General features: G+C 67.4%; 65 protein-coding genes and 1 pseudogene (1 of these 66 only partly in view). 37 read left to right on the forward strand and 29 right to left on the reverse strand.

Going from position 1 to position 53874, the window contains the following annotated elements; translation table 11 throughout:
* Positions 1-886: 886 nt before the first annotated feature.
* Positions 887-1348 (reverse strand): guanylate cyclase, encoded by a 462-nt coding sequence (locus QTI04_RS11570; RefSeq protein WP_286615745.1) that lies wholly within the window; start codon positions 1346-1348, stop codon positions 887-889.
* A 206-nt stretch (positions 1349-1554) separates the two neighbouring features.
* On the opposite strand from QTI04_RS11570, the gene QTI04_RS11575 reads away from it, so the two are divergent.
* The gene (locus QTI04_RS11575; protein ID WP_286615747.1) at positions 1555-1983 is read left to right on the forward strand and encodes a hypothetical protein; all 429 of its coding nucleotides are present in this window, start codon (positions 1555-1557) and stop codon (positions 1981-1983) included.
* 76 nt (positions 1984-2059) lie between these two features.
* Here the strand turns inward: QTI04_RS11575 and QTI04_RS11580 are convergent, their stop codons facing one another.
* The 3 genes from QTI04_RS11580 to QTI04_RS11590 all read right to left on the reverse strand — a co-directional run bounded on the left by QTI04_RS11580 (position 2060) and on the right by QTI04_RS11590 (position 3606).
* The gene (locus QTI04_RS11580; RefSeq protein WP_286615749.1) at positions 2060-2254 is read right to left on the reverse strand and encodes a hypothetical protein; all 195 of its coding nucleotides are present in this window, start codon (positions 2252-2254) and stop codon (positions 2060-2062) included.
* 309 nt (positions 2255-2563) lie between these two features.
* Positions 2564-3136: an acyl-homoserine-lactone synthase gene (locus tag QTI04_RS11585; protein ID WP_286605660.1), complete on the reverse strand. Its 573-nt coding sequence runs from the start codon at positions 3134-3136 to the stop codon at positions 2564-2566.
* A gap of 80 nt (positions 3137-3216) precedes the next feature.
* Entirely contained in the window at positions 3217-3606 is a 390-nt protein-coding gene (locus tag QTI04_RS11590) for a DUF4902 domain-containing protein (protein WP_286615750.1), read from the reverse strand.
* On the opposite strand from QTI04_RS11590, the gene QTI04_RS11595 reads away from it, so the two are divergent.
* From QTI04_RS11595 to QTI04_RS11605, 3 genes are all read left to right on the forward strand, one after another.
* On the forward strand, positions 3599-3799 hold the full coding sequence (locus QTI04_RS11595) for a hypothetical protein (RefSeq protein ID WP_286615752.1): 201 nt from the start codon (positions 3599-3601) through the stop codon (positions 3797-3799). The genes QTI04_RS11590 and QTI04_RS11595 overlap by 8 nt on opposite strands.
* Before the next feature lie 109 nt (positions 3800-3908).
* Positions 3909-4622: an autoinducer binding domain-containing protein gene (locus tag QTI04_RS11600; RefSeq protein ID WP_286605666.1), complete on the forward strand. Its 714-nt coding sequence runs from the start codon at positions 3909-3911 to the stop codon at positions 4620-4622.
* Positions 4623-4975: 353 nt separating this feature from the next.
* Positions 4976-5746: a hypothetical protein gene (locus QTI04_RS11605; RefSeq protein ID WP_286615754.1), complete on the forward strand. Its 771-nt coding sequence runs from the start codon at positions 4976-4978 to the stop codon at positions 5744-5746.
* An 83-nt stretch (positions 5747-5829) separates the two neighbouring features.
* On the opposite strand, the gene QTI04_RS11610 is transcribed toward QTI04_RS11605, so the two are convergent.
* Together QTI04_RS11610 and QTI04_RS11615 are read right to left on the reverse strand one after the other, a co-directional pair.
* Positions 5830-5958 (reverse strand): hypothetical protein, encoded by a 129-nt coding sequence (locus tag QTI04_RS11610; protein WP_286615756.1) that lies wholly within the window; start codon positions 5956-5958, stop codon positions 5830-5832.
* A gap of 167 nt (positions 5959-6125) precedes the next feature.
* On the reverse strand, positions 6126-6353 hold the full coding sequence (locus tag QTI04_RS11615) for a hypothetical protein (RefSeq protein ID WP_286615757.1): 228 nt from the start codon (positions 6351-6353) through the stop codon (positions 6126-6128).
* 262 nt (positions 6354-6615) lie between these two features.
* Here QTI04_RS11615 and QTI04_RS11620 point away from each other — a divergent pair, with 262 nt between their 5' ends.
* The 7 genes from QTI04_RS11620 to QTI04_RS11650 all read left to right on the forward strand — a co-directional run bounded on the left by QTI04_RS11620 (position 6616) and on the right by QTI04_RS11650 (position 14282).
* Positions 6616-7650 carry a LacI family DNA-binding transcriptional regulator gene (locus tag QTI04_RS11620; protein WP_286615759.1) on the forward strand — a complete coding sequence of 345 codons (1035 nt, stop codon included), beginning with the start codon at positions 6616-6618 and terminating at the stop codon, positions 7648-7650.
* A 45-nt stretch (positions 7651-7695) separates the two neighbouring features.
* Positions 7696-9297, forward strand: a complete 1602-nt coding sequence (locus QTI04_RS11625; RefSeq protein ID WP_286615760.1) for an FAD-dependent oxidoreductase — start codon at positions 7696-7698, stop codon at positions 9295-9297.
* A 52-nt stretch (positions 9298-9349) separates the two neighbouring features.
* On the forward strand, positions 9350-10618 hold the full coding sequence (locus QTI04_RS11630; protein ID WP_286615761.1) for a sugar ABC transporter substrate-binding protein: 1269 nt from the start codon (positions 9350-9352) through the stop codon (positions 10616-10618).
* A 39-nt stretch (positions 10619-10657) separates the two neighbouring features.
* On the forward strand, positions 10658-11593 hold the full coding sequence (locus tag QTI04_RS11635) for a carbohydrate ABC transporter permease (protein ID WP_286615762.1): 936 nt from the start codon (positions 10658-10660) through the stop codon (positions 11591-11593).
* Positions 11583-12425, forward strand: coding sequence for a carbohydrate ABC transporter permease (locus tag QTI04_RS11640; RefSeq protein WP_286615763.1), 843 nt, complete (start codon positions 11583-11585; stop codon positions 12423-12425). Before QTI04_RS11635 ends, QTI04_RS11640 begins: the two co-directional genes overlap by 11 nt.
* 23 nt (positions 12426-12448) lie before the next feature.
* On the forward strand, positions 12449-13528 hold the full coding sequence (locus QTI04_RS11645) for an ABC transporter ATP-binding protein (RefSeq protein WP_286615764.1): 1080 nt from the start codon (positions 12449-12451) through the stop codon (positions 13526-13528).
* 211 nt (positions 13529-13739) lie between these two features.
* Complete coding sequence (locus QTI04_RS11650) at positions 13740-14282, forward strand: hypothetical protein (protein ID WP_286605677.1); 543 nt, start codon at positions 13740-13742, stop codon at positions 14280-14282.
* Positions 14283-14961: 679 nt separating this feature from the next.
* On the opposite strand, the gene QTI04_RS11655 is transcribed toward QTI04_RS11650, so the two are convergent.
* Positions 14962-15831, reverse strand: a complete 870-nt coding sequence (locus tag QTI04_RS11655) for an amino acid ABC transporter substrate-binding protein (protein WP_286615765.1) — start codon at positions 15829-15831, stop codon at positions 14962-14964.
* 197 nt (positions 15832-16028) lie between these two features.
* Between QTI04_RS11655 and QTI04_RS11660 the strand changes: the two genes are divergently transcribed.
* Positions 16029-16610, forward strand: coding sequence for a hypothetical protein (locus QTI04_RS11660; RefSeq protein WP_286615766.1), 582 nt, complete (start codon positions 16029-16031; stop codon positions 16608-16610).
* A 57-nt stretch (positions 16611-16667) separates the two neighbouring features.
* Positions 16668-16886 (forward strand): hypothetical protein, encoded by a 219-nt coding sequence (locus tag QTI04_RS11665; protein ID WP_286605682.1) that lies wholly within the window; start codon positions 16668-16670, stop codon positions 16884-16886.
* 47 nt (positions 16887-16933) lie between these two features.
* Here the strand turns inward: QTI04_RS11665 and QTI04_RS11670 are convergent, their stop codons facing one another.
* The 16 genes from QTI04_RS11670 to nac all read right to left on the reverse strand — a co-directional run bounded on the left by QTI04_RS11670 (position 16934) and on the right by nac (position 28877).
* A complete protein-coding gene (locus QTI04_RS11670) occupies positions 16934-17350 on the reverse strand; it encodes a GFA family protein (protein WP_286605684.1) in 417 nt (138 codons plus the stop codon).
* 27 nt (positions 17351-17377) lie between these two features.
* Positions 17378-17842, reverse strand: coding sequence for an SRPBCC domain-containing protein (locus QTI04_RS11675; protein WP_286615767.1), 465 nt, complete (start codon positions 17840-17842; stop codon positions 17378-17380).
* Between the two features lie 2 nt (positions 17843-17844).
* Complete coding sequence (locus tag QTI04_RS11680; RefSeq protein ID WP_286615768.1) at positions 17845-18159, reverse strand: helix-turn-helix transcriptional regulator; 315 nt, start codon at positions 18157-18159, stop codon at positions 17845-17847.
* Positions 18160-18354: 195 nt separating this feature from the next.
* Positions 18355-18669, reverse strand: a complete 315-nt coding sequence (locus QTI04_RS11685; RefSeq protein ID WP_286615770.1) for a hypothetical protein — start codon at positions 18667-18669, stop codon at positions 18355-18357.
* Positions 18670-18906: 237 nt separating this feature from the next.
* Positions 18907-19749 carry an ABC transporter substrate-binding protein gene (locus QTI04_RS11690; RefSeq protein WP_286605692.1) on the reverse strand — a complete coding sequence of 281 codons (843 nt, stop codon included), beginning with the start codon at positions 19747-19749 and terminating at the stop codon, positions 18907-18909.
* 56 nt (positions 19750-19805) lie between these two features.
* Positions 19806-20540 carry an amino acid ABC transporter ATP-binding protein gene (locus QTI04_RS11695; protein ID WP_286616110.1) on the reverse strand — a complete coding sequence of 245 codons (735 nt, stop codon included), beginning with the start codon at positions 20538-20540 and terminating at the stop codon, positions 19806-19808.
* Between the two features lie 102 nt (positions 20541-20642).
* Complete coding sequence (locus tag QTI04_RS11700) at positions 20643-21398, reverse strand: amino acid ABC transporter permease (protein WP_286615771.1); 756 nt, start codon at positions 21396-21398, stop codon at positions 20643-20645.
* Positions 21399-21401: 3 nt separating this feature from the next.
* On the reverse strand, positions 21402-22103 hold the full coding sequence (locus QTI04_RS11705; protein ID WP_286605695.1) for an amino acid ABC transporter permease: 702 nt from the start codon (positions 22101-22103) through the stop codon (positions 21402-21404).
* 31 nt (positions 22104-22134) lie between these two features.
* Positions 22135-22887: an SDR family oxidoreductase gene (locus tag QTI04_RS11710; protein WP_286615773.1), complete on the reverse strand. Its 753-nt coding sequence runs from the start codon at positions 22885-22887 to the stop codon at positions 22135-22137.
* Between the two features lie 207 nt (positions 22888-23094).
* A complete protein-coding gene (locus QTI04_RS11715; RefSeq protein WP_286615775.1) occupies positions 23095-23859 on the reverse strand; it encodes a LamB/YcsF family protein in 765 nt (254 codons plus the stop codon).
* A 19-nt stretch (positions 23860-23878) separates the two neighbouring features.
* Positions 23879-24316: a biotin/lipoyl-containing protein gene (locus tag QTI04_RS11720; protein WP_286615777.1), complete on the reverse strand. Its 438-nt coding sequence runs from the start codon at positions 24314-24316 to the stop codon at positions 23879-23881.
* A complete protein-coding gene (locus tag QTI04_RS11725; RefSeq protein ID WP_286615778.1) occupies positions 24313-25302 on the reverse strand; it encodes a biotin-dependent carboxyltransferase family protein in 990 nt (329 codons plus the stop codon). The genes QTI04_RS11720 and QTI04_RS11725 overlap by 4 nt, the downstream gene beginning before the upstream one ends.
* Positions 25299-25970: a 5-oxoprolinase subunit PxpB gene (gene pxpB, locus QTI04_RS11730; protein ID WP_286615780.1), complete on the reverse strand. Its 672-nt coding sequence runs from the start codon at positions 25968-25970 to the stop codon at positions 25299-25301. Before pxpB ends, QTI04_RS11725 begins: the two co-directional genes overlap by 4 nt.
* The gene (gene accC / locus QTI04_RS11735; RefSeq protein ID WP_286615781.1) at positions 25967-27319 is read right to left on the reverse strand and encodes an acetyl-CoA carboxylase biotin carboxylase subunit; all 1353 of its coding nucleotides are present in this window, start codon (positions 27317-27319) and stop codon (positions 25967-25969) included. The genes pxpB and accC overlap by 4 nt, the downstream gene beginning before the upstream one ends.
* A 13-nt stretch (positions 27320-27332) precedes the next feature.
* Complete coding sequence (locus QTI04_RS11740; RefSeq protein ID WP_336621881.1) at positions 27333-27875, reverse strand: acetyl-CoA carboxylase biotin carboxyl carrier protein subunit; 543 nt, start codon at positions 27873-27875, stop codon at positions 27333-27335.
* Positions 27876-27938: 63 nt separating this feature from the next.
* The gene (gene nac / locus QTI04_RS11745; RefSeq protein ID WP_286615782.1) at positions 27939-28877 is read right to left on the reverse strand and encodes a nitrogen assimilation transcriptional regulator NAC; all 939 of its coding nucleotides are present in this window, start codon (positions 28875-28877) and stop codon (positions 27939-27941) included.
* A gap of 158 nt (positions 28878-29035) precedes the next feature.
* On the opposite strand from nac, the gene QTI04_RS11750 reads away from it, so the two are divergent.
* The 8 genes and pseudogenes from QTI04_RS11750 (at position 29036) to QTI04_RS11785 (ending at position 34934) form a co-directional block, all read left to right on the forward strand.
* A complete protein-coding gene (locus tag QTI04_RS11750; RefSeq protein WP_286615783.1) occupies positions 29036-30244 on the forward strand; it encodes an aspartate transaminase in 1209 nt (402 codons plus the stop codon).
* 48 nt (positions 30245-30292) lie between these two features.
* Positions 30293-30964 (forward strand): RraA family protein, encoded by a 672-nt coding sequence (locus tag QTI04_RS11755; protein WP_286615785.1) that lies wholly within the window; start codon positions 30293-30295, stop codon positions 30962-30964.
* 32 nt (positions 30965-30996) lie between these two features.
* On the forward strand, positions 30997-32001 hold the full coding sequence (locus QTI04_RS11760; protein WP_286615787.1) for a D-glycerate dehydrogenase: 1005 nt from the start codon (positions 30997-30999) through the stop codon (positions 31999-32001).
* A 65-nt stretch (positions 32002-32066) separates the two neighbouring features.
* Positions 32067-32840 carry a glucose 1-dehydrogenase gene (locus QTI04_RS11765; RefSeq protein ID WP_286615788.1) on the forward strand — a complete coding sequence of 258 codons (774 nt, stop codon included), beginning with the start codon at positions 32067-32069 and terminating at the stop codon, positions 32838-32840.
* Between the two features lie 8 nt (positions 32841-32848).
* Positions 32849-33886, forward strand: a complete 1038-nt coding sequence (locus QTI04_RS11770; RefSeq protein ID WP_286603783.1) for an L-idonate 5-dehydrogenase — start codon at positions 32849-32851, stop codon at positions 33884-33886.
* Between the two features lie 47 nt (positions 33887-33933).
* Positions 33934-34077 (forward strand): annotated as a pseudogene (locus tag QTI04_RS11775) (NAD(P)(+) transhydrogenase (Re/Si-specific) subunit alpha); the annotation flags it as partial.
* Positions 34078-34290: 213 nt separating this feature from the next.
* Positions 34291-34542, forward strand: a complete 252-nt coding sequence (locus QTI04_RS11780) for a hypothetical protein (RefSeq protein WP_286615789.1) — start codon at positions 34291-34293, stop codon at positions 34540-34542.
* A 128-nt stretch (positions 34543-34670) separates the two neighbouring features.
* On the forward strand, positions 34671-34934 hold the full coding sequence (locus tag QTI04_RS11785; RefSeq protein ID WP_286615791.1) for a hypothetical protein: 264 nt from the start codon (positions 34671-34673) through the stop codon (positions 34932-34934).
* Here QTI04_RS11785 and QTI04_RS11790 read toward each other — a convergent pair.
* A complete protein-coding gene (locus QTI04_RS11790; RefSeq protein ID WP_286615793.1) occupies positions 34928-35869 on the reverse strand; it encodes a LysR family transcriptional regulator in 942 nt (313 codons plus the stop codon). The genes QTI04_RS11785 and QTI04_RS11790 overlap by 7 nt on opposite strands.
* Before the next feature lie 132 nt (positions 35870-36001).
* Between QTI04_RS11790 and QTI04_RS11795 the strand changes: the two genes are divergently transcribed.
* From QTI04_RS11795 to QTI04_RS11835, 9 genes are all read left to right on the forward strand, one after another.
* Positions 36002-36958: a hydroxymethylglutaryl-CoA lyase gene (locus tag QTI04_RS11795; protein WP_286615794.1), complete on the forward strand. Its 957-nt coding sequence runs from the start codon at positions 36002-36004 to the stop codon at positions 36956-36958.
* 30 nt (positions 36959-36988) lie between these two features.
* The gene (locus tag QTI04_RS11800) at positions 36989-38143 is read left to right on the forward strand and encodes a CaiB/BaiF CoA-transferase family protein (protein WP_286615795.1); all 1155 of its coding nucleotides are present in this window, start codon (positions 36989-36991) and stop codon (positions 38141-38143) included.
* A gap of 33 nt (positions 38144-38176) precedes the next feature.
* Positions 38177-39157 (forward strand): tripartite tricarboxylate transporter substrate binding protein, encoded by a 981-nt coding sequence (locus QTI04_RS11805; RefSeq protein ID WP_286615796.1) that lies wholly within the window; start codon positions 38177-38179, stop codon positions 39155-39157.
* Positions 39158-39176: 19 nt separating this feature from the next.
* Positions 39177-39701 (forward strand): gamma carbonic anhydrase family protein, encoded by a 525-nt coding sequence (locus tag QTI04_RS11810; protein ID WP_286615797.1) that lies wholly within the window; start codon positions 39177-39179, stop codon positions 39699-39701.
* Between the two features lie 31 nt (positions 39702-39732).
* Positions 39733-40812 carry a 4-hydroxyphenylpyruvate dioxygenase gene (hppD, locus tag QTI04_RS11815; RefSeq protein WP_286615798.1) on the forward strand — a complete coding sequence of 360 codons (1080 nt, stop codon included), beginning with the start codon at positions 39733-39735 and terminating at the stop codon, positions 40810-40812.
* A gap of 19 nt (positions 40813-40831) precedes the next feature.
* Positions 40832-42106 carry a fumarylacetoacetase gene (gene fahA, locus QTI04_RS11820; RefSeq protein WP_286615800.1) on the forward strand — a complete coding sequence of 425 codons (1275 nt, stop codon included), beginning with the start codon at positions 40832-40834 and terminating at the stop codon, positions 42104-42106.
* A complete protein-coding gene (locus QTI04_RS11825) occupies positions 42106-43158 on the forward strand; it encodes an Ldh family oxidoreductase (protein ID WP_286615802.1) in 1053 nt (350 codons plus the stop codon). Before fahA ends, QTI04_RS11825 begins: the two co-directional genes overlap by 1 nt.
* Before the next feature lie 204 nt (positions 43159-43362).
* Entirely contained in the window at positions 43363-44487 is a 1125-nt protein-coding gene (locus QTI04_RS11830; protein WP_286615803.1) for a transglutaminase-like domain-containing protein, read from the forward strand.
* 20 nt (positions 44488-44507) lie between these two features.
* Positions 44508-45050, forward strand: coding sequence for a TlpA disulfide reductase family protein (locus QTI04_RS11835; protein ID WP_286615805.1), 543 nt, complete (start codon positions 44508-44510; stop codon positions 45048-45050).
* 95 nt (positions 45051-45145) lie between these two features.
* On the opposite strand, the gene QTI04_RS11840 is transcribed toward QTI04_RS11835, so the two are convergent.
* The 3 genes from QTI04_RS11840 to QTI04_RS11850 all read right to left on the reverse strand — a co-directional run bounded on the left by QTI04_RS11840 (position 45146) and on the right by QTI04_RS11850 (position 47386).
* On the reverse strand, positions 45146-46060 hold the full coding sequence (locus tag QTI04_RS11840; RefSeq protein ID WP_286615806.1) for a YihY/virulence factor BrkB family protein: 915 nt from the start codon (positions 46058-46060) through the stop codon (positions 45146-45148).
* Between the two features lies 1 nt (position 46061).
* Positions 46062-46886: a methyltransferase, TIGR04325 family gene (locus QTI04_RS11845; protein WP_286615808.1), complete on the reverse strand. Its 825-nt coding sequence runs from the start codon at positions 46884-46886 to the stop codon at positions 46062-46064.
* A gap of 71 nt (positions 46887-46957) precedes the next feature.
* On the reverse strand, positions 46958-47386 hold the full coding sequence (locus QTI04_RS11850; protein ID WP_286615810.1) for a serine/threonine protein kinase: 429 nt from the start codon (positions 47384-47386) through the stop codon (positions 46958-46960).
* Positions 47387-47651: 265 nt separating this feature from the next.
* Here QTI04_RS11850 and QTI04_RS11855 point away from each other — a divergent pair, with 265 nt between their 5' ends.
* A complete protein-coding gene (locus tag QTI04_RS11855; RefSeq protein WP_286615811.1) occupies positions 47652-48017 on the forward strand; it encodes a PRC-barrel domain-containing protein in 366 nt (121 codons plus the stop codon).
* Positions 48018-48067: 50 nt separating this feature from the next.
* On the opposite strand, the gene QTI04_RS11860 is transcribed toward QTI04_RS11855, so the two are convergent.
* Positions 48068-48520, reverse strand: a complete 453-nt coding sequence (locus QTI04_RS11860) for a hypothetical protein (protein ID WP_286615812.1) — start codon at positions 48518-48520, stop codon at positions 48068-48070.
* A gap of 259 nt (positions 48521-48779) precedes the next feature.
* Between QTI04_RS11860 and QTI04_RS11865 the strand changes: the two genes are divergently transcribed.
* The 6 genes from QTI04_RS11865 to QTI04_RS11890 all read left to right on the forward strand — a co-directional run bounded on the left by QTI04_RS11865 (position 48780) and on the right by QTI04_RS11890 (position 53377).
* On the forward strand, positions 48780-49049 hold the full coding sequence (locus tag QTI04_RS11865) for a GlsB/YeaQ/YmgE family stress response membrane protein (RefSeq protein WP_286615813.1): 270 nt from the start codon (positions 48780-48782) through the stop codon (positions 49047-49049).
* 11 nt (positions 49050-49060) lie between these two features.
* Positions 49061-49528 carry a YidB family protein gene (locus tag QTI04_RS11870; RefSeq protein ID WP_286615814.1) on the forward strand — a complete coding sequence of 156 codons (468 nt, stop codon included), beginning with the start codon at positions 49061-49063 and terminating at the stop codon, positions 49526-49528.
* A gap of 40 nt (positions 49529-49568) precedes the next feature.
* Positions 49569-51608: a RecQ family ATP-dependent DNA helicase gene (locus tag QTI04_RS11875; RefSeq protein WP_336621882.1), complete on the forward strand. Its 2040-nt coding sequence runs from the start codon at positions 49569-49571 to the stop codon at positions 51606-51608.
* Between the two features lie 179 nt (positions 51609-51787).
* Positions 51788-52168 (forward strand): hypothetical protein, encoded by a 381-nt coding sequence (locus QTI04_RS11880; RefSeq protein WP_286615816.1) that lies wholly within the window; start codon positions 51788-51790, stop codon positions 52166-52168.
* The gene (locus QTI04_RS11885) at positions 52161-52640 is read left to right on the forward strand and encodes a hypothetical protein (protein ID WP_286615818.1); all 480 of its coding nucleotides are present in this window, start codon (positions 52161-52163) and stop codon (positions 52638-52640) included. Before QTI04_RS11880 ends, QTI04_RS11885 begins: the two co-directional genes overlap by 8 nt.
* Positions 52637-53377, forward strand: coding sequence for a S9 family peptidase (locus QTI04_RS11890; protein ID WP_286615820.1), 741 nt, complete (start codon positions 52637-52639; stop codon positions 53375-53377). Before QTI04_RS11885 ends, QTI04_RS11890 begins: the two co-directional genes overlap by 4 nt.
* 59 nt (positions 53378-53436) lie before the next feature.
* Here the strand turns inward: QTI04_RS11890 and QTI04_RS11895 are convergent, their stop codons facing one another.
* Positions 53437-53874, reverse strand: the final stretch of a protein-coding gene (locus tag QTI04_RS11895; protein ID WP_286615821.1) for an AsmA family protein. The gene runs 1602 nt beyond the window's last position; only the last 438 of its 2040 coding nucleotides appear in the window; the start codon falls outside the window, past its right edge — the gene reads right to left on this strand; its stop codon occupies positions 53437-53439.

The raw sequence follows: 53874 nt of genomic DNA on the forward strand, positions 1-53874 counted from the left end.
CAAACGCCCACGCTTATCGGCTGTATATTTTTAACGAACTGCGCTCAACACTTCCCGTCTTGCGCCTTGCTCGCTGCGATCAGCGAAGCCTTCGATTATGCCACGTTTTTAGAGCCGCCGGCAACGCTTTGACGTCGCAACAGAAAAAAAACGCCAGACCATGACGCGGTGACCGCCTGTCACAGTGTCTGCCCCATGGCCGGCCGGGGCAGCTCTTCGCAAGTGGCGAACGCCGACGATCTCGCCTGCTACCGAGGCCATGTCGACGATCCGACCGGATTGTCGCGCCTTCAGGCGAGGAATCGCCGCCTGCGTCACACGCAGCCCACGATTCTATCTTGCCGAAAGCATGCAGGGGGGCGTCGATCAGCGCCTGGTGGACATGCGCGAGTACGGCGTGAGGGTGGCGACGCCATGGCGCTGTTGCGCGAGCGTTGCGTCGATGTCGGCCCGGCACTGCAAGCCGAGAAGTTGCAGGCGTGTCACGGGGTTGTCCTCAGCAAGGAGACTGAGGGCCGTTGATGGTGTCTGCAGGCCTGTGGACCCCGACGCAGGCAGCGCGCCCCCTAGATCCACCAGCCGCGCAATGGCCGCGACTGCCTGGCGAATCCATCGAGCGCCATGGCAGTGACCACGCCCGGTTCGAGGAGCGAGCGCCGGCGTGCACGCTGCTGGAACGCGCGTTCAAGCACGGACGAAAGGATGGCGCCGCGAAACAAGACTGCTGCGCAATGCGTCCATCCTCGGTCGCGGTGACGGCGCCGCTCGCTGTTTCGACCCCGGTGAGCGCGTGCCAGGTTGCATGAACGGGAACGCGGCGCCGACAGGGGCGCCGCAACCGGGGCCGCTCCTGTGCTGGGATGGTTGTCTCGGATGCAGTTGTGTCTCAGGCGTCGGCCAGGTGACGATGCATCAACGCGGCAGCACTCCGGAGGAGCTCGAACTCGCTATCTGGAAGCCGCAAGCTGCGCATGTCGAAATGGGACAGCGTGCCCCAGAGGCGTCCCGAGGTGGCGTCGAGCACCGGCACGCTGTGATAGGAGATCACGATCCCGCGCAAAGCGTGCCCGAAGAGGCGAGGGTCGGCGACGGAGTTGTCGGTGCGAAATGCACCGTCCTTCACCACGAACTGGCAAAAGCTGCGAGTGAACGGGACCACGGCGAGAAAGTCAGGCCGGATCCGTCCAGCCTTGTCGTGCAGGAGGACGTTGTGAAGCAGCGGCCCGGCGAATCGGTAGACCGCGGAGAACCGGTGCGGCACGCCTTCGTTGAGATACGCCAGGGCCGCGGCGGGGCCGCTTTCCTCCAGGACCGCGGAAAGAGCATCCAGAGTGCGCACGGAAGCCATGCGTTCATGGTAGCAAGACCCCATGCCGCGCGCTCCCGGATTTCCCCGACCTCCGCGCGGCGATGACGATGCGGCGAGGCGCGCGGATCGACACGTGGTGCCATCTCGGCACTTGCTGGAAAATGGCCGGCCGGAGCAGGTCGTGCTGCTTCAGCGCACCGGCAAAGGCCTCCGGCACCTCTGCCGATTCGACTCGAGCGGAGTCCTTGTTCCAGACCATGACCGAAGACGAACTCGTTGAACAGCTGGTCCGCGCGACGGACGACTGGATTTGCACGGCCGCGCCGGAGGATCTGCTCAAGGTGCTGATCGGCGGTGGCCTGGACGCCTCCATGGTCGACCTGGGCGACGAGATCACGGTCTTCATCGAACTCGGCGATCGGCGAGGTCTGCTCTCGAGTGTCGGGATCCTCGGCGGCGACTTGCCAGCCGATGAGGCGCTCGCCCTTTACGCGCAGGCCTGGGGCGCCTCCGAGCCGCCTGCCGATGACAGGGCGCAGCAAGCCTGGCTTGCCAGCGATGGGATCGCGCAAGAGGCCGCGAGGCAGCACCTGCTGGCCGCCGTCGAAGAGAACATCGACTTGTTCGTGGCGGTGGCTGCGCAGTGGCTTCGGCAGCGCTCGGGAGCGGCCTGATGCGCTGTCGAGGGCGGTCGGCCGCGCTGCGCCCCGCTGGGTCGGCTGGCCGAGCCACCGGGCCGACGGCTCCTCGTCAGCGCAGCGTGGAGAGGCGTCCGCCGACCTTGGCGTTGCCAGCGCACTCGCTCAGCAGTTCCGCCGACTGTGTGACTTGCGCGGCCATTCGGTCGTTCAGCGACTTCCATCCGCGATGCTGCATCGGCCGAATCATGAAAATCCACACGACACCGACGCAAGCGACGACGGTCAAGACCAGCAACCAGTGCATCCACTCCATTCTGAAATCCCGCTCAGCTTCGTTGGATTGCAGTTTGTTACCTTCTGGCGGGGCTGGACATCCCCAAAAGTGGGGAGCTTTGCCAGCGCGGCAAAGATGGAGGTGCGGGCAGGTTCTATTGGATCGATGAGTGACCTGCCTGGGCCAGCATTCCAGACAGGCGACTCTTCTCGCGAGCGGGTCTGCCGGCGAGATGCGTCCTGGGCCGGTCAAGAACGATCGATCAAGCCATCACGCCGCGCACTCTCAACACGGGGCGCAGAGCCGCGTTGCGACCCGTGGCCTCAGCGCAGGTCGTGTTCAACTCACGGTGGCGCGCTCGTTCACCTCGATCCAGCACGCGAAGATCGGGTGGCCCCCGACGATCATCGGGGGACCCGCGCGATGGGCGCGAAAGCCTTCACGGCGCAGCAGCCGCTCGACCCCGAGCGGCGAGACGGTGATGATGCGTTCGACGCCGTGGCGACGCGCGATCGCCAGCGCTTCTTCGAGCAGTGCGACGGCCACGGGCGAGGAGAACTGGTGCAGCGCATTGCCTTGGGCCGCCGCGAAGTCCACGGCGGCGAATCGCGAGAGTTCCCAGATGCGAGGATCGCAGGGCACCGGCATGCCGCCGAGCAACTGGGGGAAGACGTCACCCAGCAGATAGGGGCGATCGGTCGGCAGCAGCCGCGCGGTGCCGACGATGCTCTGGCCGTCATCGCGCGCGGCCAGGTACAGCGTGTCCTCGCGGTCGAACTGGTCGCGTTCCTGGCCTTCCTCGGTGAGGAGATCCCAGCCCAGCGTCTCGACGAACACCTTGTGGCGGTATCGCGCGACGTCCTCGAGCATGCGCGGTGCCATTTCGGCGGGCCGTCCTGCCAATATTTCCATTGCCATTGCTTGTTCCCGGTTGTAAGTCGGGAAGATTTCAGCCGCCATGCGGCGGCGGCGAAACTATCATTTCTGAGAGGTCACGCCGCGTAGCGCTCGCACACCGCCCGAAAGGCCGGCGTGTTCCAGTTGAGGCCGTCGATGAAATTGGCGAGCACCTGCAGGCTCTCGTTCCACGGCAAGGCCGCGCGGTCGCGATCGAGCAGCAGGACGTTGGTGCGCGGCAGTCCGAGCCGGCGGATCCGGGGTGGCGACGCGGTGCCTTCGAGCTGCCAGTCCCACCCGAGGCTCAGTCGGGGCTGCGCCGGACAGACCCACTCGGTGTAGCCTGAGAGCGCGATGCCCGCGCCACAGGCGTGGGCAGGGCTGCCCGAGTCGTCGTCGAGCCCGGAGACCAGGTGGGTCAGGTGCAGGTGCTCGAGCTCAGGTTGCCGAATCCGAAGCAGTCCGTCTGACAAGGGTATGATCATTTTCATGGCTCCTGTGGTGGCACCGATCGCGGTCACGCAGCGCCGGATGAAGCTTGCACGCGCCGATCCGGCCATTCGGCGGCTGCGGTCGAACGTCGAGTGGCGAATTGCGGCGAACCGCACGGACGGCCATGATTTCGAGGCCACGGGCCTCGCAGAGCGCACCGGCCGTGGCGCGTTTGGGCTAGATTGATGACTGGCCAAAGACCGGCGTGGCATCTCGCACCCCTGCCACGCGCCCTGGGATCCGTTTCCGAGCCACCGAGGGACCTGATGTCCAAGCTGCATTCGAGCCCACCCCCATGCGCGCGTTCGACGAACACCTGCTGACGGCGCTTGACCGGGCCGAGAGCGAAGACGTGGTCTTCGAGGCGTTGCTGGCCGCCGCGCGCGAACTGGGCTTCGAGCACTGCGCGTACGGTCTCCGGCTCGCCGTGCCGGTGTCGAACCCGAAAGTCATCACGCTGAACAACTACCCGAAGGCGTGGCAGGAGAGGTACCAGAAGGCGGGTTATCTCGCGATCGATCCGAGCGTGCGGCACGGCAGTCTGAGCCAGCGCCCGCTGCTCTGGACCGACGATGTCTTCACCTCGACCCAGCAGTTCTGGGCCGAGGCCAGGGAGCAGGGTCTGCGCGTGGGCTGGGCGCAGTCGAGCCTGGACGGCTTTGGCGTCGGCGGGATGCTGACCTTGTCGCGCTCGGGCGAACCGCTGACCGCGAGCGAACTCGAGTCGAAGGAAAGCGAAATGCGCTGGCTCGTGCAGGCCGCGCATCTGTCGCTGTCGCGATTGCTCAAGCCCAAGTACGTGGTGCACCCGGACGTCGCACTGACGCCGCGTGAAATCGAGGTGCTCAAGTGGAGTGCCGATGGCAAGACCGCCGCGGAGATCGCCGACATCCTTTCCATCTCGATTCCAACGGTCAACTTTCATATCAAGAACGCGGTTCTAAAAATGAAGGCGGCGAACAAGACAGCCGCCGTGGTTCAGGCTCTCATGGCAGGGCTGCTGAACTGATCCCCGGCGGCTCCCCGCGTCGACGACCGTGCCGGTCGGCGGCGAGCCCGGCGGATGTTCCTGTCCATCCCTTTCCAGGCCTCTGGCTCGCCTTCCGACGCCCGCTGGGCGATGCGATGCCAAAGAGGCTCGCCGGTACTTTGTCACAGAGCGGTCGCGCGTGATGCGGTTTTCGCAGCCAACCTACCACTATTGCTAGTTATCCCGTGGCGCGCCCTCGCCTCCAATCGAGGCATGAATCTCGTTGCGTTGCGTGCCAAGCGTTCCGATGCCGTGGAGGTGATTCGCCGGCCTTCGCATGGGCATGTGACGAGGCCTGCCGCAACGCCTGATCAGTGCACGGACCCATGCCCATGACGTCGTTCCTTGGTCGCGAAGAAATACGCGTGCATCTCGCGCCGGGCACCTTGATCGCCTGCGAGGTGACGCGGCTGTGGCTGCGACCGCTGATCACCCGCAAGGCGCACTTCGACTTCGACGCTGGTGATCGGGGCCGGGCCATGGAGGCGCTCGCCGCGTGGATCGCGCAGGGCCCGGCCGGTCGGGCGCTGACATGGATCATCGGTGCGGGCGAAACGCAGTACTTCGTGCTGCCGTGGTCGCCGGCCCTGATCGATCGGGGCCTGCGGGATGCCTACGCCCGCGCGCGCTTCGAGCAGTTGTTTGACCAGGAGGCGACCTCTTCGGCCTTCTACTTCTCGACGCCCTCGGACGACAACGGGCAACTCGTCTCCTGCGTGCCGATCGACCTGCCCCAGGAGCTCGCGGCCTTCGCGCAGCGCACAGGGTGCGAGCTCGCCGGCATCAAGCCCTCCGTCCCGATGGTGTGGGATCAGTTTCGCGATGTCCTGGAGACCGAGCGGGGTACGCTGTGCGTCGTGGACGGCGACAGACAGGCCATCGTTCGTCACGACAGGAAGCGCATCAAGGACATCACCGTGAGGTCCTCCTCGAAGTCGATGGCCGTCGGCTCGAAGCGCGAAGGCGTTTTCAGGCGCTTCTCGAACGAGCCATCCACCGCGCCGCTGCCGGCGTCCAGCGCGGACCTCCGCCTTCCTGCGCAACCCGGCTTCGTGGTCGCGGACGATGCCGCCTATGCGTTTGCCCTGTGCGGGGCGCTTTGAGGGAACCGACAGGGTCGGCGGCTGCGCCGTGGTCAGTTCAGCGGATCGAGTGACAGATCATCTCGAGCCGTCGCACATCGCGCTCAGTACGCCGGCAGTTCATAGCGCGCGCGTTCCTGCGCGACACTCCTGAGCAGTTGCGGCATGCGCCCCTCGATGATGCGCTGGCAGATCGTCGTGTCCAGGGGGTGCGACTGCCCGACCTTGACCACGGGCTCCGTGGCGCCCTTGCCGAGATGGGGCGGAACACGCGCTCGCCACCGACCAACTCGCCGACGAAGACCACTTCGAGGTTGAGCTGCTCGCGCACGACGCGAAGCAGCATGCCGATCGACCGTTCCAGGTGGGCCAGCGCCTCAGCACCTGTGAAGCTTCCCGATCACGGATTCAGAATCACCCAGATCGACATCGCCAGCAGCAAGGGAACCGAAACGCTGGCGACACGCCACATGAAACTGAAGTGAATTTCATCCCTGCAGTTGGCGAGCAGGCGCTGGTGCAGGTCCGTGGGCGACAGCTGCGCCGGCTCCGGCTGCAATTCAGCCCCCCAGTGATACGCGTGCGCGCTCGGCGGCTCGGCGACGAGGCCGAGTTCGCCGGTGTCCATGAAGGATGAGACCTGAGTTCCGGGGGACGTACGCAAAACAGTCAATTCGTATTGGAAAAAGCAATTCCTCATGCGAGCGCCCCGCTGGGCGATCCGGGTCGACCGAGGATCCAGAGTAGTACGTTAGTTTAATCGGCGAAGCAGCCGCGTCGTCGAGCCAAGTCCGTGGCCCGCGGGAAATCCCTCCCCTCCAGCCGGCGCCAATGCCGTGATGAATTCCTAATAATGCGCATTAGCAAATTGGTAATACGCATCAGCAACCATGCCCGCTGCCCGCCGCCTCACCCAGCAAGACATTGCCAAGCTCGCCGGCGTGAGCCAGGCCACGGTGTCCCTGGTCCTCAACGGCGCCGAGAACGCGCTCGCGCGCATCCCGTCGGAAACGCGCGAGCGGGTGCAGAAGATCATTCGCGCCACCGGTTACGTGCCCGATCCGATCGCCCGCCGCATGGCCCGGGGTTCGAACCGGATCCTGGCCGTGTTCACCTACGAGCCGGCGTTTCCGAACGCGCACGCCGACTTTTTCCTGCCCTTCCTGTTCGGCATCGAGGAGGAGGCGCAGGCGCAGGGCTACGACCTGCTGCTGCTGACCGGCGCAGGGGAAGGCGCGCAGCGCAAGATCTTTGCCGAGGAGAGCCGTCTGCGCATCGCCGATGGCTGCATCGTGCTGGGCAAGACCTTCGATCGGACCGAGCTCGCGCGGCTGGTGGCGGGCGACTATCCCTTCGTCGCGATCGGCCGACGCGAGGATGCGGGCGGGTCCGTGCCTTTCGTGGGCGGCGACTACGCGACGGCCACCGGCGCGCTGGTGCGGCAGGCCCGCGAACTCGGGCATCAGCGTCTGGCCTATCTCGGGTCGACGGGCCCCGCGGAATCGCCGCTGGATCGGTGGAAGGGCTTCACGGCCGCGCTGGGCGACGACCTCGAACTGGTGCTGCAATTGCCGGAGCCGCCGGCTGACGAGGGCCAACTGCTCGATGCGCTGCTCGCCAGTGGCGCGACGGTGGCGTTCTGTGTGGAACTGGCCGACGCGGTGCGCCTCGAGCGCGCAGCCAAGGCGCGCGGGCTGGGTCTGCCGGCCGATTGTTCGGTGGTGGCGCTGGGTTCGCACATCCGCACCGAAGGCAGCGGCACGCGCTTCGCGTCGTTCGGGGTGCCGCGCGAGGAGATGGGCCGCCAGGCCACCGCGATGCTCGTGCGCCGCGTCGAAGGCGGCATGGCGCAAGCGGTGCAACAGGTGCTGCTGCCCTGCGAGCCGATCCGCGGCGAAACCCTCGGCCCCGCGAAGCCGTCCTGAACTCACCCTGAACTCATCCATCTGGAACGACACAGCATGCGAGAAATGAAGACGGACATCCTGGTGGTCGGCGGCGGCCTGGGCGGCGTGGCCGCGGCGCTGGGCGCGCTGGAGGCGGGCCGGACGGTGGTGATGAGCGAGGAGTACGACTGGATCGGCGGGCAGCTCACGAGCCAGGCGGTGCCGCCGGACGAGCACAGCTGGGTCGAGCAGTTCGGCGTCACGCGCCGTTATCGCGCGCTGCGCGACGGCATTCGACGCTACTACCGCGACCACTACCCGCTCACCGCGGCCAGCCGCGCGTGGGACGAGCTCAACCCGGGCGCGGGCTGGGTCAGCCGCATCTGCGCCGAGCCGCGGGTGGGGCTGGCGGTGCTCGAAGCCATGCTGGCGCCCTATCGCGGCGCCGGCCGCCTGACGGTCCTGCAACCCTGCCGCCCCGTCGCGGCCGACGTCGCGGGCGACACGGTGCGCGCGGTGACGCTGCGCCATCGCGACACCGGCGACGAGATCACGGTGGCCGCCGCGTTCGTGATCGACGCGACCGAACTCGGCGACCTGCTGCCGCTGACGGCCTGCGACTATGTGACCGGCTTCGAAAGCCGATCCGACACGGGCGAGCCCAGCGCGCCGGCCACCGCGCAGCCGCACAACGTGCAGGCGGTGTCGATCTGCTTCGCGATCGACCACGTCGACGGCGACCAGACCATCGACAAGCCGCGCAACTATGACTTCTGGCGCGCCTACCAGCCGCACTTCTGGGGCGGTCCGCTGCTGGGCTTCAAGGCGCCGAATCCGCGCACCCTGGAGATCACCGAGCGCTCCTTCACTCCCAACCCGGATGACGATCCGTTGCGCGTCGATGCCGACCAGCGCAAGAGCGGCGGCGACCAGAACCTGTGGACGTTCAGGCGCATCGCGGCGCGGCGCAACTTCACGCCGGGCGCCTACGGCTCGGACATCTGCCTGGTGAACTGGCCCATGATCGACTACATGGAGGGCTCGATCCTCGATGTGTCCGAGCACGAGAAAGCGCGCCACCTCCAGTCGGCGGCCGAACTGTCGCGTGCGGTCTTCTACTGGCTGCAGACCGAGGCCCCGCGTGCCGACGGCGGCGCCGGCTTTGCGGGACTGCGGCTGCGCGGCGACGTCACGGGCACGGCGCACGGCCTGGCGATGGCGCCCTACATCCGCGAGAGTCGCCGCATCCTGGGCGTGACGCGCGTCGTCGAGCAGCACCTGTCGCATGCCGTGCGCGGCGACCAGGGTGCCGTGCGCTACCGCGACAGCGTGGGCGTGGGCATGTACCGCATCGACCTGCATCCCTCCACCGGCGGCGACAACTACATCGACGTGCCGTCCTGCCCCTTCGAGATTCCGCTCGGCGCCCTGCTGCCTCGCCGCATGACGAACCTGCTGGCCGGCGGCAAGAACATGGCCACCACCCACATCACCAACGGCTGCTACCGGCTGCATCCGGTGGAATGGAACGTGGGCGAAGTGGCCGGGATGCTGGCCGCCCATTGCCTCGACACCGATGCCACGCCGCACCAGGTGCAGGCCGACGACGAGCGACTCGCCGACTTCCAGGCGCTGCTCGCGCGCGCCGGCGTGCAGACGCGCTGGCCCGACGTGCGCGCCTATTGAGACAGCGACCGAGACACCGACCGCATCACCGACAAGACCAAGGAGACCCGCCATGTTCCAACGCAAGAAGTCCGTCCCGCTCCGCGCCATCGCCGCGGGCCTGGCCCTGTCGCTGGGCCTCGCGGCCGGCGCCTCGGCCGAGACCAAGCTGCGCATGACCATCTGGAGCGCCAACGAGGCGCACCTGAAGCTCTTCAACGGCATCGCCGAGGGCTTCAAGAAGGAGCACCCCGAGGTCACGGTCAGCTTCGAGTCGCTGCCTTTCGAGAACTACACCACCGCCCTGACCACGCAGATCGCCGGCGGCAACGCCCCCGACATGGCCTGGATCTTCGAGACCAGCGCCTATGACTTCGTCAACTCGGGCGCCCTCGTGCCGCTCACCAAGGCGCTGGCCGCCACGCCGGGCTACGGCCTGGGCGAGATCACCCCGTCGGCCACCGAGCGCTGGTCCAAGGACGGCGTGCTCTACGCCTATCCCTTCTCGACCTCGCCCTTCGCGGTGTTCGTCAACAACGACCTCGTCCGCAAGGCCGGCGCCAAGACCCCGGCGGAACTCATCGCCGCCGGGCAATGGACCTGGCCCAATGCGATCGCGACGGCGCAGGCCGTCGCGCAGGGCGGCAAGGGCGGCCTGGTGGTGCGCGACTTCAACTACCAGGCCTGGCAGTACCTGTCCTCGGTGTGGAACGCGTGGGGCGCGTCGCCCTGGAGCGCCGATGGCAAGCGCTGCACCTTCACCGACAAGCCCATGGTCGATGCCCTGGGATTCATTCACGACGCGATCTTCGTGAAGAAGGCGATCCCCGGACCGGGCCAGAACGTCGACTTCTTCGCGGGTGACGCCGCGATGACGATCACGCAGATCAGCCGTGCCTCGCTGCTGCCCAAGGACAAGCGCTTCGACTGGGACCTGGTGCCGCTGCCCAGGGGCACGACGGGCGACTACGCGATCGTCGGCCAGGCCGGCATCGGCGTGCTGAAGGCGGGCAAGGACGCGGCCCTGGCGACGGCCTTCGTCGGCTACATGACCAACCCGGAGAATTCGGCCAAGCTGGCGCAGTTCTTCCCCTCGGCGCGCAAGTCCTTGCTCAACGCCGAAGTGCTCGGCAAGACCAACGCCCTGCTCTCGCCGGCCCAGCTCGACAAGGTCGTGGTCTCGGGCATCGCGACCGGCAAGGTGATGCCGGCGCACACGGACTTCGCCCGCCTGCAGCAGATGGTGCGTTCCGGCCTCGATGCCGTGTGGCAACCGAAGGCCGACATCCCGGCGGCGACGCGCGCGATCTGCGCCCAGATCGGCCCGCTGCTCGCGCAATAGGCGCCGCTGCAAGTGCTTCACGCCCCGCAGAGCCGCACCATGGCCCGCCCACCCGATCCCGCGTCCGCGCTGCCCGCGACCACGCCGCGGCCGTTCTGGACGATCGCGCGGCGCGACAGCGTCGCGGGCTTGCTGTTCGTCGCACCGCAACTGGCGGGCACGTTCGTGTTCGTGCTCGTGCCACTGGTGCTGGTGTTCTGGTACTCGCTGCACGAATGGAACGTCCTGGCCAACACCTTCAACTTCACCGGCACCCGCAACTACGAGCAGTTGCTGAGCGACCCCCAACTGCCCGGCGTGCTGCTGGCCTCGGCGCTGTTCTCGGGCGGGCTGGTGGTCCTGAACCTGGGCCTCGCCTTGCTGCTGGCGGTGCTCCTGAACCAGAAGCTGGCGGGCATCACGGTGTTCCGCACACTGTTCTTCTCGCCCGTGGTGGTCTCGCTGGTGGCATGGACCATCGTCTGGGGTTTCCTGCTGCAGCACAACGGCGGCATCAACGGCATGCTCGGGCTGCTGGGCGTCGAAGGGCCGAACTGGCTGCGCACACCCACCACGGCGTTGGTCTCGGTGATCGTGGTGCAGGTGTTCAAGAACGTGGGGCTCAACATGGTGCTCTTCCTGGCGGCGCTGCAAGGCGTGCCGCGCGAGCTGTACGAGGCGGCGCGCATCGACGGCGCGCCGCGCTTCAAGCAGTTCCGTCGCATCACGCTCCCGCTCATCAGTCCCACGATCCTGCTGACCTCGATCATCACGATCGTCGGCTCGCTGCAGGTGTTCGCACAGATCGTCGTGCTGACTCAAGGCGGGCCGGGGGTGTCGACCACGGTGCTGGTGTACTACCTGTACCAGCAGACCTTCCAGTTCCATCGCTTCGGCTATGGCTCGACCCTGGCGATCGTGCTGTTCGCGATCGTGGCGCTGCTGACCCTGGCCCAGTGGCAGATGCGCAAGAAGTTCGTCTTCCATGAACAGTGAGATCTCCGCGCGCAGCAAGGTCGCGCTGTACGGGCTGCTGTGCGTGCTGCTCATCCCCTTCGTGTTCCCGACCTGGTGGATGGTGACGTCGTCGCTCAAGCCGATCAGCGACATCTTCGTGTTTCCGCCGCAGCTCTTTCCGGCGCAGCCGGATTGGAGCACCTACAGGCAGGTGTTCACGATCCAGCCGTTCGCGCAGCAGTACTGGAACTCGGCCTGGATCGCCGCCGTGGTGACGGCCGCCACGCTCGCCATCTCGTCGATGGCCGGCTATGCCTTCGCCCGCATCCGTTTCCCTGGCGCCAATGCCTTGTTCCTCGTCGTGCTGACCGGGCTGCTGATCCCGTCCGAGGTGACCATCGTGCCGCTGTTCCGGATGTTCCTGAAGCTGGGCTGGGTCAACACCCACTGGCCGCTGGTGCTGATTCCGGTCTTCGGCGCGCCCAGCGTGTTCGCGACCTTCGTGATGCGCCAGTTCTTCATCGCGCTGCCGCAGGAGCTGGAAGAAGCCGCGCGGGTGGACGGCCTCGGGCGCGTCAAGATCTTCCGCACCATCGCGCTGCCGCTGGCGCGCCCGGCCCTGGCGTCGGTGGCGATCTTCACCTTCCTGCACAGCTGGAACCTGTACCTGGAGCCGATCGTGTTCCTGTCGACGCCGTCCAAGTTCACGCTGCCGCAGGCGCTCACGCAGTACACCGACGCCTACGGCGGGCCGATGTGGAACATCCAGCTCGCCGCCGCCACGCTGACGGCGCTGCCGGTACTGATCGTCTTCGTGCTCGCGCAGAAGCAGTTCGTCGAAGGCCTGGCCCACACGGGGCTCAAGGGCTGAGCGACCCCATCCGAACCCCATTCATGGCTGAAGTCCTACTTTCCCGCATCCAGAAACGCTTTGGCGCCGTGCAGGTGATCCACGGGCTGGACCTGCACATCCACGACGGCGAGTTCGTGGCGCTGGTCGGGCCCTCGGGCTGCGGCAAGTCGACGCTGTTGCGCATGATCGCCGGGCTGGAAGCCGTCACGCACGGCCGCATCCACATCGGCGGGCGCGACGTGACCGAGCTCGACCCGAAGGACCGCGACATTGCGATGGTGTTCCAGAACTACGCGCTCTATCCGCACATGACGGTGGCGGCGAACATGGGCTTCTCGCTGGAGCACCGCGGCCGGCCGAAATCGGAGATCGCCGAGCGCGTGCGATGGGCGGCCGACATCCTGGGGCTGGCGCCATTGCTCGAGCGCTATCCGCGCCAGCTCTCCGGCGGCCAGCGCCAGCGCGTCGCCATGGGGCGCGCCATCGTGCGCAACCCGCAGGTGTTCCTGTTCGACGAGCCTCTGTCCAACCTGGATGCGAAGCTGCGCATCGTCATGCGCGGCGAGATCAAGGGCCTGCACCAGCGGCTCCAGACCACCACGGTCTATGTCACGCACGACCAGGTCGAGGCGATGACGATGGCCGACCGCATCGTCGTGCTCCATGCGGGCCGGGTCGAGCAGGTCGGCTCGCCGCTCGAGCTCTTCGACCGCCCTGCCAACCAGTTCGTGGCCGGCTTCATCGGCTCGCCCGCGATGAACTTCATCCCGGGCCGCTACACCCCAGAGGGCTTTGCGGCCACCGGCGTCGTGCTGCCTCTGCCACCGACTGCAACCCGGATTCGTGCGGGACGCGAGGCCATCTGCGGCATCCGGCCCGAGCACTTCGAGATCTGCAGCGCGGGCGAAGGCGTGCCAGCGCAGGTGCTGCTGGTCGAGCCGCTGGGGTCGCAGACGCAACTCAGCCTGCGCCTGGGCGAGACGCCGGTGATCGCCCTGTTCCACGAGCGCCTGGGCGTGGCGCCGGGCGAGGTGCTCCACGTGCGGCCGACGCCGGGTGCGGTGCACATGTTCGACCCCACCACCGGCGTGCGAATCGACGCGGAGCACGCCCTCGCGTGACGGCGCCGCCCGAAGCGGTCGCCGAAACGTCGCCGTAGTGCGAAATGCTTCACGGGGCCGGGTCGCGCTTCGATCCGGCCGGACGGCGGGCGGCCCGAGCCGGCTAAGCTCGGCGCATGACCACCACGATGAACCTCCGAAGCGCAGCCGAAGCCCCGATCGCGCGCCATGACCGGGCCGGCGAGGGACGCGGATTCGGACTGCGCGTCGAATGACCGGGGACGGACTGCGCCTCACCGGCCCGGACGGCCGCAACTACGTCCTGGGCGACCCGGTCGACGTGTTCGATGGGCAGACCTTGATCGGACGTGTGCAGTCGGTGACGCTCAGTCCGGACGGAACCGAGGTGCTGATCGAGAACTTCATGACGGTCGACTTTCAGGGCTTCCGGATCGGTGCACTGCCGAAACTGGTGTTGGCGGAGGTGGTCAGCTTCATCGCCGAGCGAAACCCCTCGATCCATACGATCGGCATCGAGCTCAGCCGCGAGATCGCCGACTTCGACGGACGCGAGGCCCTGCTGGCCAAGGCGCGGTCGGAGATCCTGCAGAGCATCGGCGCCCAGGACATCCGCGTGACGCCGAAGGCAGCCCATTTCGCGGTCACGGGCATCTGGCGCTATGACAGCGCCAGCGTCGCGGCGCTGGCCGCCGCGCTGCAGGTGCAGCGCGATGCCTACCGCGCCGGCAAGAGGGCGATGCCGACCACGCCGCGGACACGGCTCGGCCAGCTGCTGCGGAAGAAGACGTCCTGATCCGGCTCGGGCCGCGGCCTTCGACCTAGGAGCTACTTTGCGACCTCTTGGCCTTGGTCGCTGCCTTGGCCCGCGTGCGGGGCACCGTGTCCGCAGCGGCATCCGCGGCGAGGTGCAGGGCGGCCCACGGGTTGGCTCCGTGGAAGGTCGTCTTGGCAAGCGGCAGGGGCTCCCTGGGTTGTCGGTCTCGCCCGGCCGCGTGGGGCGCCGCGGGCGCCCGGGTCCGGCTCGATGCTTCCGGGAGAAACGCGGAGACAGGCGCTGCCGGGGTCGCGGTGGAAGATGGGATCATGATGAATTGCCTTGGTTGCTGAAAAATGATGCCGGCCATTGCCCGGAGTTCGGGGAGAGCTCGGCGATGGGCCCCGCCACGATGGCCGAGCCTCACGACGAGGACCGGCCATGCGCCGTGCTTGGCCGCTGGATCGGGTGGCGAAGGCCAGGGCGTCCCCTCGCGCCGTGCGGGGCCGTGCGGGGCCGTGCGGTCCACGTTGCGCCAGGACGCCCCGTCAGGTCGCCCGGGGGATTCACGACCGTGACACCCCTGGCCTTGAAGCGCCTATTGTCGCCGCATCGTGCCGCGGCATCGACAGACCGGCTGTCATGGCGTCACGCCCTGAGGCGCATCCAGGAAGTTCGGGGGAAAAACCGGGACACAAGCCCGGACTTCGCACGCTCCCTATTCCGGCAATGCGTTCAGCACGTACACGGCCTCGATCAACGGCGACGGCGCGGTGCCCGCCGGGAAGCTCTGCCGGAACACCTTGACGATCTCCCCGCTGCGGTAGGTTTCAGCCAGGGCACGGTTGACGGCGAGCCGCAGGTCCGGGTCCCGCCGCATCATCAGCGAATAGGTCTCCATCGAGAGATAGTCATCACTGAGTCGCAGCGTCGCACCGGCCGGGCCACCCGTGACCTCGCCGACCAGGATCAGGCGGTCGGTGGCGTAGGCATCGGCCCGACCGTCACGCACTGCGGCAATGCCGTCGGTGTGGGTCTGCACCGTCACGAAGACCGGCACGATCCCGCGCGCGGACAGGCCCTGGAGCACCTGCTCGGTCGTGGTGCCCCGGATCACGCCGACCCGCTTTCCGTTGAGGTCGAGCGTGCGGCCGATGGGCGAGGATGCCAGCGCGACGAACGAGGCGCCTTCGACCCAGATGGGGTTGCTGAAGTCGACCTGCTGTTCGCGGCTCAGCGTGCGTGAGGTGGTGCCGCATTCGAGATCGACGCTGCCGTCATTCACGGCCCGCATGCGGGTCGTCGCGGTCACGGGGATCCACTGGACATCGAGCTTGGCAAGCTTGAGCTGCGATTGCAGTGAGTGGGCCACGCGCTTGCACAGTTCGACCGAATAGCCCGTCGGTGCGCCGTCCGCGCCCTTGAACGAGAAGGGCTTGGCGTCCTCTCGATAACCCAGCTTGAGGGTCTGGGTCTGCCCGATGCGAGCGAGCGAGTCCCGGGGTGTCGAGCCGGGCGCATTCGCGCAGGCGCCCAGCAGGGCCGACATCAGGAGCGACACGATCAACGTGAAGTAGCGCGAATTCATGAATTCGTCCTTTGACAATGCCGGTGGCGATCGAGGCCCGGATGGACCACTTCGCAGGCTCCATCGGAACAGCGTTGCGAGGCCGGCGCATTGTGCGGGTCGGCATCGAGCTTTGGCAATGCGCGGGGCGCGGGTGACAGTCGCCGGTCGCCGCATCAGAATGCCTGGTCCATAGGTATCACGAGGAAGGATCCCTCATGGCAGACGAAGAGAAACCCAAAACCTGGTGGCAGACCTTGCCGGGGATCATCACCAGCCTGACGGCGGCGATCACCGCGATCGCGGGGCTGGTGGTGGCGTTCAAGCAGGCGGGCTGGATCGGGTCGCCGCCGCCCGCGCAACCCCCGAGCGTGACTGCGCCCGCGTCCTCATCGTCGCAGGCTCCAGCCGTGGCTGCGGCGCCGGCGTCGTCAACCCGCACGAGCCACGCCGTGACACTGCCCGCGATGCGCGACTACAAGCTCGGCCTGGTGACCTTCACGCTGCTTTCGGCGGAGGTCTCGCCGCAAACCTCCGAGAAGGATGCATTGCGGATCCGGCTGCGCATGATGAACAACGATGCCTACGACACCAACTTCTGGGACAGATCGTTCCGGCTCCTGGTCGATGGCGTTCCCACGGCGCCCGAGAGCGATCTCAACGAACTGGTGCGCGCTCGCTCGGCCAAGGAGGGGACGGTGCTGTTCGTGGTTCCGCATGGCACGGCCGCCGGAAATCTGGAGGTGAGTCACCACGACGAGCAGACATCGATTCCCCTCGCTTTCGCGGCACCGCGCTAGGGGCACCCCGCGTATGTCCCGGCCTCGGAAGCTCACGGTTGCATCACAATCGCTGGCATGCCAACCGATCCCGAGAGCCTCAGCGACGAAGAGCTGGCCCGACAGGCCGCCGAGTGGCGCCGTCGTGCACTGCAGGGCGAGCAGGAAGCCAACGGCCATGCGCATGTGCTGGAGCGGGAGCTTCGTCGCCGACAAGGCGCGTTGTCGACCCTGGGTGCGGATCTGCGAGCTCCAGCCAGGCCGCGGGCCGCCTGGTGGGCCTTCTGGAAGCGATAGGCATGGGCAACGGTCATCGCGATTCGCTCTACCGCTGTTGACGGGCCCTAGCCGGACGGCATCCGATCGAATGCCTGCAACGAAGGATCGATGGCGTCCCAGGCCAACCCGCGGACGCTGTAGGTGAGGACCTGTGGCACGAAGCGGTCCGGGTCGTCCAGGCTGCCCGCGGGGACCGCGATCAGGTCCGGCATCGCGACGAAGCGCAGGTAGACCGGCGTTCCGCAGACCGGGCAGAAGGCGTGGACCTTCGTGTTGCCGCTGTCACCCGCGACCTGCCAGTGCGTCGCCTCGCCGGTGATCGTCATCTCGGCGCGCGCGGGAAAGGTCAGGTAGGAGCCGTGCCCGGTGCCGCTGCGTCGCTGGCAGTCGCGGCACTGGCAGTGGTTCTGGAACAGGGGCGCGTGCCGGGTTGCGTAGCGGATCGCGCCGCACGCGCATCCGCCGGTGTAGGGCTGGGTCATGAACAACTCCCGATTCAGGCCGAAAGATCAGGCCACGTGGGGCTTGGCGAAGACATCCATGCCCTGCCCCGTTTCCAGCAGGGACTTCAGGCTGGAAAGCACGAGCGGCCAGCCCTGCTGGATGCCCTTGGCCATCCCGCTGCCGGCCTCGAGTTCGTCGTGGGTGACGGTCAGCCGCACCATCTCCTCGTACGCTGCGACGTCGAAGCTCACGCGGCTGTAGCTGGCCGGATCGTCGGCCTGCGAGGCGTTCGCCCACGTGATGACCAGGCGCGTCGGCGGCGCGACCTCGACGACCTTGCCGACCACCTGGACCGTGCGCTGCTCGTCGGCACGCACGTGCTCCCAGGTCGATCCGGGCTTCCAGTCGGAGACGTTCTCGTGGCCCCAGTAGCGCCGCGCGATCTCCGGTTTCGTGAGGGCCTCGAACACCTTTTCCGGCGTCGAGCGGATGTAGGTCACATAGACGAAGCAGGTCTTCTCTTTGCTCACTGTTACTCTCCTTCGAGTTCCTTTTTCAGGTCGTGCAGCAGGCCGAGCCGCTGGCGTTCGAATTTCCGCACCCACCGCTCGTACACCTCGTGCAGCGGCACCGGGTTGATGAAATGCAGCTTCTCCCGGCCACGCCAGACCGTGCTCACCAGATTGGCCGCCTCGAGGATCCCGATGTGCTGGGTGACCGATTGCCGCGCCATGTCCAGGTGCTCGCAGAGTTCGCCCAGCGTCTGCCCGTTCCTCTCGTACAGCCGGTCCAGCAGCTTTCTGCGTGTCGGGTCGCCCAGCGCCTTGAAAACCTTGTCAGCGTCCATTCGTTGTGTGTGTGCGTGGAGGGATGATATGCAGGCAAATACCTGCATGTCAAGCGGTGCATTGGCCCAGGTGCCGGCGATGGCGCGCTTGACGCTACCGCGCGATCGTCGCGCGCTACGACGAGAGCGTCGCCGCCTTGCTGGGCGCCGTGCACTTGGGCGGCATCGATCGCGGGGCTGAATGGATGACGGGCGCTAGCGTCGGCGCGTCTGCGCCGCCAGGTCTGTCTCCGCCGATCCTTTCGCAGGCTCCGCGCCGTACCTGGCCATGGCCGCTTCCTTCGCCTCGCGCCACCACCGGAGCAGCATGTCGAAATCGCCCGCGAAGCCGCGCTGCAGCAGTTCCTCGGCGTAGCGCGAGCAGAAAGTGGCGGCCGCGACGTCGAGCACCGCGTGCGTCGCCGCGCGATCGCAGGCAAGGTAGACGCCCTTGAGATCGTCCATCGATGCGGCAGGCTGCTGCTCCGCGCCGGGCTCGGCGCTCGCTGCCAAGGGGGTGAGTGCCAGCACGAAGATCGCGCATCCCGCGCGCCATGCAGGGCGGCCTGGGCATGACCACCCGGTGCCATGAGCTTGAGCATTCGATGTCATCTGCGCCTCCCGCTGTCTGCGCTTCGCGTTCACGAGGATGACTCTAGCGATGCCGTCGCATTTGCACATCCTCCGGGAGGAGGATCAGACCTTTGGCGTAGTCATGGCCGCTTGGCCGGCGTCATCGCCAGCGGCGCCGGGCCAGCGGGCGGGCGCTCAGGGAAGCAGCTCGAACTTCAGGTCGGCCAGTGGCGTGACTTTTTCCTCGCGCGTCATCTTGTACTCGGTGTTCGGGCCGAGCCACTTGTTCCACAGCTTGTCGAGTTCGCCCTTCTTCTCCAGCGCGTAGAGCGCTTCGTTCACCTTGGCCAGCAACGCCGGTTCGTCCTTCTTCATTCCGATGCCGATCGGCTGCAGGACCATCGGCTCCTTGATCATCTTGAGCGCGACGCCTTCGGTCTTCGACTGGTTGACCAGCTTGGTGATCGTCATGGTGTTGGCGACCATGCCCATCGACTTGTTCTGCTGGACGGCCATGAAGGCGGACCCGGTGTCCTGGAAGGTCACGGGTTCGGAGCCGTTCATCTTGATCGACAGCTCCGAGGTCGAGCCCTTGGTCGAGCTCAGGCGCTTGCCCTTGAAGTCGGCCTTGGTCGTGCCTGGATCGGAGGCTTTCACCGCCAGCATTTCCTTGGCGACGTAGTACGGGTCGCTGAACTGGATCTGCTCGCCGCGGCTCTTGGTGTAGGCCAGGTTGGCGATGGTCACGTCGACGCGACCGAGCTTGACCTCGGGCACACGCGCCTCGACCGACAGCGGTGTGACCTTGGCCGTGAGTCCCAGTTCCTTCGCGATCGCGTTGCAGAGGTCGACGTCGTGGCCCACCATCTCGCGGGTCTTGGGGTCCGGTGCCGCGAAGGGTGGCACGTCGGCGAAGGTGCCGCACTTGAGTTCCTTGCGCGCACTGATGTCGCTCCACTGGTCGGCCTGGGCCGCGAGCGGGCATGCGCAGAGGGCCGCGGCGAGGGCGGCGAGACGAGTCACATTGGCTTTCGACATGGAGAACTCCTGGGAAGACGATCGGATGGAGAAGAAAACGGGAAGGGTCGGTCGGGTCAGTGCGCGCGCAGGTCGGACAGGAACCGTTGCGCACGCGGATGCTGGGGTCGGGTGAAGAAGGTCTCGGGGTCGGCCTTTTCGAGGATGCGGCCGGCGTCCATGAACCAGACGCGGTCGGCCACCTCGCGCGCGAAGTTCATCTCGTGGGTGACGCACATCATGGTCATGCCCTCGTTGGCCAGACTGCGCATGACCGAGAGCACCTCGCCGACCATCTCGGGGTCCAGCGCGCTGGTGGGCTCGTCGAAGAGCATCGCGGGGGGCTCCATCGCGAGGGCGCGGGCGATCGCGACGCGCTGCTGCTGGCCGCCCGACAGCTGCGCCGGATAGGAATTGGCCTTGTTCGACAGGCCCACGCGCTCCAGCAGCTGGCCGGCCCGGGCCTTGGCATCGCTGCGCTTCACACCGAGCACGCGCACCGGGGACAGCATGATGTTGTCGAGCACGGACAGGTGCGGGAACAGGTTGAAGCTCTGGAACACGAAGCCGATGCGGCTGCGCAGCTTGTTCAACGCATGGCTGCTCATCGGCGCATGGATGTCGTGGCCATCGAACAGCAGCTGCCCGGACTTGATCTCCTCGAGCCGGTTGACGGTGCGGATCAGGGTCGACTTGCCGGAGCCCGAAGGGCCGCAGACCACGACCACCTCGCCCTTCCGGACCTCGGCGTTGACGTCGGTGAGTGCCTGGTACGCGCCATACCATTTGTTGATGTTGGAAAACAGGATCATGGTGTCGTCCTCGCGCGGCTTCTTCAGCCGTGCGCCGGGTTGCTCAAGGGTGTCCATGGTTCTGTCTCCGTTGTGGGTTTCGTTCACCGTCGCATCGCGGTGTCAGGGGTTGGCCGCCACCGGGGGCAGCGGCAGGCCGTCGTCCGAGATGGCCGGTGTCGCGCTGCCGAGCCGCTTGTGGGCGATGCGCCGCTCGAGCCATTGCGCCAGTTGGGTCAGGCTGAAGCAGACGACGTAGTAGGTCATCGCGAGGATGAAGAACACCTGGAACGGCTTGGTCAGCAGCTGGTTGTTGATCTGGTTCGCGGCGAAGGTGAGTTCCTGCACGTTGATCACGTAGCCCAGCGTGGTCTCCTTGATGGTGGAGATGAACTGGCTCAGCATGCTCGGCAGCATGTTGTAGAGGGCCTGGGGCAGGACCACGTAGGCCATGGTGCCCAGGTGGCTGTGGCCCAGGGCGCGGGCCGCCTCGGTCTGCCCCTTCGGGAGCGCCTGGATGCCGGCGCGGACCACTTCCGACAGATAGGCGCCCTCGTAGATCACGAGCGTGCACAGCATCGTCGTGAAGCCCGACACCTCCCGTCCGATCAGCAGCGGCACGAGGAAGTACACCCACAGGATGACCATCAGCAGCGGCACGCCGCGCACGATGTACACGAGCACGGTGGCCGGTAAACGCAGTGCACGCCACGGGGACAGCCGCGCCAGCGCCAGCATCACGGACACGGGGAAGGCCAGCACGATGCCGAGCACCGAGAGAATGAGTGTGGCGACGATGCCGCCCAGCGGTCCGCTCGGGTACTGGCCGACCAGCAGCAGCAGCCAGTTGTCGCGCAGGATGTCGAAGATGCCGAACATGTCTCACCTCGCCGCGGCAACGCGATAGTGGCGCGATATGGCCGCGCCGACCGCCATGATGAGCATGGAAACGAGCAGGTACATCACCGTCGCGAGGCTGTAGGCCTCGAAGGTGCGGAAGCTTTGGCTCTCGATCTCCTTGACCGCATGGGTCAGTTCCGCCACGCCGATGGCCATCGCGAGACTGCTGTTCTTGAACAGCGACACGCTGTGGTTCACCAGGGCCGGCACTGCGTTGCGCACGGCCTGGGGCAGCATCACGTGGCGCATCGCGCCGATGTAGCCGTGGCCGAGCGCACGCGCTGCCTCGGACTGCCCGGGCGGGATGGCGCGCAGGCCGGAGCGCATGTCCTCGCTGAAGTACGCCGCCTGGCACAGGCCCAGCGCCACGATCGAGATCAGCGCCTCGGCGTTGTTGTTCGACAGCCAGGCCTGCACCGCGTCCGGCAGCAGGCTGAAGATGCCGAAGTACCAGAGCATCAGCTGCACGAGCGTCGGCACGTTGCGGTGGTAGGACACGTAGGCCGCCACGGCGCGCTCGGCCACCGGGTTGGCGCTGAGCCGGACCACGAGCAGCACGACGGCGATCGACATCGCGAGCAGCCAGGAGCCGACCGCGATCTTCAGGGTCAGCGCCATCCCGTGCAGCAGCATCGCGCCGAAGTCGGGCTTCAGCAGGATCGCGAGGAGGTCGAAGTCCTTCATGGGGTGCTCTCGGTGTGGTCGGGCGGCCTGCTCAGGCCCGCACCGTCTCCGGCTTGGCGGTGGAAAGGCCGCCGGGCACCTGCAGGGTGGGCGTGATTTCCATGTGGCCGATGTTCACCGCGATCGGCGCCGCGATGGCGAAGGCGATCGCATTGGCGATGTCCGCGGCCTCGGGCAGCTCGTAGCCCTCGACGAAGCGCTTGCGCGTCTCCTCGGAGTCGCCGTGGACGTGGGCGAAGATGTCGGTCGCGACGCGGCCCGGGCAGATCTCGGTCACGCGCACGCGCTTGCCGAAGCAGTCCACGCGCAGTTGGCTCGACAGCATGCTGACGGCCGCCTTGGTCGCGTGGTAGGTGCTGTTGCCGCCGAAGTTGTAGGCCGCGGCGATCGAGCTGATGTTGACGACGTGGCCGTTGTCGCGGGTCACCATGCCCGGGACCACGAGCCGGCAGAGATGCAGGACGGCGCGCAGATTGACGTCCACCAGGAGGTCGATCCCTTCGGCGTCGGCCTTCAGGATCGAGCCCGGCCGGTCGACGCCCGCGTTGTTCACGAGCACGTCGAAGGCGACCTCCTTCGTGAGCGCGGTCACGCCAGCCAGGTCGCTCACGTCGATCGCGTGCGGGATGCAGCCCGTGCGCGCGGCGAGGTCCTTCAGTTTGTCGCCGCTGCGAGCCAGCGCATGGACTTGCAGGCCTTCCTTGCAGAGGCGCTCGACGACGGCGGCGCCGATGCCGGAGGAGGCTCCTGTCACGAGGGCGGTCTTGTAGTCGGAGAAGGGCATGGGGATCACTTTCTTTCTGTGGAAGGGCGCCCGGTTTCACCGCTGTCGAAGGCGCTGTCGGGTCGCGTTGAATTCACTGTATCGACGGCAGGTCCGGCGCGCCAAGACGGATTGGCTGTGGAGCGATAAGGCTCCCTTATGTCGCCCTCGAAGGGTGCGAGCCGGGTCAGGGTAAGCACCATGTCCGTGCCTGTTCGAGGGTGCGCTTCAGGCGGTCTGGCGCGAGATCGGGACCACGCGGCCGTGCGCCTCGACCACCTCGCGCACCCCGCGCGCGAGCGCCAAGGCGCCGGGCGTGTCGCCGTGGACCAGGATCGAATGCACGCGCATCGGGATCTTGTGGCCGCCGTAGGTGGTGACGGTCCCCTCCTCCAGCAATTGCCGGACACGGGCCAGCACCTGCTCAGGGTCGTGGATCACCGAACCCGGCAGCTTGCGCGGGATCAGCAGCCCGCTGTCGTCGCAGGCGCGGTCGGCCAGGAAGGTGGTGCGGATGCGCAGCCCGCAGCGCTCGGCCGCATCCTCGATGGCCCGGCTCGCCGAGGAGCTGATCGTCAGCGACGCATCGAAGTCCGCCACCGCCCGCACCAGTGGCGCCGCGAATTCCGCATCCGCCGCCGCCATGTTGCCGAGCGCGCCGTGGAAGCTCATGTGCGTCATCCGGTGCCCGGCGGTGCGTGTGATGCCGGCCAGCGCACCGAGCTGGTAGATGACGGCCGCCACGAGCTCGCGCGTGTCCATCTGCAGGGGGCGGCGGCCGAAACCGGCCAGGTCCGGGAAGCCGACATGCGCGCCGACGTCGACGCCGCGCTCGAGCGCCGTGCGCACGGTGCGGTCCATGATCTGCGGGTCGCCCGCGTGGAAGCCGCAGGCGACGTTCGCCGACGAGACGATGCCCAGCAAGGCTTCGTCGTCGCCCATGCGCCAGGGGCCGAAGCCTTCCCCCAGGTCTGTGTTCAGGTCCATGTCCATGGCGGGTGTCCTTTTTTCGTCAGAGGGAATGCAGGTCGACCAGGGCGGCGCCGTAGCCGACCGTCGCGCCGTCCTCGACGCGCAATGCGGCGACGGTGCCGGCGCGGGAGGCGGCCACCGGCAGCAGCAGGACGCCGATGCGCAGCAGCCCCAGCGTCTGGCCGGCCCGCACGTGAACGCCGGCGCGTGCGAACGGCGCCGTCGCGCACGGATGCGCACGAAGGAACACGCCGACCGATGCGGAAGTCACGGTGTCGAGTGGCGGCGGGTTCGTCGCGGCAGGCCGCGGCGTGACCGGCGCATCATCGTCGCGCTGGCCGTCGTCCAGCTTCACGACCTCGTCGCCACGGCGCCCCAACCGGACGATCGCGTCCGGCATGCGCAGTTCGAGGAAGCCGATGTCCATCGCCGCCATCCAGCCGGCGATTTCACGCAGCTCGTGAGGCGCCTTCCTCATGCGGCGACTCCCATCGGCCCGCTGCGTTGCAGCGCCACCATGCGTGCCACCTTCGCGAGCCAGGCTTCCTTCTGTTCCAGCGCGGCCACGGCCTCGTCCCAGCTCGTCTCGATGAAGCGGATCCGGCTGCCGATCGGCGCCTGCCCCAGTCGCCACAGATCGGCTTCGATCACGGTGCCGAATTTCGGGTAGCCGCCCGAAGGCTGTGCATCACGCATCTGGATGATCGGTTGCCCGCTGTGAGGCACCTGGATCACGCCCGGCACGATGCCGTGCGAGCGCAGCTCCATCGGTGCCACCGGCCGCAAGGCCGCGCCGGACAGCCGGTAGCCATAGCGGTCGCTCTGTGACGTGATGCGCCACTCGCCGGCCCAGAAGGCCTCGCGCGAGGCGGCCTCGAAACCCGGGTACTCGGCGCCCGGCAGGACCCGCAGCGCGACCAGCCCGTCGAGTTCCAGGGGCAAGGCGAGGGCCGGCGGCACCAGTCCGAAGCCGGTGCGACAGGCGCGCTTCGGGTCTGCGGCGCGCAGGACATCCCCCTTGCGCAGGGCCCGTCCCTCATGCCCACCGAAGGCGCCGCGCATCTGGGTACTGCGCGAACCCAGCACCTGCGGCACATCGATGCCGCCCGGCAGGCACAGCATGGCGCGGCTCGCGCGCCGCGCGCCCTGCGGGAGGCCCAGCGTCAGCACCTGACCGGCGCGTGCCCGGTGCGACCACCACGGCAGCAGCGCTTCCGCATCGAGCTTCGCGCCGCAATCCGCGCCGGTCAACGCGAAGATGCAATCCTCGGCGAAGCGGACCTTGAACGGAAAGACCGGGATCTCGATGCCCGCAGCCCCGGGCTCGTTGCCCAGCAGGAGATTGCCCGCCGCCAGGGCGAGGTCGTCCATGGCGCCGGCGGTACCCACGCCGAAGCGCAGGCTGCCCAGGCGCCCGAGGTCCTGGACAGTCGCCAGGGCGGCGTTGGAGAGGATCTCGATCATGGCTCGATCCCTTCGACGAGGAAGCGGATGCGGTCGCCCGGCTGCAGCGTCGCCGGTGGATCGCGCGCCGGGTCGAAGAAGGTCATCGTGGTGCTGCCGATGGTGTTCCAGCCGCTCGGCCCGGCCGAGGCCGAGACGCCGGTTTGCGCACCGCCGATCGATACCGCGCCACCCGGAATGCTGAGCACCGGCACCGGGCGCCGCGGCGTCGCGATGCGAGGGTCCATGCCGCCGAGGTAGCAGTAGCCGGGATGGCTGCCGAGCGCGTACACCGGGTAGAGCGGCGCGCTGTGCAGCTCGACGATTTCCTCGACCGACAGGCCGGTGTGCGCCACCACGTCGGCCATGTGCGGTCCTCCGGCGCCGCCGTAGCGCACCGGCAGCTCGACCACGCGGCCTTCGCGCGTGAGCGGGGCGACGGCCTCCCACGCGGCGGCCAGTCGTGCCTTCAGTTCATCGAGCGCGCGCGGCGGACGAACGAAGCTCAGCATCAGGTTGTTCATGCCGGGGACGGCCTCGCGCACCTCGGGCCAGGCGGCAGCCTCCTGCGCGAGCGCCCAGATGCGCTGCTGCGAATGAAGCTCCATCGCGCCCGGCGCTTCGAAGAGCAGCGCGGTGGTGCCCAGCAGGCTCACGGTCGGGCCCGGTCCGGTGGTCGAGAGAGTCACGGTGTGCTCCTGCGCTGCAGCCAGCGCTCGAGGTGATGGATGTCGACCCCGCCGGTGGCAAAGCCGTCGTCCTGAAGCAGGGCGCGGTGCAGCGGCACGTTGGTGGCGATGCCGTCGACCTGCAGCTCGCTGAGCGCGAGCCGCATGCGATCCAGCGCGTCCTCGCGGCTCGCGCCGTGCACGATCAGCTTGCCGATCATCGAGTCGTAGTACGGCGGCACGCGATAGCCCACGCCCGCGTGCGAATCGAAGCGCACGCCGAAGCCGCCGGGCACGCGCCAGCCCGTGATGCGACCGGGGGACGGCGCGAAGCTGTCCGGGTCCTCCGCGTTGATGCGGCATTCGATCGAATGCCCCGCGCAGGGGACATCGGCCTGCGCGATCGCCAGCCGCTCGCCGCGCGCCATGCGCAACTGCTGCTGCACGATGTCGATGCCGGTGGTCATCTCGGTCACCGGATGCTCGACCTGCAGCCGCGTGTTCATCTCGATGAAGTAGAAGGCGCCCTTCTCGTAGAGAAACTCGAAGGTGCCCACGCCGCAGTAGCCGATCTGCCGGCAGGCCGCCGCGCAACTCTCCCCGACCGCGGCGATCAGGGCCTCGTCGATGCCGGGCGCCGGAGCTTCCTCGATCACCTTCTGGTGCCGGCGCTGCAGGGAGCAGTCCCGGCTGCCGAGCCAGATCGCATGGCCGTGGCTGTCGGCGAGCACCTGGATCTCCACGTGCCGCGGATGCAGCAGGAACTTCTCGATGTAGACCTCGGGATTGCCGAAGGCGCGTCGGGCCTCCTCGCGCGTGAGCGCCAGCGCCTCGAGCAGTTCGGACTCCTCGCGGACCACGCGCATGCCGCGACCGCCCCCGCCGCCGGCGGCTTTCACGATCACCGGGTAGCCGACCTCGCGCGCGAGCGCACGCACGGCCTCCGGATCGTCCGGCAGGCCATCGTCCGGCCCCGGCACGCAGGGCACGCCGGCGCGCCGCATCGCGCGCTTGGCCGCGACCTTGTCGCCCATCACGCGGATGCACGCGGCGCTCGGTCCGACGAAGTGCAGCCCGGCCTGCTCGACCTTCTCGACGAAGCCCGCGTTCTCCGAAAGAAATCCGTAGCCGGGATGGATCGCCTGCGCACCGCTCACCTCGGCCGCGTAGAGCAGCGCCGATTGATTGAGGTAGCTCAGGCCGGGACTGGCCGGACCGATGCACAGCGCCTGGTCGGCCTGTCGCACATAGACCGCGTGGCGGTCGGCGTCGGAGTGCGCGACCACCGTCTTGAGGCCCAGGCCCCGGCAGGCGCGCAGGATGCGCAAGGCGATCTCGCCGCGGTTCGCAATGAGGACGGTGTCGAACATGGACGCGTCCTTCTCAGCCAAGGCGGAACAAGGGCTGGCCGGCCTCGACCTCGTCGCCGGAACGCACGAGCACCTCGACGATGGTCGTGTCGGCCTCGGCGCGAACCTCGTTGAAGACCTTCATCGCCTCGATCACGCACAAGGTCTGCCCGGCTGCGATCTGCTGGCCCGGCTGCACGAACAGGGGCTCGCCCGGCGAAGGCTGCAGGTGAATCACGCCATAGAGCGGCGCCAGGCACTCGGTCGGGTCCGCGGCCAGGCCATCGCGGGGTTCGTTGGATGCGCCGCGTGCATCGCCTGCGTCATTCACGGTGCCCTGTGGCGCGGCGCAGGTGACCCCGGCGACCTGCCCGACTCGGGCCAGAGACGCCGAAGACGCTTGCTTCGCGAGCCGCAGCGTGCAGCCGTCTTCGCTGTACTCCAGCTCCGACAGCTCCGAAGCCGCCAATGCGTCGATGAGAATCTTGATCTGTTCCTGGTTCATGCCGGCCCCGCCGGCAAAGGGCGGGATCTCCTGGGTGGCCGACGCATTCCGCGAACGCGTGACGGCAGGCATGAACGGTAGCCCGCGAGGGCCGCAAAGCCAAAGACGGATTGGCTGTGCCGGGATAAGGTCGGCTTATGACGCCGCGACCGGCGCCGGATCCTCGGTCGCGGTGGTGTCGTTCGACAGCTCGGTGACCAGCTCGAGGAGGATGTCCTTCACCGCCTGCGCGGGTTCGGACAGCGGCAGGTGGTCCGACTGGCACAAGGCGAGTGGCGCCTCGATCACGGGGTCGACGATCTTGAACTGCCATGCGCCGCAGGCCGTCACGACCTCGCGCGCCATCGACGCCGGCAGGATGGTCGCGCCCAGGCCGTCCGCGATCGCCGCGGTCAACGTGAAGGCGGATTCGATCTCGGCCACCACGCGCGGCGCACCGCCGATCCGGCCGAAGGCCGCATCGACCAGCTTGCGCACCACGTTGTAGGGGCGCGGCATGAAGAGTTCCATGTCGCGCAGGTCCGTCAGCCGCACGGGTTGGGCCGGTGCCGGGATCGACGCCGGTCCGACGAGGAACAAGGGTTCCTTGAGCAGCGGCAGGAAGGTCAGGCCATGGATCGCCTTGTCGCCGTAGAGCACCGCCAGGTCCATGCGGCCGTTCATGATCAGTTCGCTGAGCGTCGTGCCGTAGTTCTCGTTGAGGTACAGCAGGATGCCCGGATGACGCGCCCGCACCGTGCGCAGCAAGGGCAGCGAGAGCGCCGCGGCCGCGGTTCCGGGCGCGAGGCCCACCGACACCTGACCCGAGACCCCCTGTCCGGCTGCATCCATGTCGATCTGCGCCTGCTCGCATTGGCGCAGGATGATCTGCGCGTGCCGGTAGAGCACCTTGCCGGCTTCCGTGGGCGTCACGCCCCGCTTGGTGCGCACGAGCAATTGCTGGCGCACCTCGCCCTCGAGTGTGATCAGCTGTTGGCTCAGTGCCGGTTGCGCGATGAAGAGCAACTCGGCCGCCTGCGTCAGGCTGCCGATGTCCACGATCTTCACGAAGTACTTGAGTCGCCGCAGGTTCACACCGGGTCCCGAAGCAAAACCTCAGCCTAGCACCCGTGTGCCGACCGGGCCATCCGGGCTCACCATAAGCTCTTCCTATCCGCCCAGAGCGATCTCGTCTTGGCCTCGGGAAGGAGATCTGCGTACCGTAGGGTCCTGCCATCCCACTCCAGGAAGTCATGACCACCTCCCGCATCGCAGAGCGCGTCCGTCGCATCAAGCCTTCGCCCAGTACCTCGGCCGCCGACCGCGCCAACGAGCTGCGCCGCCAGGGCAAGTCCATCGTGAACCTCGTGGTCGGCGAGCCCGACTTCGACACTCCCTTGCACATCCGCCAGGCCGCCGCCGCGGCGATGGACAAGGGTGCCACCCGCTACACCCTGATGGCCGGCACGGTCGAGTTGAGGGAGGCGATCGTGGGCAAGCTCCAGCGCGAAAACGGCCTGAGCTATGCGATGAACGAGATCATCGCCACCAACGGTGCGAAGAGCGCAATCTTCAACGCGTTCGCGATCACACTGGAGGCGGGCGACGAGGTCATCGTGCCCGCACCCTACTGGGTGTCCTACCCCGACATGGTGCTGGCGTGCGATGGCAAGCCGGTGATCGTCGCGTGCCCCGAGGTCAACGGCTTCAAGCTCACGCCCGCGCAGCTCGAGGAAGCGATCACGCCGCGCACGCGCTGGCTGCTGATCAATTCGCCGAGCAACCCGACCGGCGCCGCTTACACGGCGGACGAATACCGTGCGCTGGCCGATGTGCTGGCGCGCCACCCGCAGGTCATGGTGATGACCGACGACATCTACGAACACATCCGCTTCGACGGCGAGAAGACGCCGCACATCGTCGCCGTGGCACCCGAGCTGCGCGATCGCACGCTGGTGGTCAATGGCGTCTCGAAGACCTATGCGATGACGGGCTGGCGCATCGGCTACGTGGCCGGACCCGCCGACCTGGTCCGCGCGATGGACACGTTGCTGTCGCAGTCGACCGGCAACTGCTGCTCGATCAGCCAGGCCGCCGCGGCGGCGGCGATGAACGGTGACCAGTCGTTCGTCGCCGAGAGCGTCGCGGTCTACAAGCAGCGCCGCGACCGCACGCTGGTGCTGATCAACGCGATCCCCGGCCTGAGCTGCGCCGCGCCCCCGGGCGCCTTCTACCTGTACGTCAACTGCGGCGGCCTGATCGGCAAGACCACGCCCTCGGGCAAGGTGCTGGCCGAGGACGGCGACGTCGTGATGTACCTGCTCGAAAGCGAGGGCGTCGCGATGGTCGCGGGCACCGCCTATGGCCTGTCGCCCTACTTCCGGCTGTCCATCGCGACCTCGATCGAAATCCTCGAGGAAGGCTGCGCGCGCATCGCCCGCGCGGTCGCCGAGCTGCGCTGAGCCGCACCGGCCGCCCGCGCCAACCCCCACACCGAACTGGAGACTCCCATGCAATTCAAGGGCATCCGCAAGAACCCGTCCGCGCCGCAAGCGAACCCGGCCCACATCGCCGCGCTGCGCGACATCCCGGTCGCCGCGCTGAGCGACAACATGCACCGCAACATCGGCAGCGTCGGACTGCACCCCTATCACCGGCCGGGGCCCGGAACGATGGCTGGCACGGCCGTGACGATCAAGTCGCGCGGCGGGGACAACCTGACGCTGCTGCGCGCCTTCGAGTTCTGCCGGCCCGGCGACGTGATCGTGATCGACGCCGACGGTGATCTGGCCAATGCCGTCATCGGTGGCATCCTGTCGTTCTACGCAGCGACCATCGGCACCGTCGGGGTCGTGCTCGATGGGGCCATCCGCGACGTGGCCGAGATCCGCGCGCGCGACTTCCCGGTCTACGCACGCGGCGTGAACCATCGCGGACCGTACAAGGACGGGCCCGGCGAGATCAATGTCCCGGTGTCGGTGGGCGGCATGCTCGTGAACCCCGGGGACATCGTGGTCGGCGACCAGGACGGCCTGATGGCGTTCTCGCCGAGCGATGCCGAATGGGTCATCGAGAAGGCCCGCGCCCATCTGGCCACCGAGGCGGAGACGATTCGCGCCATGAAGGAAGGCCGCTGGGACCGCAGTTTCCTCGATGCCCTCGAAGCACGCTGCCCCAACTGAACCCGTTCCCCAACAAGAAGACAGAGACCACCATGACGCTTTCCGTGCTCGTCACCCGCGCCACGTTCGCTGACATCGCTCAGCGATTGCATGAACATTTCGACGTCGACGACAACCCGGACGACGCCCTCTGGGACCCGGACGAGCTGAAGCGGCGCCTGCAGGGCAAGCAAGGCGTGATGAGCCACGGCAGCGACCGCATCGACGCGGCCCTGCTCGACGCCTGCCCCACGCTCAAGGCGGTGTGCAACGTCGGTGTGGGCTACAACAACGTGGATGTGGAGGCCTGCACGGCGCGCGGCGTGCTGGTGACCAACACACCGGATGTCCTGACCGAGACGACGGCCGACTTCGGCTTCGCGCTGATGATGGCCACGGCCCGGCGCATCGGCGAGTCGGAGCGCTTCGTGCGCCAGGGCGACTGGACCAAGACCGGCATCTTCGACATGTTCGCGGGCAGCGACGTGCACGGCGCGACGCTCGGCATCCTCGGCATGGGCCGCATCGGCCGTGCGGTCGCTCGCCGCGGCTCGCTCGGCTTTGGCATGGGGGTGATCTATCACAACCGTTCACGGTTGACGGCCGAGGCCGAAGCCGAGAGCGGCGCTCGCTACGTCGACAAGTCGACCTTGCTGCGCGAAGCCGATCATCTGGTGCTGGTGCTGCCCTACTCCGCTTCGTCGCATCACGCGATCGGCGCCGAGGAGTTGAAGCGGATGAAGCCCACGGCCACGCTGACCAACATCGCGCGCGGCGGCATCGTCGACGATGCGGCGCTCGCATCCGCACTGCGGGCGGGCACGATCGCCGCGGCCGGGCTCGATGTCTTCGAGGGCGAGCCGCGCGTCCACCCTGCGCTGCTGGGCTTGTCGAACGTGGTGCTGACGCCGCACATCGGCAGCGCGTCGATCCAGACGCGGCGCGCCATGGCGTCGCTCACCGTGGACAACCTGATTGCCGCACTGGGCGCCGGCCCGCAGGCGCGCCAGCCACCGACGCCGGTCAATCCCGAAGTCCTGGCCGCCCGCCTGCGCTGACCGGGCTGTGCTGGCTCGCCGTCCCTTCCTGTCCCCTCTGCTTTTCCTGAACCCGGGCCCCTACCTTGAATTCCATCCTCAAGAGCTTCGACCTCACCGGGCGCACCGCGCTCATCACCGGATCGAGTGCCGGCATCGGCTTCGCGCTCGCGCGCGGCCTCGCGGGTGCCGGCGCCCGCGTGATCCTCAACGCGCGCAATGCGGCGAAGCTCGAAGGCGCTGCCGAGGTGTTGCGCAGCGAGGGCCTGCAGGTGCTGACCGCCGCCTTCGACGTGACCTCGGGTGATGCGGTGAACGCCGCAGTGGCACGCATCGAAGCCGACATCGGCGCCATCGACATCCTCGTCAACAACGCCGGCATGCAGCGCCGCGGGCCGCTCGACCAGTTCGAGGAAGCCCACTGGCACGAATTGATGAAGACCAACGTCGACAGCGTGTTCCTGGTCGGCAAGGCGGTGGCGCAGCACATGATCCCACGCGGGCGCGGCAAGATCGTCAACATCTGCTCGGTGCAGAGCGAGTTGGGCCGACCCGGCATCGCGCCCTACACCGCCAGCAAGGGCGCAGTGAAGATGCTGACCAAGGGCATGGCCATCGACTGGGGCCAGCACGGCATCCAGGTCAACGGGCTCGGGCCCGGCTACTTCAAGACCGAGCTGACCGAGGCGCTCGTCCACAACGAGGAGTTCACCAAGTGGCTGGTCGGGCGCACGCCCTCGCGGCGCTGGGGCGATGTGGAAGACCTGGTGGGCGCGGCCGTGTTCCTGGCGAGCGATGCCTCCAACTTCGTCAACGGCCACATCCTGTACGTCGATGGCGGCGTGACCGCAACCCTTTGAGAGAGACCATGGAAGCACTTGTCATCCACGCCCCCGGCGACCTGCGCGTCGAGGAGATCGAGACCGCCGAGCTCGGCGCGGACCAGCTGCAGGTGCGCGTGCGCTGCGGCGGCATCTGCGGCTCGGACCTGCACTACTACCAGCATGGCGGCTTCGGCACCGTGCGCATCCAGCAGCCGATGGTGCTGGGCCACGAGGTGGCCGGGATGATCGAGGCGGTGGGTTCGGCCGTCACGGGCTTCCAAGCCGGCGAGCGCATCGCGATCAGCCCGAGCCGGCCGTGCGGCCTGTGCCGCTACTGCCAGCAAGGTCTGCAGAACCATTGCCTGGACATGCGCTACTACGGCAGCGCGATGCGCACGCCGCACGTGCAGGGGGCGTTTCGCCAGCAGATCGTGGTCGAGACGCACCAGGCGCACAAGCTCGCGGATTCGCTCAGCGATGGCGAGGGCTCGATGGCCGAGCCCTTGTCGGTGGCGCTGCACGCGGTGCGGCGCGCGGGGCCGCTGCTGGGCCGGCGCGTGCTGGTGACCGGCTGCGGGCCGATCGGCGCGCTGGCGATCATTGCCGCGCGGCGCGCGGGCGCCGCCCACATCGTGGCCACCGACGTCGGTACCCTCACGCTCGACAAGGCGCTGAAGGTCGGGGCCGACGAGGTGATCAACGTGGCCGAAGAGCCCGAGGGCCTCCGGCGCTTCACGGCCGACAAGGGCAGCTTCGACGTGCTGCTCGAGGCCAGCGGCAACCCGCGGGCCCTGGTCGGCGCCTTCGAGGCGCTGCGCCCGCGAGGCATCATCGTGCAGCTCGGGTTGGCCGGTGGCGAGATCCAGCTGCCGATCAACACGATCGTCGCCAAGGAGTTCGACCTGCGCGGCGCCTTCCGCTTCCACGAGGAATTCGCAGTCGCGGTGGAGTTGCTCAACAAGGGGCTGGTCGATGTCAAGCCGCTGATCTCGGCGACGCTGTCGTACCGCGATTCGGCGCGCGCCTTCGCCCTGGCGGCGGACCGGTCGCAGGCGATGAAGGTGTTGCTGAACTTCGATTGAACGCCTCCGCTGCGCCGCAGCGCCAGAGCCAGAAACGAAAGAGCGAAATGCACATAGGCGTTCCTGCCGAAACCACGGTCGGCGAATCCCAAGTCGCCGTCACTCCGGAGACTGCGAAAAAGCTCGTGGCTCAGGGCCATGTCATCCGCGTTCAGGCGGGCGCCGGCGTTGCCGCCAGCCACATGGACAAGACCATGATGGGCTTCGGCGACGCCAAGAAGGTCGTAGAGGACATGGCCAAGGCGATCGAGTAATCTGCATCTCGCAGCGGGCCTGTCGAGGCCCTGTGCCGAGATCGAACCGGCCAGCGGGTACCCGGCTGCCGCCGATATGGGCGGCGTCTTCCTACATCGCGCATCGTCAAAGGGTACGACGCTGTGGCCACAACTTTCCAGGAGGCCAGCATGCCCACCGCGGACCCCAAGCAGTTCCAGGCATTTGCGTATCGAGGCAGGGCGTTCCTTTGCGGCGCTCAGCCTCATGAGAACGGCACGTTCCTGCCGGTGGTGATTTGCGTCGGTGACGCACCGGGTCGGCAGACCGAGCTGCCCCGAGACACGGAGGCCTATTCGACCGCCGCCGAGGCCCTTCGACACGCAGAGCAACAGGCGGCGCGATGGGTCCATGAACACGAAGACTGCCGGGGCAGTGAATAAGCCACGCACGCGCATTGGTGGGGACAGCGGGTGTGCCTGACGCTACATTCCGCCAATGGCTGCGATATCAGTGACCTGCCCCGCATCGGCAGCTCGCGTGGCATCCACTTGTCCGTGGGGAAGTTGAATTGGCCATTCCGGACACGTTCACCGAGTCGCAGGCCGAGCTGATCCTCTCGCTCGCCGAGGTGAGCGCGACCGACAGCTGCGCCTCGGCCGAGCGCCTGCTGCAGGAATGGACGCCGGCACGCTTCACCGAATCCCAGGCCGTGTGCATCCGGGAGATGCTGGCCCTCGAGGCCTGGGAACTCAAGGCAACGCTGGTCGACGCCATGGAGCCGTGTGCGCTGCGCCTTCGCTTGCTCGCCATGGGCCCGCAGACCGGTCACTGACGGGACGCGCGCCGTCCGCCGGGATCCGTGGCGTGCGGGGTCGCCAGGGACTGCAGGTGCGCAGCGAGCGCCCTCGCTGCCGGCGACAGGCGCTTCTCGTCATGAAAACAGATGGCAAAGCGGCGCTGCGCCCACGGGTCGGTCAGCGGCAGCACCTTGAGGCCATAGGTGGAAGCCACGGGTTCGGCCACCTCGCGCGGAACGACCGCGATGCCGAGATTGGCGCGCACGCAGCGCAACGAGGCATCGAAGGTCGAGACGACGGCGCGATAGCTGATCGCCTTGCCGATGATCGCAGCGGCGCGCGCCAGCATCGTGTGCACCGCGGTCGATGCCGGCAGTCCCACATGGTCGTAGTCGAGCGTTTCCTCGAAGGCGCACCGCTTCCTGCCCGCGATCGGGTGCGAGGGATTGGCGACGATCGCGAGATGGTCACTGCGATAGGGCCGTGTCTGCAAGCCCTCGAGGTCCGCGGCGTCCCAGAGGACCGCGAGCGGCGCCAGCCCTTCGCGCAAGCCGCGGACGACGTCGCGGCTGAGTGCCTCCTCGATGTCGATCCGGATCTCGCGATGTTCGGGGACCTGCAGGAACGATGCGATGTCGTCGGGCAGGAACTCGGCAATGGAGGAGACCGAGGCGAGAACGCGGACCTGGCCTTTGATCCCCTTGCCAAAGGCCGCCATGTCGCGCGCGACCCGGTCCGCGCCGGCGAGCATGCCGCGTGCGTGCTCCAGCAGGATCTCGCCGGCGCCGGTGATCGCGATGCCGCGACGATTGCGCTCCACCAGGACCTGGCCCAGCGTGCTTTCCAGTTGGGCAATCCGCTTGCTGATCGCGGACGCGACGATGTGATGCTGCTCGGCAGCGCGTGCGATGTTGCGCGTCTCGCAGACTGCGACGAAGAGCCGAAGACTCGTGAGATCCAGGTCATGCATGGGACGGACCGAGTGTGAGATTCCGAAATGGAACGCTGATCGTTCCAATTTACCGCTTTTCGGCTCGCTGCGGAATGCCTACAGTCTCCCTCACGACGCCACGCCCGTGCGCCGAGAGCCTGGAGACAAACCTTGACCCATCCTTCCGCCCGCCTGCCGCGCAGCGCCGTGATCCGCGAAGTCGGCCTGCGCGATGGCCTGCAGAGCATCGCCACCATCCTCCCCACCGAACAGAAGCGCGAATGGATCCGCGCCGCCTACGAGGCCGGCCAGCGCGAGATCGAGGTCGGCTCCTTCGTGCCGGCGCGGCTGCTGCCCCAGTTGGCCGACACGGCCGAGCTGGTTGCCTTCGCCAAGACGCTGCCGAACCTTTTCACTTCCGTGCTGGTGCCCAATCTGCGCGGTGCCGAGAGCGCGATCGCTGCCCAGGCCGACCTGATGATCGTGCCGCTCTCCGCGAGCCATGCGCACAGCTTGGCCAACCTGCGCAAGACCCCGGACGACGTGGTGGCCGAAGTCGCGAAGATCCGGGCCGCTCGCGATGCCTCGGGCTCCAGGATCCTGATCGAGGGTGGGGTCGGCACGGCCTTCGGGTGCACGCTGCAGGGCCTCGTCGACAGGAGCGAGGTGCTGCGCCTGATGCAGGCCTTGCTCGACGCCGGCGCCGACCGCGTGAGCATCGCCGATACCGTCGGCTACGCCGATCCGGGCATGGTGCGCGACCTGTTCGAGGACGCCGTGAAGATTGCCGGCGACCGCTTCTGGTGCGGGCATTTCCACGACACGCGCGGCCTCGGTCTTGCCAACGTCTATGCCGCGCTCGAAGTCGGCGTGCATCGCTTCGACGCATGTCTTGCCGGCATTGGCGGCTGCCCGCACGCGCCGGGCGCCAGCGGCAACGTCTCCACCGAAGACCTGGCCTACATGCTCGGCAGCATGGGCATCAAGACCGGCATCGACATCGATCAGCTGCTCGCGTTGCGCGCGCGCGTCGCCGAGTGGCTCGCCGGCGAGACCCTGCACGGCTCGCTGTGGCAGGCCGGCCTGCCCAAGACCTTCGGCCTCGCCGCCCAAGCCCTTTCTGCCTGAAGACGCCTGAACACACCGAGAACCCACGCCATGACGACCTCCGCTGCTCCCCTTCCCCTCGCCGGCGTCCGCGTCCTCGAGTTCACCCACATGGTCATGGGCCCGACCTGCGGGATGATCCTCGCCGACCTCGGCGCCGAAGTCATCAAGGTCGAGCCTCCGGGCGGCGACAAGACCCGCAAGCTGCCGGGCCTGGGCATCGGCTTCTTCCGCTCCTTCAACCGCAACAAGAAGAGCGTCGTGATCGACATCGGCACCGATGAGGGACGGGCCACGGCCGCCGAGCTCGCGGGCCAGTGCGACGTGGTGCTCGAGAACTTCCGGCCCGGCCTGATGGCCAGCTTCGGACTCGATTACGAGACCTTGTCCAAGAAGTACCCGCGCCTGATCTACGTGACGCACAAGGGCTTCCTGCCCGGCCCGTACGAGAACCGGCTGGCGCTCGACGAGGTGGTGCAGATGATGGGCGGGCTGTCGTACATGACGGGGCCGGTCGGACGGCCGCTGCGCGCCGGCACCTCGGTCAACGACATCATGGGCGGCATGTTCGGCGCCATCGGTGTGCTGGCCGCGCTGCGCGAGCGCGACCTGACCGGCAAGGGCCAGGAGGTGCAGAGCGCGCTCTTCGAGAACTGCGTGTTCCTCTCCTCCCAGCACATGCAGCAGTTCGCGATGACGGGCGAGCCGCCGCCGCCGATGCCCTCGCGCGTCTCGGCCTGGAGCGTGTATGACGTCTTCACGCTGGCCGATGGCGAGCAACTGTTCATCGGCGCGGTCAGCGACAAGCAGTTCCTGACGCTGTGCCGCGTGATCGAGGCGCCCGAGCTGGCGGCAGACCCGGCGCTGGCCAACAACGCGTTGCGCGTGGCGGTGCGCCCGGCCCTGCTCGCGAAGCTCGGCGAGAACCTCAAGCACCACCGCGTGGAAGAGCTCTCGCCCAAGCTCGAGGCGGCCGGCATCCCCTACGCGCCGATCATGCGGCCCGACCAGTTGGTCAACGATCCGCACCTGAAGGCCAGCGGCGGCCTGGTGCCGATGGAGTGCGAGGACGGCGAGACGACGGACGTGGTGCTGCTGCCGCTGCTGATGGGCGGCCGTCGCCCCGGCGTGCGGCATGCGCTGCCGGGCATCGGCCAGCACACCGAAGAGATCCTCGCCGGCCTGTCCAGCCGCGTTCCGGCCTGACGCGAATCCATCCAACACCTACAGAGACAAACCATGACCTTCCAGATCCAACGCCGCCAACTGACCGCGTTCGTCGCAGCCGCACTTGCACTGGGCGCGACCGGCAGCCTGGCCCAGGCCACTGACAAACCCGTGCGCATGGTGCTGCCGGTGGGCGCCGGCTCCGGCGTCGACACCATCATGCGGGCCGCCACGCCGTCGCTCACGAAGGCCCTGGGCGGCCAGGCGGTGGTGATCGAGAACCTGCCGGGCGCCGGCGGCATCACCGGCACCAGCGTCGTCGTTCGTGCAGCGGCCGACGGCCAGACGCTCGGCGTGGTGTCCAACAATCACGTGGTGAATCCGAGCGTCTTCAAGAAGATGCCCTTCGATGCCATCAACGACATCACGCCGATCTCGGTGGTCGGCGCGACGCCTTTCGTGCTGGTCGTGAACCCGAAGGTGCCAGCCAAGAACGCCAAGGAATTGCAGGCGCTGCTGAAGGCCAAGCCCGACGGCTACAACTACGCGTCATCGGGTAACGGCACCATCATCCACCTGGCTGGCGCGATGTTCATGGACGCCGCCGGCGTCGATGCGCGCCACATTCCGTACAAGGGCGTCGGGCCGATGGTGGCCGACATCATCGGTGGCCAGGTCGAGATGGGCGTCGTGGCAGTGCCGGCGGTGCAGGGCCAGCTCAAGAGCGGTGCGTTGCGCGCCATCGGCGTGATGGGAAAGACGCGCGTTCCGTCGCTGCCGGACGTGCCGACGATCGCCGAGCAGGGGTTCCCCGATGTGGACGTTTCCGGCTGGTTCGCCGTGATCGGTCCGGCCAAGCTGCCACCGGCCGAGGTCAAGCGTCTGCATGCGGCGGTCGTCGCGGCCTTCAACACGCCCGAGACCAAGGACGCCATGGCCAAGCAGGAGAACATCATCAATCCGATGTCCCCCGAGGCTTCGGCGCAGTTCTTCAAGACCGAGCAGGAGCGCTACGCCAAGCTCGTCAAGAAGGCCAACATCACCGCCGAGTGATCCCCGGGCGGACCCTCTCATGGCCCTCTATCGCATCGGCGGCAACGCCCCGCGCATCGCAGCGACCGCCTTCGTGGCGCCCGGTGCCCATCTCATCGGACAGGTCGAGCTCGGCGAACGCTCCAGCGTCTGGTTCGGCGCGGCGATCCGTGGCGACAACGAGCCGATCCGCATCGGCGATGCCACGAACATCCAAGAGGGGGCAGTGCTCCATGCCGACCCCGGATTCCCGCTGAGCATCGCGGCCCACGTCACCGTGGGGCATCAGGCGATGCTGCACGGCTGCACCGTCGGCGAGGGTTCGTTGATCGGCATCCAGGCCGTGGTGCTCAACGGCGCGGTCATCGGCCGCAACTGCCTGGTCGGCGCCGGGGCCATCGTCACGGAGAAGAAGGTCTTTCCCGATCGATCGCTGATCCTCGGCGCGCCCGCGAAGGCGGTGCGCCAGTTGACGGACGAAGACGTCGCGCGCCTGATGGAGAGCGCGGCCAGCTATGCGCAGCGCGCCGCGACCTACGCCTCCGAGCTCACGCTCGTCGAATGAGTTGTCAACCCCTTTCCAAGGAAGCACGCCAATGTCTGATCTGTTCGAAAACCCGATGGGCCTGATGGGCTTCGAGTTCGTCGAGTTCGCTTCGCCCACCCCCGACACCCTCGAGCCCTTCTTCGAAAAGCTGGGCTTCGAGCTCGTGGCCAGGCATCGCTCCAAGGACGTCGTGCTGTACCGCCAGGGCGACATCAACTTCATCGTCAACCGCGAGCCGAACAGCCCGGCGGCGTATTTCGCCGCGGAACACGGTCCGTCGGCCTGCGGCATGGCCTTCCGGGTCAAGGACTCGCACCAGGCCTATGCCCGGGCGCTCGAGCTCGGCGCGCAGCCGATCGAGATCGCGACCGGGCCGATGGAGTTGCGCCTGCCCGCGATCAAGGGCATCGGCGGCGCGCCGCTCTACCTGATCGACCGCTTCGAGGACGGCAAGTCGATCTACGACATCGACTTCGAGTTCCTCGAAGGCGTCGATCGCCACCCGGTCGGCCACGGCCTGAAGCTGATCGACCACCTGACCCACAACGTCTATCGCGGCCGAATGACCTTCTGGGCCAATTTCTACGAGAAGCTGTTCAACTTCCGCGAGATCCGCTACTTCGACATCCAGGGCGAGTACACCGGCCTGACCTCGAAGGCGCTGACCGCGCCGGACGGCAAGATCCGCATCCCGCTGAACGAGGAATCGGCCAAGGGCTCGGGCCAGATCGAGGAGTACCTGATGAAGTTCAACGGCGAGGGCATCCAGCACATCGCGCTGTTGAGCGACAACCTGATCGACACCATCGACCAGCTCGGTCTGGCCGGCGTGCCGCTGATGACCGCGCCCAACGACATCTACTACGAGATGCTCGAAACGCGCTTGCCGGGCCACGGCCAACCGGTGCCCGAGCTGCAGGCGCGCGGCATCCTGCTGGACGGCACCACCGAGGGCGGCAGCCCGCGCCTGCTGCTGCAGATCTTTTCGGAGACGGCCTTCGGTGGTCCGGTCTTCTTCGAGTTCATCCAGCGCAAGGGTGACGACGGCTTCGGCGAGGGCAACTTCAAGGCCCTGTTCCAGTCGATCGAGCGCGACCAGGTGCGCCGCGGCGTGCTGCAGGCCGACTGAGATCGATCGCAGGACCGCCATGGCACCGACCACCGACACCACGCACGACGCGGACCGGCACAGCTGGCTCGAATCGGCCAACGACCCCGCGACCGACTTTCCGATCCAGAACCTTCCGTTCGGCCGCTTCCGGCGCGAAGACGACGACGGTCTCTGCATCGGCGTCGCCATCGGCGACCAGGTGCTCGACCTGCGCCGCGTCGGCCTGGTCCAGAACGGTCAGATGAACCAGGTGATGCGCCTGCCGCGGGACGCCCGTCAGGCCCTGAGGCAGGCGATCTCCGAGGGGTTGCGCCATGGCGGCGCCCATGAGGCCAGGTTCCGCGCCGCCCTGGTGTCCCAATCGGACGTCACGATGGACCTGCCCTGCGAGATCGGCGACTACACCGACTTCTACACGAGCATCCATCACGCGACGACCGTCGGCAGGCAGTTCCGTCCCGACAGCCCCTTGCTGCCGAACTACAAGTGGGTGCCCATCGGCTACCACGGCCGGGCCTCGTCGATCTTCGTGAGCGGCCACAGCTTTCCAAGGCCGCTGGGCCAGACCAAGGCACCCGATTCGGAGGTGCCGGCTTTCGGCCCGTGCCGTCGGCTGGACTACGAGCTGGAGGTCGGCATCTTCATCTCGAGGCCGAACGTCGCGGGGGATCGCATCCCGATGGCGTCGGCCGAGGAGCACGTGTTCGGCATGGCGCTCTTCAACGACTGGAGCGCGCGTGACATCCAGGGCTGGGAGTACCAGCCGCTCGGCCCCTTCCTGTCGAAGAACTTTGCCAGCACCCTGTCGCCGTGGATCGTGACGATGGATGCCTTGGCCCCGTTTCGCAAGGCCTTTGCCCGTCCGGAAGGCGATCCGCAGCCACTGGCCTACCTCGACTCGCCGGCCAACCGTGAAGCGGGCGCGATCGACATCCAGCTCGAGGTCTGGCTGCAGACCGCTGCGATGCAGAAGGCCGGGGCAGCGGGCGAGCGGCTCATGACGTCCAACTACGCGGATGCCTACTGGACCGTCGCGCAGATGGTCGCGCACCACACCGTCAACGGATGCAACCTGCGCGCCGGTGACCTCTTCGGTTCTGGCACCTTGTCCGGCCCGGAGGCAGGGCAAGGGGGCTCTCTGCTCGAGCTCAGCGATGGCGGCAGGAAGCCGATTCGGCTTGCGAACGGAGAGACGCGCACCTTCCTCGAAGACGGCGATACCGTGATCCTGCGTGGCTACTGTCAGCGAGAAGGCTTCCGGCGCATCGGCTTTGGCGAATGCCGGGGAACGGTCGCTGCGTCCCGCGGCTGATGAACCCCCGCGCGCCCGAACGATTCGCCGCCCACGCGCTGCAGCGCTGGTCCACGGCCGTCTTGATGCGACAGGGCGTGCCCGAGGGGGCTGCCTCGCTGACAGCAAGGATCCTCCTGCGAACGAGCTTGCGTGGCATCGATACCCATGGCGTCGCGCGCCTGCCGGCCTACGTGGACAAGCTCGCGGCCGGGGAAGTGAACGCGCGGGCCACCCCGCGGCTGGAACAGCGTCACGGCCTCCTGCACGTCGATGGGGACGGTGGCCTCGGCCAGGTCGTGGCCACGTTCGCGATGGACGAGGCGATGCGCGCCGCGCGCACCAGCGCGCTGGTCGGGTGCGGCATTCAGTCCACCGGCCACCTCGCGGCGCTCGGGGGCTTCGTCCTGTCGGCAGCGGAGCGCGGCTTTTTCGCGATCCTCTGCCAACGCACGCCGCCGGTCATGGCCATGCCGGGCGCCAATGGCCCGGTGATCGGGAACAATCCCATGGCCTTCGCGATGCCGGTCGTGGGACGGCCGCCACTGGTGTTTGACATGGCACACAGCGTGGTCGCACGAGGCCACGTGACGCAAGCCCTGCGTGAAGGCAAGGATTCGATCCCGGAAGACTGGGCCGTCGGGCCCGACGGAAGGCCTACCACCGATCCGGCCCTGGCCCTGCAAGGCGCCATGCGGCCGATCGCGGGTCACAAGGGACTCGGGCTCGCCATGCTGGTGGAATGCCTGGCAGGCAGCCTCAACGGCGTGGTGCCGGGCAAGCAGGCAGCGTCTGGAGACGCGCGCGGCTCGGCCGCCGGCGTGAGTGCCTTTGCACTGGTGATCAACCCCGCGCTGGCGGTGGGCCAGGATGCTTTCGATGGCAGCGTGAGCGCATGGATGCAGACCTACCTGGAAGCCTCGGGGCCCGGCGCCCGCTCTCCGGGCCAGCGACAGGCCGAGTGCGAGCATCGACGCCGCCAGGAGGGCATACCGCTGCCCGCCGGCCTGCTGGCCGAGCTGCGCGCACTCGGGACCCGTCTGGGGCTCCCGTTCGACCTTGCGGCGGTCTAGGCGGGCTCAAACAGGCCCGGGCGCCTCGCCGAGGGGGCGAGGACTGGCCCGGTGTCAGAGCGCGATCGGATTTGCGACGGCAATCGATCCGGCGGCGTTCCGTGACAGTGGGGATGGTGAAATGATGGCATTCATGGCAAGGTGCAGGCCGCGCAGCCGTCCACCGGCTGCTTTTTGACCGTCGCTTCCACGGAGGAACCCACGATGCAACGCCGCCACTTTCTCCAGATCTCCGCCGCCACGCCGCTGCTCGGTACGCTGGGTGCCGCCCTGCCCTCGGTGGCGGGCGCCGCGCAGCGGCCGGCGGACGACGGCTGGCGCGCTTACGACGTCGCCACCCGGATCGACCTGAGCGAGCGCACCACCCAGGGCCGCGTCTGGGTGCCGTTACCGGCGCGACAGCTCGTCGGCAGCGGCGGAGCGGCGTACCAACGCCTGCTGGAGACGCGTTTCGACGCACCGGGCGCCAGCCTGGCGAAGGTCGTGCGCGGCCCGGCGGACGCGCAGATGCTGATGGTCGAATGGACCGACGCCACGGTGCCGCAGCAGGTCACGCTGGTCAACCGCGTGGCGCTGCGCGACCGCGCTACCGACCTCGGCGCCGAGCCGCGCGCCATCAACGCGAGCGCGGCCGAACTTCGCCCCTGGCTGCGTGCCACCCCACTGAAGCCGACCGACGGCATCGTGGGCGACACCGCCCGCAAGATCACGGCCGATGCCGGCGCGCGCACCGACATGGAGAAGGCGAAGGCGATCTACGACTGGATCGTGGCCCATTGCCACCGCGAAGGCAGCGTGCGCGGCTGCGGCACCGGCGACGTGAAATTCGTGCTCACCAGCGGCAACCTTGGCGGCAAGTGCGCCGACCTCAACGGTCTTTTCGTCGCGCTGGCCCGGGCCTCGGGCGTGCCCGCGCGCGACGTGTACGGCGTGCGTGTGGACGACTCGGCGCATGGCTACAAGAGCATGGGCAAGAGCGGGGACATCTCGAAGGCGCAGCATTGCCGCGCCGAGTTCTATGCGCAAGGCCATGGCTGGGTGCCGGTGGACCCGGCGGACGTGCGCAAGGTCATGCTCGAGGAGACCAAGGAAGGCCTGGCCGCCACCGACGTGCGCGTGCGCGCCGCCAACGCCATGCTGTTCGGCGCGTGGGAGATGAACTGGATGGGCTACAACCATGCGGACGACATGCGCCTCCCCGGCGCGCGCCAGCAAGGACCGATCGGCTTCCTGATGTACCCCAACGGCGAAACCGCTCAGGGTCGCCTCGACAGCCTGGACCCGGCCACCTTCCGCTACAGCATCGGGTCCACGCGCGTCGCGGCCTGACGCTCGCACCACGCACCACCATGCTGGGCCGCCGAACGGTGCTGCTGCGCGGCGCCGCAGCAGCGGTGGCGGCTTCGGTCGGCGTGGTTGCCGCGCAGGCGCCGGTCGTCACCGACAACACCCTGGCGCCGTGGCGCCCCGTCAGGGCTCCCAAGCTCGATGCGATCGAGCTGCTCACGGCTCAGCGCCGCACACTGGCCGACTTCGCGGGGCAGCCACTGCTCGTGAACTTCTGGGCCAGCTGGTGTGGCCCCTGTCGCGTCGAGATGCCGACGCTCAACGCCTTGGTCACCCGCCTCGGCCCGTCGCACGGCCTAAAGTTCATCGCCATCAACCACGGTGAAATGCCCGAGCGTGTGCAGCGCTTTCTGGGCGAAGTGCCGATCGCCGGCACCGTGTTGCTGGACCGGAGCCAGGCGGTGTTCAAGGCATGGGGTGGGCGCGGATTGCCGGCCACCTTCGTGTTCGATGCCGTGGGGCTGCCACGGGTCTGGGCTGAGGGGGAAAGGGATTGGAGCGCGCCTGCGCTGGTCGCGGCGCTGCAAACGGTGATCGCGCGCTGACGCAGCTGTTGAGGTCTTCGACGGCCTCGCCGCCACCGGTTGCTGAACCTCGGGTTGTAGCGAGCGACCGGGGACCCACGGTGGGCGCGCGAGCTTCAACCCGGCGTGACGGACGGAGGCACTGCCCGGGCCACCTTTTCGCGCAGCACTGCGTTGAGCTCGGCGCCGAAGATCAGGGTGGTCGCGCTGATGTACAGGAATACCAACGTCGCGACCATGCCCGCAAAGCTGCCATAGACCAGCGCCAGCTTGCCTGCGGTGCGCAGCGTGTACGACAAGGTGGCGGCAGCCGCCACCCACAACGCCGCGCCGACCAGGGCTCCGGGCATGACGGTGCGCAGCCGTTGACGGATGTCGGGCAGCCAGGCGTACAGCAGCGCATAGAGCGCCGTGAGCGTCAGGAAGGCCGAGCCGTAGCGCACGCTGTTGCGCAGCCAGAGTGCCTCCGGCCCAGCACCGGTGTGGGTCTCTACCAGCCGCCACACGTACGGCACGACGATCACCGAACTGAACGCCGCGAGAACCCCGACGCCCACGATGACGGTGAACACGGTGACCTTGATGCGCGCTTTCCAGAACGGCAGGCCGCGCTGAATTCCGTATGCGCGGTTCAGCGCCGTGCGCACTGCTTGCATGCCCGATGAGGCGGTCCAGAGCGTCACCAACACGCCGATGGTCAGCAGTGTCTGGTTGCGCTGAGCCAGTACCTGCGCGATGACCGGCTGCATCGCATCGCGCACCACCTGTGGCGCGTAGCCCATGACGCGGTCGGCCAGCGCTGCCGCGTCGCCCGGTTGTCCGACGAAGCCGGCGGCGGCCGAGACCAGGATCAGCAGCGGAAACATTGCCAGCACCGACGAGAACGCCAGGCTACCGGCCTGGTTCGCGCTCTGGTGCAGGATGTAGTTGCGCACGGCCATCACGATGACGTGCAGGCCGGAGGTGGCCATCGCGGCCTCCTGCGCGGCGCGCCCGGCGCCGAACGCGCGGCTCATGGATCCGAGCGTCATGTCACGCGCGGGCGTCGAAATACAGCCCGGTGAACGATGGGAAGGATCGCTCCGGGTAACCTGGCACATACAGGGACCGCTCGTGAACCGACCACCGATCCCGAAGCGTGAAATCCAGCGCTTCCATCTCGCGAATCAATCGATCGCCGTTGAACACGTGCACGGGAGCAAAGCAGCCATCGCCGATGTTTTGCGTGGTCACGAAGTCGCCGCCCCGGTAGAGCGGCAGCTTGTTGAGCAGCACGTGCTGAGGCCTCTTGATGCATCGTGTGAGCAGGTCTTTCGGTCGCGCGTCTTCCAGGTACTGAAGAACACCCGCAGCGATCCAGATGTCGGAATCTGCGCTGCCGACTGCTTCTCTGAGATCATCGGTGAAGCTCAGGGGTGTCGCTCCCCGCTCGGCCGCCAGCCTACGGCCGATGCCGACCATCGCCGGGACTTCAACGACCTGCCATGTCAGGCCGGCAGGCATGTCGAGGTACAAGCGGTACGCGTGGTAGTGCACGCCGACGGAACCGCCGATGTCCATCACGCTTCTGGCTCCTTGACGAAAGGCTTTTTCGAGCCACCACATCACAGGATAGTCGTACGCGAACACCTGCCGGGTTCGAAGCTCGACGTACTCGGCGGCCAGGTCCTCGTTGTTGAATTCAGGGTTCCTCGGCAAGTGTTGGCGGGCTGTCATGAAGTCCTCGAACACCCCGAAATAAAAGCCCGTCCCCTCTTTCGCGAGGAACTGTTGCCTGCGCCATCGCAGCAACGCAGGTCGAGTGACGGGCCCCTCCAGCAGCTCCCGAACAATCTGGGCGGCGCTGGCGTGTGACATTCGACCCTGCTCCTCCGCTTGGCTGGTAGGTCCACACTTTTGCCATCCACGGCGTCAGGGCGCAAGGCGCACTATTGAGGCGTGCCCGTCTTTTCCTTCGGGTTCGTCGGCACATCCGGCCGCTCGCCCTTCACGCCCGCCTGCGGCTTGAGATCGATCTTGCTTGGCTTTACCTCGGTTCGGCTCATCGCCCCCGTCGGCTGAGCAGCGTTGGGCTGATTGTTGGTCATGGTCGAGGGCTCGCCCTTGGGGACGGTCGTGTTCGCCGGACTGCGGTTTTCCGAGCGCGCTTCGGATTTGATCGCTTCCCGTGGCGCAGGGTTGCTTCCGTCCGGACGCTGGGTCGGATTCGCGACGCCAGCGGGCGTCTTGGTGCTCGCTTGCCCGCCCTTGGCAGGATCAGGCGCTGCGGGCACCGCAGTGGTCTGCGCGAAGGTTGCGCCAGCCAGGCCCAGCAGGCCAATGAGGGCCGTGGTCGCAGTGACGAGTTTCAGCTTCATGATGTCTCCCAGGGGTTGAGTCAATCCACTTTAGGAAGCTGCCGGCGGCCCGGTGTGGGGGAGGGACCTCAACGTCTGTAGGTCGGCGCATGCACCCTTCGATTCAAGGCGCGGTCTGCGGCGTGCGAGTCCCCGGGCCATGGCCTACAAGAGGAAGGTCTACCGCCTGATCAGCGGGATCTGGGGTTCGACCGATATTGAGTCCGCTGGGCTTTGCATTCGCGGACCGCGTGCCACCAGCGGTATCGGCCACCCAGGAGTTTTCATGAGCATCGCATCTTCCAACCGTGTCATTTCTTCGGATCTCGTCGAGGGAACTGCCGTCTACAACAACGATGGCGATCAACTGGGCACCATCGAAGGTTTGATGATCGACAAGGTTTCCGGAAAGGTCCGATACGCAGTCATGGAGTTCGGCGGCTTTCTGGGCATGGGTACCGAGCGCTACCCGATTCCTTGGACCATGCTGAGGTACGACGTCGATCGGGACGGCTACGTTGTGCCATTGGACAAGGCCCGGTTGGAGGGAGCGCCACGCTATGCCGCTGCCGACGTACCGAACTACGACGATACCTATCGAGATGACGTCGACAGGTACTACACCGCCCCTGCACGCCGCGCGCTCCTGTAGCGTATCGGAGCTGCGCCGGCAGCAGAGGGACTATCAGCGGCCCGAGCCGGCTAGCGGCGTCCGCGCATCCACGACAGCAGCACCGCCGTGAGCACTGCGCTACCGGCCGCGGCGTAGGCAACTGCCTTCATCGGCTCGTGCGCGGCGAACTGCAGGCTGCGCTGCTTCAGATCGGCGGCCTGGCCCTTCATGCTGTCGATCTTCTTGCCGGCCGCGTTGACCGCATCCTGAGCATAGGCCTTGCCCGCTTGGACCACGCCATCCGCCTTGGCCTGCACTTGCTGCAGGGAGTCCTGGGTCGCATCCGCCGCTTTTCGCCCGAAGGTGTCGGCGTCCTCCCTGGCCTTGCGCATGGATGCGTCGTCGGCGCCACCGCCGGTTGGGCCACCCTGGCTGGGCTGTCCGGCCTCCCGCGTATCGCTCCACGCGGCGTTGGATGATCCCTCGGTGCTCTCTCGAGCGTCGCCGGTATCGGTGGGGGGGCTCAATGAATTGCTTTCCATGATGGTCTCCTTGATGTGAGTGGCTTTCGGCCGATGCGCGGTGCGCTGCTGCCAACGCTACTGGTATCGTCCCTGCAGCCCTGCGCATTGATCGGCCGTCGGGCCGAACCGTTGTAGGCGGCGGCTCGCTTGGCCGCACATTGCCGCGCGGCCTTGGGCGGGCCCGGCCCTTTTCCTCTCGAGTTTGGAGGTGTTGTCCTATAGGCATGCAGAGCCCGCGGCACGACGCTGCCCCTACCTGAAAATCAAGGAGCGCGTCATGAATCTCATCATCTGGCTGGTCGTGGGTGGCCTGATTGGCTGGGTCGCTAGCATGATCATGAAGACGAATGCACAGCAAGGCATGGTCCTCAATGTGATCGTCGGTATCGTCGGATCGCTGCTCGGCGGCTGGCTCGTGGCACCGCTTCTCGGGGCCGCGACGCTCAACCAGAACGACTTCAGCATCCGGGGGTTGTTGGCCTCGCTCATCGGCGCCGTGATCCTTCTGGCGATCGTCAACTTGGTGCGTCGCGGGCACGTCCGCTGAGGGAGAACGCAATGGGCCTGCTTACCCAAATCCTTGGCGGCCTGGCGGGCAACGCGCTGCGCGGCCGTGATGGCCAGCGGACCGGCGGCGGAATGAGCCCGGTGCTGATGGCGCTGCTGCCGGTGGTGCTCAACATGCTGAGCCAGCGCAGCCGGCAAGGCGGCGGCGCGGCCAGTGACGTGGGCGGCATCGGTGACCTGATCGGTCAACTCACACAGAAGGGCTATGGTCGACAGGCCGGCTCCTGGATCGCCACCGGTGCCAACGAAGCCTTGCCGCCCCAGGCCATTGACGAAGTCTTCGGCCACGATCAGCTGCGCCATATCGCGCAACAGGCGGGCCTTGGCGAAGACGAGGCGCGCAGCGGGCTGTCCGAGCTGCTGCCGGATGTGGTCGACCATTTCACGCCGGACGGTAACCTGCCCGAGGGCGACCAACTTTCGGCGAGCGTGGACGACTATTTGCGGCGGCTCACGTAGCGGCTGCTAGCGGGGCGCGGGTCTAGCGCGGCGCGTCGAGGTGAGCATTCTCGTCGGTGCATGGCCGGCGCTGATCTGGGGCCGCGTCCGCCTACACGCGCCGGTGGTCGCGCGCCTACGCAGGCGCGCCGACGCTCTCCATAAAGTGACTGATCACCCGTCAACGAACAAGCCCATGGCAAACAGCAACCTCCCCGGAGGTGAACACGCGCCGGCTGCCCCGCGCGGTACAGAGCTCGACGCGCTCGGGCGAGCGCTATCAGCGAGAGGCGGCAAAGATGCGCTCGACCCCACCGTATCCATCGAAGGCGCGTCGCCGCGTCGCCAGACCGACTCGCCACGACCGAAGATGACGATGACGAATCCGACAAAGCCCGCGCGCGCGCCTGAACGCCAGGCGAGCGCTGCCGCGACCGAAGCGGTGGCGCGCACCTTGCGCAAGGTCTTCGGCCTGCGCAGGTTGCGCGCGGGGCAACGCGAGGTCATCGCCCGCGTCCTCGACGGCCATTCGACGCTGGCCGTGATGCCGACGGGCGCCGGCAAGTCGCTGTGCTACCAGCTGCCGGCGGTTCTGCTTGAAGGTCGCACGATCGTGGTGTCTCCGCTGATCGCGTTGATGAAGGATCAGTGTGAGAAGCTGCGGCAGCTGGGCATTGGCGCTGTCCAACTCAACAGCCAGTGCCCGCCGGAAGAAATCAAGGCAGCGCACGCGGCGATCGAAGACGGGTCGGCGCGAATCATCTTGACCACGCCCGAACGGCTTGCCGACGAAGACTTTATCGCCCTCCTCCAAAACGCTACGACCGCGCTGCTGGTCATCGACGAAGCCCATTGCATCTCACAGTGGGGACACGACTTTCGACCGGCCTTCCTCGATATCGGGTCATCATGGCGGGCGCTCGGAACCCCTCCTGTTCTGGCGCTGACGGCCACCGCCAGCGATGAGGTGGCCCGCGACGTGATGGAGCGCCTGGGCATTCCGAAAGCCGGCCTCCTCGACACGGGAAGCTACCGGCCCAACCTGCGCTACGCCGTCGAGCAGCTCGCTACCGAGGACCGGAAGCACGAGCGCACGATCGCCCTGGTCAAGGACATCGTCGGCAGCGGCATCGTCTATGCAGCCACCATCAAGTCAGCCGAGGCAGTGCACGCAGCGCTCCATGCGAGCGGTGAGTCGGTGGCGATCTACCACGGGAGGCTCGGCGGCGCGCAACGGCGTCAGGCGCAGGACGCCTTCATGAGCGGCGCGGCGCGCGTCATGGTGGCCACCAACGCTTTTGGCATGGGCATCGACAAGCCGGACATCCGCTTCGTGCTTCACTACCAGATGCCGTCCGGGCTGGACAGTTACTACCAGGAGTCGGGTCGCGCCGGCCGCGACGGCGCGCCGGCCGACTGCATCCTGCTCTTTCATCGGCGCGACCGTGCGGTGCAACAGTTCTTTCTGACCGGGCGCTATCCTGATGCGAAGGAACTGGATGAGGTCTATGCAACCCTGCGCTCGGAGCCGCCCGGTGCCAATGGATGGACCCTGCAGGCGTTGCAAGACAAGCTGCATGCTCCTCGTGCCAAGGTTCACGTCGCGTTGGCGCTGCTCCGGCAACGGCGGATCGTGCGCCAGCTTGCCGACGGTCGTCTTACCGTCATTCGCCCGGCCGTCGCGGCGGACACGCTCAGCGCCATGCTCGACCACTACCGCGAAAAGCGAGAACAGGATCAGGCCACGCTCGAGGGCATGGTGTTCTATGCGCAAACCGGTCTGTGCAGATGGCAAGTGCTGTTGTCGCATCTCCAAGGCGAGGCCCCCGCGGCGCGTTGCACGACCTGCGACAACTGCAGACGCATCGCCGTCCACACCGCGCTGGCGGAGCAAGCCAAGGCCGCGCCCCAACCAGTGGAGACCGTGCGCGTGGCGCCCAGTTTCCAACCGGAGGCAACGGTACGGGTCCGGCGATACGGTGTCGGTCAGGTGCTGACTGCGGATGCGCTCGCAGTCGATATCGAGTTTGCCGATGGAAGCAAGCGCTCCTTCCATCCCGACTTTGTGCGCCCGGTGCGCTCGGCGCACCCCCGGCCCTGAGTGCGCAGCCCTGTCGGCATCGCCTACACCGTCTGCATCGGCAGGATGACAGCGCGAACCACCCCGGGAGCGTTATCACCGCTCCACGCGCTTGTGCAGAGCCGAGACGCTTGGAGCTGCGAATTGGCGGGGCTCAGTGGGCGCGGCATTGCTCGGCACGATCGCTCTGGAGGTTTCAAATGATTCATCCTCTCTTCAAAGCCGCGCTGAAGCGCCCTGACCTCCTGATCCGTCATCTGGCGAACTATGGGGAGCTTCTCAAATGCGAGGCCGCTGACGCCGGCAAAGGCCTTTTGGTGCAGGCCGCGGCCGGAGTAGCTGCTGCGATGGCACTTGTACTGGCGCTCGGCCTCACCGGTGTCGCCGTCATGCTGGGGATTCTTCAAGGGACCTTTCACTGGGTCTTGGTGGCGGTGCCTGCGGTTGCATGGCTCTGCGTGATGGTGGGTGGACTCATGGCGATGCGGTCCGTGGTTCGGCGAGACATACAGGACGTGCGCGACGAAGTCGAGCGCGATCTCCGGCTTATTCGACTTGCAAAGGAATTGAAGGATGAATGATTCATTCCAGGTCCTCACTCCGAGGGACAAACTCGCCCTGTCACGGGCCGAACTCCTGGCCGCCATGGGCTACCGGCAGATCGACGACACGCTCGGCACGCCCGAAGTGCAGGCCCTGCCGGCCCCTCGGGCATCCTTGGGGAGTTCCAGGCCTGGCTTTCTCAGCCGGTGGTGGCGTCAACACCCTGCCAGTACGGCGATGGAGTTGCTGGAGCCCGGACTGGCTCGATTCGCCCATCGACACCCCGGCAAGCTCGTGACCTACAGCGCCTCCGTGGGGTCCATGTTGGTGCTCCTCAGGCCCTGGCGACTGCTCTCGGTGGGCGCGGTGATCGCACTGCTGTTCAAGGCCTCGGACATCTCCGGAGCGCTTTATGCGGCGTTTCGCGGCTCGGGCCTTGACCCTGCACCGTCGAGTCGCGAGGTTGCCGAGCGTTTTGATGGCACTTTCGCTCCCGGTCCGCACTCTTGAAGCAAGTCCTGATCTCTGTGGACGGAACGGACGAGGTGCAAGGGGTGCTTGTGGCCGCGCCGAACACCTTGCCGGGCGTTCTCATCGTCCATGGGTGGGACAGCGACCAGGCCCACTATCAAATCCGAGCGGAAGACCTCGCGGCCCTCGGCTGCGTTTGCCTGACCTTCGACCTGCGCGGGCATGGGCGACGCCAAGATGTGAAGGCGTCCGTCTCCCGGCACGACAACCTGCGCGATGTCTTGGCTGCTTTCGATTTGCTCGCCGGTCAAGCGACGGTCGACCCGAAATCCATGGCGCTGATCGGCACCAGCTACGGCGGCTATCTGGCGGCAGTCGCAAGTGGCAGGCGAAGTGTTAGATGGCTTGCACTCAGGGTCCCGGCCCTGTATCCGGACGAAGACTGGGGCGTGCCGAAGGAGCAACTCGACCGCGCTGCGATCCTCGCGTACCGGGAGCAAGTCCGGCCGCCCGATTCGGACCGCGCATTGTCTGCGTGTCGGGCGTTCCGAGGCGATGCGTTCGTCGCAGGCTCGGAATTCGACGAGCTAGTTCCTGGCCCATGCATCGCGAGCTACGTTCGCGCCTTCCAACGCGCCAAATCAATCACCCATCGCACGATCCAGGGTGCAGATCATGGCCTGACCGACGAGCGAAGCCAGCGCACGTACGACGGCCTGTTGTCCGCCTGGCTCACCGAGATGATTCTCGGGGCGCGCACCCCAAGCAACCGCTGAGGCGCCGATGTCTCGGACGTGGGGCAATCGAGGGCTCGCCGCAACAGCAGCGGATCGGATCAACGCTTGCGCTCCGGTTGCCGCGCCTGTCCGGCCGCACCTCGTACCTGCTTTTGCACGTCCGCGCAGTCGGTGTTTTCGCCGGGACCGGTTTCGATGAGCGGCAGCAGGGCCGCCAGTGGGTTGATGGTCGCCAAGGCGATCGCGCCGCCGGCGCGAGCGAGGAGCGGGCCCTTCTCGATCTGGAACTCTGGCTGCTTGAAGCTGCCGTGCAGCCGCACGGGCGTGCGCAGCGAAAGAATGCCCACGTCCTTCGGCTTGGGCTCCACCTTCACGTCAAAGCGTTCGTGCGCCAGATCGAACCAACCCTCGCCGAGGATCTGGGTCTGCTCGGTGTCGATGACAAAGAGATTCGCGTCGCCGCGTCCGCGTTTGACGTCGAATGCAACCCCGCCGCAATGCACCACAATGTCGCGATCGCCGCCGACGAGCAGCTG

This window comes from Variovorax sp. J22R115 (assembly GCF_030317005.1).
Taxonomy (GTDB): Bacteria; Pseudomonadota; Gammaproteobacteria; order Burkholderiales; family Burkholderiaceae_C; genus Variovorax.

Bases quoted from the DNA above. Each gene is read 5' to 3' on its own strand.
- QTI04_RS11845 (WP_286615808.1), bottom strand. From the start codon at position 46,886: ATGTCACACGCCAGCGCCGCCCAGATTGTTCGGGAGCTGCTGGAGGGG.
- QTI04_RS11605 (WP_286615754.1), top strand. From the start codon at position 4,976: ATGACGTCGTTCCTTGGTCGCGAAGAAATACGCGTGCATCTCGCGCCG.
- QTI04_RS11830 (WP_286615803.1), top strand. From the start codon at position 43,363: ATGCAACGCCGCCACTTTCTCCAGATCTCCGCCGCCACGCCGCTGCTC.
- QTI04_RS11615 (WP_286615757.1), bottom strand. From the start codon at position 6,353: ATGGACACCGGCGAACTCGGCCTCGTCGCCGAGCCGCCGAGCGCGCAC.
- QTI04_RS11790 (WP_286615793.1), bottom strand. From the start codon at position 35,869: ATGCATGACCTGGATCTCACGAGTCTTCGGCTCTTCGTCGCAGTCTGC.
- QTI04_RS11665 (WP_286605682.1), top strand. From the start codon at position 16,668: ATGCCAACCGATCCCGAGAGCCTCAGCGACGAAGAGCTGGCCCGACAG.
- QTI04_RS11655 (WP_286615765.1), bottom strand. From the start codon at position 15,831: ATGAATTCGCGCTACTTCACGTTGATCGTGTCGCTCCTGATGTCGGCC.
- QTI04_RS11595 (WP_286615752.1), top strand. From the start codon at position 3,599: ATGATCATTTTCATGGCTCCTGTGGTGGCACCGATCGCGGTCACGCAG.
- QTI04_RS11810 (WP_286615797.1), top strand. From the start codon at position 39,177: ATGGCCCTCTATCGCATCGGCGGCAACGCCCCGCGCATCGCAGCGACC.
- QTI04_RS11800 (WP_286615795.1), top strand. From the start codon at position 36,989: ATGACGACCTCCGCTGCTCCCCTTCCCCTCGCCGGCGTCCGCGTCCTC.
- QTI04_RS11620 (WP_286615759.1), top strand. From the start codon at position 6,616: ATGCCCGCTGCCCGCCGCCTCACCCAGCAAGACATTGCCAAGCTCGCC.
- QTI04_RS11625 (WP_286615760.1), top strand. From the start codon at position 7,696: ATGAAGACGGACATCCTGGTGGTCGGCGGCGGCCTGGGCGGCGTGGCC.
- QTI04_RS11760 (WP_286615787.1), top strand. From the start codon at position 30,997: ATGACGCTTTCCGTGCTCGTCACCCGCGCCACGTTCGCTGACATCGCT.
- QTI04_RS11645 (WP_286615764.1), top strand. From the start codon at position 12,449: ATGGCTGAAGTCCTACTTTCCCGCATCCAGAAACGCTTTGGCGCCGTG.
- QTI04_RS11750 (WP_286615783.1), top strand. From the start codon at position 29,036: ATGACCACCTCCCGCATCGCAGAGCGCGTCCGTCGCATCAAGCCTTCG.
- QTI04_RS11680 (WP_286615768.1), bottom strand. From the start codon at position 18,159: ATGGACGCTGACAAGGTTTTCAAGGCGCTGGGCGACCCGACACGCAGA.
- QTI04_RS11715 (WP_286615775.1), bottom strand. From the start codon at position 23,859: ATGGACATGGACCTGAACACAGACCTGGGGGAAGGCTTCGGCCCCTGG.
- QTI04_RS11885 (WP_286615818.1), top strand. From the start codon at position 52,161: ATGAATGATTCATTCCAGGTCCTCACTCCGAGGGACAAACTCGCCCTG.
- QTI04_RS11630 (WP_286615761.1), top strand. From the start codon at position 9,350: ATGTTCCAACGCAAGAAGTCCGTCCCGCTCCGCGCCATCGCCGCGGGC.
- QTI04_RS11825 (WP_286615802.1), top strand. From the start codon at position 42,106: ATGAACCCCCGCGCGCCCGAACGATTCGCCGCCCACGCGCTGCAGCGC.
- QTI04_RS11725 (WP_286615778.1), bottom strand. From the start codon at position 25,302: ATGATCGAGATCCTCTCCAACGCCGCCCTGGCGACTGTCCAGGACCTC.
- QTI04_RS11690 (WP_286605692.1), bottom strand. From the start codon at position 19,749: ATGTCGAAAGCCAATGTGACTCGTCTCGCCGCCCTCGCCGCGGCCCTC.
- QTI04_RS11880 (WP_286615816.1), top strand. From the start codon at position 51,788: ATGATTCATCCTCTCTTCAAAGCCGCGCTGAAGCGCCCTGACCTCCTG.
- QTI04_RS11770 (WP_286603783.1), top strand. From the start codon at position 32,849: ATGGAAGCACTTGTCATCCACGCCCCCGGCGACCTGCGCGTCGAGGAG.
- QTI04_RS11570 (WP_286615745.1), bottom strand. From the start codon at position 1,348: ATGGCTTCCGTGCGCACTCTGGATGCTCTTTCCGCGGTCCTGGAGGAA.
- QTI04_RS11870 (WP_286615814.1), top strand. From the start codon at position 49,061: ATGGGCCTGCTTACCCAAATCCTTGGCGGCCTGGCGGGCAACGCGCTG.
- QTI04_RS11640 (WP_286615763.1), top strand. From the start codon at position 11,583: ATGAACAGTGAGATCTCCGCGCGCAGCAAGGTCGCGCTGTACGGGCTG.
- QTI04_RS11700 (WP_286615771.1), bottom strand. From the start codon at position 21,398: ATGTTCGGCATCTTCGACATCCTGCGCGACAACTGGCTGCTGCTGCTG.
- hppD (WP_286615798.1), top strand. From the start codon at position 39,733: ATGTCTGATCTGTTCGAAAACCCGATGGGCCTGATGGGCTTCGAGTTC.
- QTI04_RS11585 (WP_286605660.1), bottom strand. From the start codon at position 3,136: ATGGAAATATTGGCAGGACGGCCCGCCGAAATGGCACCGCGCATGCTC.
- QTI04_RS11710 (WP_286615773.1), bottom strand. From the start codon at position 22,887: ATGCCCTTCTCCGACTACAAGACCGCCCTCGTGACAGGAGCCTCCTCC.
- QTI04_RS11865 (WP_286615813.1), top strand. From the start codon at position 48,780: ATGAATCTCATCATCTGGCTGGTCGTGGGTGGCCTGATTGGCTGGGTC.
- QTI04_RS11695 (WP_286616110.1), bottom strand. From the start codon at position 20,540: ATGATCCTGTTTTCCAACATCAACAAATGGTATGGCGCGTACCAGGCA.
- QTI04_RS11755 (WP_286615785.1), top strand. From the start codon at position 30,293: ATGCAATTCAAGGGCATCCGCAAGAACCCGTCCGCGCCGCAAGCGAAC.
- QTI04_RS11805 (WP_286615796.1), top strand. From the start codon at position 38,177: ATGACCTTCCAGATCCAACGCCGCCAACTGACCGCGTTCGTCGCAGCC.
- QTI04_RS11720 (WP_286615777.1), bottom strand. From the start codon at position 24,316: ATGAGGAAGGCGCCTCACGAGCTGCGTGAAATCGCCGGCTGGATGGCG.
- QTI04_RS11590 (WP_286615750.1), bottom strand. From the start codon at position 3,606: ATGATCATACCCTTGTCAGACGGACTGCTTCGGATTCGGCAACCTGAG.
- QTI04_RS11740 (WP_336621881.1), bottom strand. From the start codon at position 27,875: ATGCCTGCCGTCACGCGTTCGCGGAATGCGTCGGCCACCCAGGAGATC.
- QTI04_RS11780 (WP_286615789.1), top strand. From the start codon at position 34,291: ATGCCCACCGCGGACCCCAAGCAGTTCCAGGCATTTGCGTATCGAGGC.
- QTI04_RS11660 (WP_286615766.1), top strand. From the start codon at position 16,029: ATGGCAGACGAAGAGAAACCCAAAACCTGGTGGCAGACCTTGCCGGGG.
- QTI04_RS11705 (WP_286605695.1), bottom strand. From the start codon at position 22,103: ATGAAGGACTTCGACCTCCTCGCGATCCTGCTGAAGCCCGACTTCGGC.
- QTI04_RS11840 (WP_286615806.1), bottom strand. From the start codon at position 46,060: ATGACGCTCGGATCCATGAGCCGCGCGTTCGGCGCCGGGCGCGCCGCG.
- QTI04_RS11855 (WP_286615811.1), top strand. From the start codon at position 47,652: ATGAGCATCGCATCTTCCAACCGTGTCATTTCTTCGGATCTCGTCGAG.
- QTI04_RS11635 (WP_286615762.1), top strand. From the start codon at position 10,658: ATGGCCCGCCCACCCGATCCCGCGTCCGCGCTGCCCGCGACCACGCCG.
- QTI04_RS11850 (WP_286615810.1), bottom strand. From the start codon at position 47,386: ATGAAGCTGAAACTCGTCACTGCGACCACGGCCCTCATTGGCCTGCTG.
- QTI04_RS11860 (WP_286615812.1), bottom strand. From the start codon at position 48,520: ATGGAAAGCAATTCATTGAGCCCCCCCACCGATACCGGCGACGCTCGA.
- QTI04_RS11650 (WP_286605677.1), top strand. From the start codon at position 13,740: ATGACCGGGGACGGACTGCGCCTCACCGGCCCGGACGGCCGCAACTAC.
- accC (WP_286615781.1), bottom strand. From the start codon at position 27,319: ATGTTCGACACCGTCCTCATTGCGAACCGCGGCGAGATCGCCTTGCGC.
- QTI04_RS11580 (WP_286615749.1), bottom strand. From the start codon at position 2,254: ATGCACTGGTTGCTGGTCTTGACCGTCGTCGCTTGCGTCGGTGTCGTG.
- QTI04_RS11835 (WP_286615805.1), top strand. From the start codon at position 44,508: ATGCTGGGCCGCCGAACGGTGCTGCTGCGCGGCGCCGCAGCAGCGGTG.
- fahA (WP_286615800.1), top strand. From the start codon at position 40,832: ATGGCACCGACCACCGACACCACGCACGACGCGGACCGGCACAGCTGG.
- QTI04_RS11670 (WP_286605684.1), bottom strand. From the start codon at position 17,350: ATGACCCAGCCCTACACCGGCGGATGCGCGTGCGGCGCGATCCGCTAC.
- QTI04_RS11600 (WP_286605666.1), top strand. From the start codon at position 3,909: ATGCGCGCGTTCGACGAACACCTGCTGACGGCGCTTGACCGGGCCGAG.